The sequence below is a fragment of the Janthinobacterium sp. KBS0711 genome (assembly GCF_000988085.1).
In the GTDB taxonomy this organism is placed as follows: Bacteria; Pseudomonadota; Gammaproteobacteria; order Burkholderiales; family Burkholderiaceae_D; genus Janthinobacterium; species Janthinobacterium lividum_E.
On sequence record NZ_LBCO01000033.1, the window covers coordinates 883045 to 940715 of the forward strand.

36 protein-coding genes (1 of these 36 running past the window's edge) are annotated in these 57671 nt (G+C 61.3%); 11 read left to right on the plus strand and 25 right to left on the minus strand.

The features are described from left to right. From typA to VM94_RS22615, 15 genes are all read right to left on the minus strand, one after another. Positions 1-1618, minus strand: partial view of a translational GTPase TypA gene (typA, locus tag VM94_RS22550; RefSeq protein ID WP_034760139.1) — the 5' portion only. The gene continues 215 nt to the left of window position 1, outside the view; only the first 1618 of its 1833 coding nucleotides appear in the window; its start codon is at positions 1616-1618; the stop codon falls past the left edge of the window. Positions 1619-1825: 207 nt separating this feature from the next. After that, a complete protein-coding gene (gene truB, locus VM94_RS22555) occupies positions 1826-2761 on the minus strand; it encodes a tRNA pseudouridine(55) synthase TruB (RefSeq protein WP_046685397.1) in 936 nt (311 codons plus the stop codon). Between the two features lie 2 nt (positions 2762-2763). Further along, on the minus strand, positions 2764-3180 hold the full coding sequence (rbfA, locus tag VM94_RS22560; protein ID WP_035825200.1) for a 30S ribosome-binding factor RbfA: 417 nt from the start codon (positions 3178-3180) through the stop codon (positions 2764-2766). Between the two features lie 114 nt (positions 3181-3294). Further along, positions 3295-6153, minus strand: coding sequence for a translation initiation factor IF-2 (gene infB / locus VM94_RS22565; RefSeq protein WP_034760145.1), 2859 nt, complete (start codon positions 6151-6153; stop codon positions 3295-3297). A gap of 46 nt (positions 6154-6199) precedes the next feature. Continuing rightward, positions 6200-7765 carry a transcription termination factor NusA gene (gene nusA, locus VM94_RS22570; RefSeq protein WP_034782529.1) on the minus strand — a complete coding sequence of 522 codons (1566 nt, stop codon included), beginning with the start codon at positions 7763-7765 and terminating at the stop codon, positions 6200-6202. Next, positions 7762-8250, minus strand: a complete 489-nt coding sequence (gene rimP / locus VM94_RS22575; RefSeq protein ID WP_034760462.1) for a ribosome maturation factor RimP — start codon at positions 8248-8250, stop codon at positions 7762-7764. Before rimP ends, nusA begins: the two co-directional genes overlap by 4 nt. A gap of 344 nt (positions 8251-8594) precedes the next feature. After that, on the minus strand, positions 8595-10682 hold the full coding sequence (rluB, locus tag VM94_RS22580; RefSeq protein ID WP_046685398.1) for a 23S rRNA pseudouridine(2605) synthase RluB: 2088 nt from the start codon (positions 10680-10682) through the stop codon (positions 8595-8597). Beyond that, positions 10675-11469 (minus strand): SMC-Scp complex subunit ScpB, encoded by a 795-nt coding sequence (gene scpB, locus VM94_RS22585; RefSeq protein ID WP_046685399.1) that lies wholly within the window; start codon positions 11467-11469, stop codon positions 10675-10677. The genes rluB and scpB overlap by 8 nt, the downstream gene beginning before the upstream one ends. Positions 11470-11673: 204 nt before the next feature. Beyond that, complete coding sequence (locus VM94_RS28625; protein WP_160309317.1) at positions 11674-11850, minus strand: hypothetical protein; 177 nt, start codon at positions 11848-11850, stop codon at positions 11674-11676. 18 nt (positions 11851-11868) lie between these two features. After that, positions 11869-12888: a glucokinase gene (locus VM94_RS22590; protein ID WP_046685400.1), complete on the minus strand. Its 1020-nt coding sequence runs from the start codon at positions 12886-12888 to the stop codon at positions 11869-11871. 376 nt (positions 12889-13264) lie between these two features. Next, positions 13265-14227, minus strand: coding sequence for a VTT domain-containing protein (locus VM94_RS22595; protein WP_034760160.1), 963 nt, complete (start codon positions 14225-14227; stop codon positions 13265-13267). Between the two features lie 27 nt (positions 14228-14254). After that, entirely contained in the window at positions 14255-15946 is a 1692-nt protein-coding gene (locus VM94_RS22600; protein WP_046685401.1) for an ABC transporter ATP-binding protein, read from the minus strand. A 9-nt stretch (positions 15947-15955) separates the two neighbouring features. Beyond that, the gene (locus VM94_RS22605; RefSeq protein WP_046685402.1) at positions 15956-17065 is read right to left on the minus strand and encodes an ABC transporter permease; all 1110 of its coding nucleotides are present in this window, start codon (positions 17063-17065) and stop codon (positions 15956-15958) included. 9 nt (positions 17066-17074) lie between these two features. After that, a complete protein-coding gene (locus VM94_RS22610; protein WP_034782513.1) occupies positions 17075-18013 on the minus strand; it encodes an ABC transporter permease in 939 nt (312 codons plus the stop codon). A 28-nt stretch (positions 18014-18041) separates the two neighbouring features. Beyond that, positions 18042-19880 (minus strand): ABC transporter substrate-binding protein, encoded by a 1839-nt coding sequence (locus tag VM94_RS22615; protein WP_046685403.1) that lies wholly within the window; start codon positions 19878-19880, stop codon positions 18042-18044. Positions 19881-20502: 622 nt separating this feature from the next. Here VM94_RS22615 and VM94_RS22620 point away from each other — a divergent pair. From VM94_RS22620 to VM94_RS22630, 3 genes are all read left to right on the plus strand, one after another. Further along, on the plus strand, positions 20503-23283 hold the full coding sequence (locus VM94_RS22620; RefSeq protein WP_052755893.1) for a TonB-dependent receptor: 2781 nt from the start codon (positions 20503-20505) through the stop codon (positions 23281-23283). 356 nt (positions 23284-23639) lie between these two features. After that, positions 23640-26309, plus strand: coding sequence for a TonB-dependent receptor (locus VM94_RS22625; RefSeq protein WP_046685404.1), 2670 nt, complete (start codon positions 23640-23642; stop codon positions 26307-26309). A 459-nt stretch (positions 26310-26768) separates the two neighbouring features. Continuing rightward, positions 26769-29315 carry a TonB-dependent receptor gene (locus VM94_RS22630; protein ID WP_235432988.1) on the plus strand — a complete coding sequence of 849 codons (2547 nt, stop codon included), beginning with the start codon at positions 26769-26771 and terminating at the stop codon, positions 29313-29315. A 118-nt stretch (positions 29316-29433) separates the two neighbouring features. Here the strand turns inward: VM94_RS22630 and aroG are convergent, their stop codons facing one another. After that, on the minus strand, positions 29434-30498 hold the full coding sequence (gene aroG, locus VM94_RS22635; RefSeq protein WP_046685406.1) for a 3-deoxy-7-phosphoheptulonate synthase AroG: 1065 nt from the start codon (positions 30496-30498) through the stop codon (positions 29434-29436). A 201-nt stretch (positions 30499-30699) separates the two neighbouring features. On the opposite strand from aroG, the gene VM94_RS29240 reads away from it, so the two are divergent. Then, positions 30700-30885 (plus strand): hypothetical protein, encoded by a 186-nt coding sequence (locus tag VM94_RS29240; protein ID WP_221937625.1) that lies wholly within the window; start codon positions 30700-30702, stop codon positions 30883-30885. Positions 30886-30993: 108 nt separating this feature from the next. Beyond that, positions 30994-33840 carry a TonB-dependent receptor gene (locus VM94_RS22640; RefSeq protein ID WP_082127855.1) on the plus strand — a complete coding sequence of 949 codons (2847 nt, stop codon included), beginning with the start codon at positions 30994-30996 and terminating at the stop codon, positions 33838-33840. A gap of 171 nt (positions 33841-34011) precedes the next feature. Here the strand turns inward: VM94_RS22640 and tldD are convergent, their stop codons facing one another. Genes tldD through VM94_RS22655 form a run of 3 tightly spaced genes read right to left on the minus strand, consistent with a single transcriptional unit; the run spans position 34012 to position 40484 of the window. Continuing rightward, entirely contained in the window at positions 34012-35472 is a 1461-nt protein-coding gene (gene tldD, locus VM94_RS22645) for a metalloprotease TldD (RefSeq protein WP_046685408.1), read from the minus strand. 20 nt (positions 35473-35492) lie between these two features. After that, positions 35493-36293: a carbon-nitrogen hydrolase family protein gene (locus VM94_RS22650; protein ID WP_082127856.1), complete on the minus strand. Its 801-nt coding sequence runs from the start codon at positions 36291-36293 to the stop codon at positions 35493-35495. 30 nt (positions 36294-36323) lie between these two features. Then, on the minus strand, positions 36324-40484 hold the full coding sequence (locus tag VM94_RS22655) for a YhdP family protein (protein WP_313902963.1): 4161 nt from the start codon (positions 40482-40484) through the stop codon (positions 36324-36326). Between the two features lie 259 nt (positions 40485-40743). Between VM94_RS22655 and glnE the strand changes: the two genes are divergently transcribed. The 3 genes from glnE (at position 40744) to VM94_RS22670 (ending at position 44614) form a co-directional block, all read left to right on the plus strand. Next, positions 40744-43497 carry a bifunctional [glutamate--ammonia ligase]-adenylyl-L-tyrosine phosphorylase/[glutamate--ammonia-ligase] adenylyltransferase gene (gene glnE / locus VM94_RS22660; protein WP_046685410.1) on the plus strand — a complete coding sequence of 918 codons (2754 nt, stop codon included), beginning with the start codon at positions 40744-40746 and terminating at the stop codon, positions 43495-43497. Positions 43498-43510: 13 nt separating this feature from the next. Then, complete coding sequence (locus VM94_RS22665) at positions 43511-44287, plus strand: YoaK family protein (RefSeq protein WP_046685411.1); 777 nt, start codon at positions 43511-43513, stop codon at positions 44285-44287. Between the two features lie 138 nt (positions 44288-44425). Further along, positions 44426-44614 carry a hypothetical protein gene (locus tag VM94_RS22670; RefSeq protein WP_046685412.1) on the plus strand — a complete coding sequence of 63 codons (189 nt, stop codon included), beginning with the start codon at positions 44426-44428 and terminating at the stop codon, positions 44612-44614. Positions 44615-44671: 57 nt separating this feature from the next. Here the strand turns inward: VM94_RS22670 and gap are convergent, their stop codons facing one another. Together gap and tkt are read right to left on the minus strand one after the other, a co-directional pair. Continuing rightward, the gene (gene gap / locus VM94_RS22675) at positions 44672-45682 is read right to left on the minus strand and encodes a type I glyceraldehyde-3-phosphate dehydrogenase (RefSeq protein ID WP_046685413.1); all 1011 of its coding nucleotides are present in this window, start codon (positions 45680-45682) and stop codon (positions 44672-44674) included. A 76-nt stretch (positions 45683-45758) separates the two neighbouring features. Next, positions 45759-47756: a transketolase gene (gene tkt, locus VM94_RS22680; protein WP_046685414.1), complete on the minus strand. Its 1998-nt coding sequence runs from the start codon at positions 47754-47756 to the stop codon at positions 45759-45761. A gap of 187 nt (positions 47757-47943) precedes the next feature. Between tkt and VM94_RS22685 the strand changes: the two genes are divergently transcribed. After that, positions 47944-48669, plus strand: a complete 726-nt coding sequence (locus tag VM94_RS22685) for a 16S rRNA (uracil(1498)-N(3))-methyltransferase (protein ID WP_046685415.1) — start codon at positions 47944-47946, stop codon at positions 48667-48669. Between the two features lie 94 nt (positions 48670-48763). Here VM94_RS22685 and VM94_RS22690 read toward each other — a convergent pair whose 3' ends face one another. The 4 genes from VM94_RS22690 to VM94_RS28375 form a co-directional block, all read right to left on the minus strand. Beyond that, positions 48764-51544 carry a TonB-dependent receptor gene (locus VM94_RS22690; protein WP_082127858.1) on the minus strand — a complete coding sequence of 927 codons (2781 nt, stop codon included), beginning with the start codon at positions 51542-51544 and terminating at the stop codon, positions 48764-48766. A gap of 167 nt (positions 51545-51711) precedes the next feature. Then, entirely contained in the window at positions 51712-51912 is a 201-nt protein-coding gene (locus VM94_RS28365) for a hypothetical protein (RefSeq protein ID WP_138828915.1), read from the minus strand. Between the two features lie 142 nt (positions 51913-52054). After that, entirely contained in the window at positions 52055-52360 is a 306-nt protein-coding gene (locus VM94_RS28370) for a hypothetical protein (protein WP_138828916.1), read from the minus strand. Between the two features lie 310 nt (positions 52361-52670). Then, the gene (locus VM94_RS28375) at positions 52671-52904 is read right to left on the minus strand and encodes a hypothetical protein (protein WP_138828917.1); all 234 of its coding nucleotides are present in this window, start codon (positions 52902-52904) and stop codon (positions 52671-52673) included. A 178-nt stretch (positions 52905-53082) separates the two neighbouring features. On the opposite strand from VM94_RS28375, the gene VM94_RS22700 reads away from it, so the two are divergent. Continuing rightward, on the plus strand, positions 53083-55779 hold the full coding sequence (locus VM94_RS22700) for a TonB-dependent receptor (RefSeq protein ID WP_235432989.1): 2697 nt from the start codon (positions 53083-53085) through the stop codon (positions 55777-55779). A gap of 231 nt (positions 55780-56010) precedes the next feature. Further along, positions 56011-57645 (plus strand): NAD(P)/FAD-dependent oxidoreductase, encoded by a 1635-nt coding sequence (locus VM94_RS22705; protein WP_046685419.1) that lies wholly within the window; start codon positions 56011-56013, stop codon positions 57643-57645. The last annotated feature ends 26 nt before the right edge of the window (positions 57646-57671 follow it).

Sequence of the window (57671 nt, forward strand, 5' to 3'; positions counted from 1 at the left end):
CCAGGTCGTTGTCGCGCGAGTGGATACCGATGACCATGCCTTCGTAGACTGGGTCATTGTGCGATACGAACATGCGGCCGCGGTCTTGCAGTTTCCAGATAGCGTAGGCAACAGCGGCGCCGTCATCTTGCGAGATCAGCACGCCGTTACGACGGCCGGCCATTTCGCCACGGGTGTTGTCGACTGGAGCGTATTCATGGAATACGTGGCTCATCAAGCCGGTGCCGCGGGTCAGGGTCATGAATTCGCCCTGGAAGCCGATCAGGCCACGCGCCGGGATCAGGTACTCGAGACGCACGCGGCCCTTGCCATCCGATTCCATGTTTTGCAGGTCGCCACGACGACGGCCCAGTTCTTCCATGACGCCGCCCTGGTTGACTTCTTCAACGTCAACGGACAGGTTTTCAAACGGCTCGTGGCGCACGCCATCAACCATTTTGAAGACCACGCGTGGACGCGATACGGCCAGCTCGAAGCCTTCGCGACGCATGTTTTCGATCAGAATCGTCAGGTGCAGCTCGCCGCGGCCCGATACTTCGAAGATCGTGTCGTCGTCGGTTGGTGCCACGCGCAGAGCAACGTTGGCTTTCAATTCTTTTTCCAGACGGTCACGCAGTTGACGCGAGGTAACGAACTTGCCTTCGCGGCCAGCCAGCGGCGAGTTGTTGACCATGAAGTTCATGGTCAGGGTAGGCTCGTCGACGGTCAGCATCGGCAGCGCTTCCGGGGTGTCCAGTGCGCACAGGGTCGAACCGATGCCGATTTCGTCGATACCGTTGATCAGGCAGATGTCGCCGGCGACAGCTTCGTCAACCAGCACGCGCTCCAGGCCCTTGAAGTTCAGCACCTGGTTGATGCGGCCCTTGATCGGGGTCGCGCCTGGGCCATTGATGACCAGCACGTCTTGACCGACTTTGACGGTACCGCGGTTGACGCGGCCAATGCCGATCTTGCCGACGTACGACGAGTAGTCCAGCGAGGTGATCTGCATTTGCAGCGGGCCTTCAGGATTGTCGTCGCGTACTGGAACGTGTTCCAGGATGGCGTCGAACATCGGCTTCATGTCGCCGCCGCGCACGTCTTCGGTCAGGCCGGCATAGCCGTTCAAGCCCGAAGCGTAAATGATAGGGAAATCCAGTTGTTCGTCGGTAGCGCCCAGCTTGTCGAACAGTTCGAACGTCTGGTTGATGGCCCAGTCCGGACGTGCGCCTGGACGGTCGATCTTGTTGACGATAACGATAGGCTTCAGACCCAGTGCCAGCGCTTTACGCGTGACGAAACGGGTTTGCGGCATCGGGCCTTCCTGTGCATCGATCAGCAGCAGAACCGAGTCCACCATCGACAGAACACGTTCCACTTCGCCGCCGAAGTCGGCGTGGCCTGGGGTGTCGACGATGTTGATGTGGGTGCCTTCGTACTCAACGGCGCAGTTCTTCGACAGAATCGTAATGCCGCGCTCCTTTTCCAGGTCGTTCGAGTCCATGACTCGGGTGTCGACCGCTTGGTTTTCACGGAAGGTGCCGGACTGGCGCAGCAGCTGATCCACCAGCGTGGTTTTGCCGTGGTCAACGTGGGCGATAATGGCGATATTACGAATTGCGCGTTTTGTATTTGACATGGTCGTAGTAGTTACTGAAAAACTGCGGAGTGCGTACAAGGTGTACGAGATACCCGAATGCTAATCTATTTCCGGAACCGCGTAGTATAGCATGTTGCGTTGCAACGCTATCTAAAAATGCTGGCGGCTCTTGCAGTCGGGGACGATTTGTTTAAAAAAGCGACACTGGTTGAAGAGTGTCGCTGGGTAATGTGACGTTGCTGTGACTTATTGGTGTGCCGTGGCAATGAGGCGTTCCGGCGCCAGGATGCTGTATTCCTGCAACTGGCCCGTGCCCAGCAGCTTGCTGTCGTGATACACGCGCACCCTGCCCGGCTCGGCTGGCACGGCGACGTCTTCCTTGCCCAGCGCGATGCGCTGGCCATGCAGGAAACGCTTGGCCAATTCTTCCGTCAGCTGGACGGCCGGGAAACTCGACAGCAAGGCATCGACGGGCGCCAGCAAACTCAACGGCGCGGCATGCGCCGTCAGTTCTTCAAGCGTGACGACGCCGTCAAGCGTCAGGTTGCCCACGTGCGTGCGGCGCAAGGCGTTCAGATGGCCGCCGCAACCGAGGGCATGGCCAATGTCTTCGCCCAGCACGCGGATATACGTGCCCTTGCTGCACATCACGGACAATTTCAGGAACGGGGCTTCATAGCCGAGGAACTCGAGCTTGTGGATGGTCACCGGGCGCGCTTCGCGCTCCAGGGTGATGCCCGCCCTTGCATACTCATATAGGGGCTTGCCGTCCCTTTTCAAGGCCGAGTACATGGGCGGCGTCTGCAGGATAGGCCCGCGGAACTGCGCCAGCACCGCTTCGATCTGCTCTTCGGTGACGTTGACGTCGCGCGTTTCCAGTACTTCGCCTTCCGTGTCGCCCGTGTCCGTCGTCTGTCCCAAGTGCACCAGGGTTTCGTAGGTTTTGTCGGCTTCCAGCAAATCCTGCGAGAACTTGGTAGCCTCGCCAAAGCACAGCGGCAGCAAGCCCGTGGCGAACGGATCCAGGGTGCCCGTATGACCGGCCTTCTTTGCGTTCAAGACGCGCTTGGCCTTGATCAGGGCGTCGTTGCTGGACCAGCCCACAGGCTTATCCAACAGCAAGACGCCATCGACCAGGTCGCGCACCCGCTTGATGCCGGGCGGTTTCTTCGGACCCGCCACTGTTATTGCTCGTCCGCTTCTGGTTTGACATCCGGCTCGGCGTCGGCCGCGCGCGTGGCGTTGGCCTTGTCGATCAGGAGCGACATTTCCATGCCGCGCGAGGTCGAGCTGTCGTGCACGAAATGCAGCATCGGCAGGGTGTGGATGTGCAGGCGCTTGCCCAGCAAGCCACGGATGAAGCCGGACGCGGCCATCAGGCCTTCGGTGGTGTTCTTGATGGCTTCCTTGCTGTCTTTCAACATCGTGAAAAACACCTTGGCGTGCGCGTAATCGGGCGTGATCTGCACTTCGGTGATGGTGATCATCGTGCCGACGCGTGGATCCTTCAATTCGTAGGCGACGATTTCAGCCAGATCGCGCTGGATCTGGTCGGCCACGCGCAAGCCGCGCGCTGGCATGGTTTTGCTATGTTTAGCCATGATTTTATGCTGTCCTAAGTGCCGCAGGGCGCATGGGTCAAACGGTTGCCCGTTGACCAATGCGCCCCACGTGTTTGCGCGGACATCACTATGTCCGCGCCATTGCTTCTGTGATTACAGGGTACGAGCGATTTCCTGGACTTCGAACACTTCCAGCGTGTCGCCAACCTGAATGTCGTTGTAGTTCTTCAACGACAGGCCGCACTCGAGACCGGCGCGAACTTCTTTCGCATCGTCCTTGAAGCGTTTCAGGGAGTCGATCTCGCCGCTCCACACCACGATGTTGTTGCGCAACAGGCGGACGGAAGAAGCACGCTTGACCACGCCATCGGTGACCAGGCAACCGGCAATCGCGCCCACTTTCGAGACCAGGATAACCTGGCGGATCTCGACCTGGCCGATGACGGTTTCGCGTTTCTCTGGTGCCAACATGCCCGACAACGCCGATTTGATCTCGTCGATCGCATCGTAAATGATGTTGTAGTAGCGAATGTCCACGCCATTCGACTCGGCCAGCTTGCGTGCCTGGGCATCAGCACGGGCGTTAAAGCCGATGATGACCGCTTTCGAGGCGACTGCCAGGTTGACGTCCGATTCCGTGATGCCGCCGACGGCTGCGTGCACAACTTGTACGCGCACTTCGGAGGTCGACAGTTTCTGCAGCGAACCGACCAGCGCTTCTTGCGAACCTTGCACGTCGGTTTTGATGATCAGCGGCAAGTTTTTCACTTCGCCTTCGGCCATCTGGTCGAACATGTTTTCCAGTTTCGCAGCTTGCTGTTTCGCCAGTTTCACGTCGCGGAACTTACCTTGACGGAACAGACCGATTTCACGCGCTTTGCGCTCGTCAGCCATGACGACGACTTCTTCACCGGCAACCGGCACTTCCGTCAAGCCCTGGATTTCGACCGGAATCGAAGGACCGGCTTCAGCGATCGACTTGCCGTTCTCGTCCAGCATGGCGCGAACACGGCCATACGAAGAGCCAGCCAGAATCACGTCGCCGCGCTTCAGGGTACCGGACTGCACCAGGATCGTCGCGACAGGACCACGGCCCTTGTCCAGACGTGCCTCGACGACCAGGCCGCGCGCAGGTGCATCGACCGGTGCCGTCAGCTCCAGCACCTCGGCTTGCAACAGCACTTGTTCCAGCAGGTCGTCGATACCTTGACCCGTTTTGGCCGAGACCGGCACGAATGGCGATTCGCCACCGTATTCTTCCGGCACGACTTGTTCTGCGACCAGTTCCTGCGTCACGCGGTCCACGTTGCCACCCGGTTTGTCGACCTTGTTGATCGCCACCACCAGCGGTACGCCGGCTGCTTTTGCATGGGCAATCGCTTCTTTCGTTTGCGGCATCACGCCATCGTCGGCGGCAACCACCAGAATGACGATGTCGGTTGCCTTGGCGCCACGGGCACGCATCGCGGTAAACGCTTCGTGGCCCGGGGTGTCGAGGAAGGTGATCATGCCGCGTGGCGTATCGACGTGGTAAGCGCCGATATGCTGCGTAATGCCACCGGCTTCGCCGGATGCAACCTTGGCGCGACGGATGTAATCGAGCAACGAGGTCTTACCATGGTCGACGTGACCCATGACGGTGACCACCGGTGCGCGTGGCTTGGTTTCGAAGTGCGCGTGTTCGCCCACATCGGCCAGCAGCGCTTCCGGATCGTCCAGTTCGGCGGCGAACGCCTTGTGGCCCATTTCTTCCACCAGAATCATGGCGGTTTCCTGGTCCAGCACCTGGTTGATCGTGCACATCTGGCCCAATTTCATCAAATGCTTGATGACTTCGGATGCCTTGACGGACATTTTGTGCGCCAGTTCGGCCACGGTGATCGTTTCCGGTACGTGCACGTCTTTGACGACGGCTTCCGTAGGAGCCTGGAAGTTCGATTCACGGTCGTCATGGTGCGTCGGGCGACGGCCCTTCGCGCCACCGCGCCAGCTGTCACGGCCGCCTGGGCCGCTATTGCCGCGTGGCTTGGGACCACCGGTGGTGCCGCGTTTTTTCGCGTCATCGGACCAGGTGGACGACACATTGGCCGACTTGATCGATTTCTTGTCTGCAACAGCAGGCTTCTTGTCGCCCGGCTTGTCGCCAGGCTTCTTGTCAGCAGGCTTGTGCAGGGTGCCTTCCGGCGCCTTCGGCTTGACGGGAACCGGTACGGGTTCCGGTGCCTTGATGGCGCGGCGTGGCGCGTTCATCATGGCCTTGATCTGGGCAACTTCGTCGGCAACGGCCTTGCGTGCACGCTCGGTGGCTTCCGCTTTGTCAGCGGCTTCCTTGGCGGCAACAGCAGCGGCAGCCGCTTTCTTCTTCGCTTCTTCAGCGGCAGCAGCTTTTTTCGCTTCGGCGGCGGCGTCGTCAACGACAGGCGCAGCGGCGCTGGCGGCAGGCGCAGCAGCAGCTTTGGCGGCAGCTTTCTTCGCTTCTGCTTCAGCTTCTTTCTTCGCAGCCAATTCAGCCTGTTGCGTGGCTTTCGCCTGGGCTTCTTTTTCCGCGTCGAGCTTGGCCAGACGTTCTTGCTTTTCGCGCAGATCGGCTTCCTGGCGGGCGATCAGTTCAGCCTGTTTACGGGCTTCTTCTTCACGGCGCGCCACGTCGGCGGGATCAATCACCGGTGCGGCAGGCGCGACCGGTTCTGCCGCGACCGGCGCAGCTTCGTCACGCTGGACGAAAGTGCGTTTCTTGCGCACTTCCACCTGGATGGTGCGCGATTTGCCGGTGGCGTCAGCTTGCTTGATCTCAGTCGTTTCCTTGCGGGTCACGGTGATTTTTTTCTTTTCTGTGTCAGCCGCTGCGCCGTGTGTGCGGCGCAGATGATCCAAAAGCTTGTCCTTATCATCTTTCGACAATGGATCTGACGTCGAACTTTTCTCGACGCCGGCAGAACGCAGCTGCGTCAGCAGCAAATCTGCAGGCATCTTCAGTTCGGTGGCAAATTGGGCTACGTTGTTACTCGCCATTCAGTCCTCTTTTCTATGTGTCGCGGAGATGATAAAGATACTCAAATTAAGCCTTTGCGGATTCGGCCAGACTCCATGCCTTGGCTTGCAACGCCTTGGCACGATCGTCGTATTTCGAGTCAACCAACTTCATCTCATCGTCGGTCACATCTTTAAATTCACTTGTAATCAGTTCACGCGCACGGTCCGCAGACAAGGCCAGGATTGCGCCAAATTCGTCGTATGCCAGTGCTGCAAATGCTTCAACGGTCTTGATACCAGCCAGACCCAGCTTGCCGGCGGTAATGCGGTCCATGCCTTCCAGACCCACCAACGCCTCGTCCATGCCTTCCAGACCCTCTTCCGAAGCAATCGCTTCGGTAACGAGCGCATCACGCGCACGGGTACGGAGTTCATTGACGGTATCTTCGTCAAACGATTCGATTTCCAGCATTTCGGAAATTGGCACGTAAGCGATTTCTTCCAGACTGGCGAAACCTTCTTCCACCAGAATATCGGCCACTTCCTGGTCGACATCGAGCTTTTCCATGAACAGGATGCGCACGGCAGCCGTTTCCTGGGCAGCTTTGTCAGCCGATTCTTCGGCCGTCATGATGTTGATCTTCCAGCCGGTCAGGTCCGAGGCCAGGCGCACGTTCTGGCCGGAACGACCAATCGCGATTGCCAGGTTTTCTTCGTCCACGACGACATCCATCGCGTGTTTTTCTTCATCGACCATGATCGACGACACGTTCGCCGGCGCCAGGGCGCCGATGACGAACTGCGCCGGATCTTCCGACCACAGCACGATGTCGACACGTTCGCCACCGAGTTCGCCGGTGACAGCCTGCACGCGCGAACCGCGCATGCCGACGCAAGTACCGATCGGGTCGATGCGCTTGTCGGCCGTGTAGACGGCGATCTTGGCGCGCACGCCGGCATCGCGGGCTGCGGATTTGATTTCCAGCATGCCTTGCTCGATTTCCGGCACTTCCAGTTCGAACAGCTTCATGATGAATTCCGGCGCGGTGCGCGACAGAATCACTTGCGGGCCGCGCATGTTGCGGTCGATACGCAAGATGAAGGCACGCACACGGTCGCCGATACGCAGATTCTCTTTCGGGATCATCTGGTCGCGTGGCAGACGCGCTTCGATCTTGCCAGATTCGACGATGGCGTCGCCGCGTTCCATGCGCTTGATGGTGCCGGTAACGAGCGAATCGCCGCGTTCCAGGAAGTCGACCAGGATCTGTTCGCGTTCGGCGTCACGTACACGCTGCAGGACGACCTGTTTGGTATCCTGGGCGAAACGGCGGCCGAATTCGACGGATTCGATCGGTTCTTCGATGTGGTCATCGACTTCGATATCGGAAATCTGTTCTTTTGCCTCGAAATGCAGGATCTCCTGATCCGGCAATTGCAGGCCCGCTTCATCGGGCACGACGTGCCAGCGGCGGAACGATTCGAATTCGCCCGTTTCGCGGTCGATCGAAACGCGGATGTCTACCTCACCCTCATACCGTTTCTTCGTGGCTTGCGCCAACGCGAATTCGAGGGCGCCGAAGACGACATCTTTATCGACGTTTTTTTCGCGCGCCAGCGCGTCAACCAATAATAAAACTTCGCGGCTCATGCTTTGCGTCCCTTAAAAACCACCTGCGGCACCAAGCGTGCCTTATCCACATCGGCGAGCGTAAACTCCAACATCGCCGGACCATCCTTACCTTCAAATTCCAACGACAATTTATCGCCCACGGGTTCTTGCAGAATCCCCTGGAACGATTTCCGGTTGTTCGTACCCGGCATCGCCACAGTCAGCTTGACGATGATTTCCTGGCCTGCGAAACGGACGAAGTCTTCCAGCTTGCGCACCGGACGATCAAGACCCGGGGAAGAAATCTCGAGACGCTCGTAAGGAACGTTCTCTACCGTCAACACATGCGATAACTGGTGACTCACCGTGGCACAGTCTTCGACCGTGATCGGACCTTTTTCAGCGGCATCGGCGGCGCTGAAATCAATAAAGACGCGCAGCAGTCCGCGCTCGGCACGTTCGACATCAACGAGCTCATAGCCCAGACCAGTAACTGTCTTTTCAATTAATCCCAACTGCTGCAAGAAATTCTCCAGAAATAAGGCCCGTTTTCGGCATGACAGCGCCGCAATGAGCGCCGACACCATGCAAAAACACGCATTCAAGTCATATATGGCCCCTTGCGGAGCCATTACAAACGGTTCAACAAAAAAAAAATGGGCATCTGCCCATCTTCTTGTATTTCCCCAACCAGATGAAAGCACTCCCCACCAAACAACCCTGCGGAGAACTTTTATTAGGCTGCAGATTATAACCTCTTATTAACTTCGCCGCAATGCCGCACACGAGGAGCGGCCCGGCTTACAACAGTTACAAGAGCGCGCACCCGCGGCAGATCGGCGGGCGCGCAAGAAGAAACTCTTCCCGATTAACCTTTGCTGCGGCGGCGCGGCATGCCATCCATGCCGCCACGATCCATGCCGCCACGCGGCTGGCCACCGGAACGCGCTTGCCCACCGGCGCCACCGCCCGCATTGCGGCGCGGACCCGTGTTGGCAAAGCCGAATGCCGTTTGCAGCGGATCGGGCTGGCGCGGACCGCGCTGCGGTGCGCGGCCTTCACCACCACCGGCCGGACGGCCCTGACCCTGTCCTGCCGCACGCGGCGGACGGCCCTGGCCTTGCGGCGCGCCTTCGAACGATGCCGACGAACGGGGCTGGCCGCCCTGGAACGGGCCTTGCGGCTGGCCGCGGCCAGGACCACGCGCTTCGCCTGGACGGCCGGCGCCGCCTGGGCGGCCCTGGCCTTGCGGACGGGCAAACTGGCCTTGCGGCTGGCCACGGCGCGGCGCGACCGGGAATGGATCGGCGTTGCGGTTGCTTACATCGATGCGGTTGCCATTCGGCTCGTCATCGCGGCTCGCCTTGCGCGCTTCGCGGCCCTTGGCGGCGCCAGCGGCACGGGGATCGCCCGATGCCGGCATTTTCTTTTCGATGCCGTAGGCGGTCAACAGATCGCGCACGGTGTTTTCATCCATTTCTTCCCAGCGGCCGCGCTTCAGGCCGCTCGGCAGGGTCATGGCGCCGTAGCGGGTACGGATCAGGCGCGACACGGTCAGGCCGATGGCTTCGAACATGCGGCGCACTTCGCGGTTACGGCCTTCGCCGATCACCACGCGGTACCACTTGTTGATGCCTTCGCCGCCGCCATCGGCGATCTTCGAGAACTGCGCCAGGCCGTCTTCCAGCTCGACGCCGGCCAGCAGTTTCTGGCGCATGCCCTCTTCCAGCTCGCCCAGGGTACGCACGGCGTACTCGCGGTCGATGCCGTAGCGCGGGTGCATCAGACGGTTGGCCAGGTCACCGGAGGTGGTAAACAGCAGCAAGCCTTCCGTGTTGAAATCGAGGCGGCCAACGGCCAGCCATTTGCCCGCCTTCATGGTCGGCAGGCGGTCGAACACGGATGGACGGCCGTCCGGGTCGTTGTGGCTGACGATTTCGCCGGCCGGCTTGTGGTACACCAAGACGCGCGGCGGCTTCTTGCTGACGCGGCGCTGGATCAACTTGCCGTTGATGCGCACGTGATCGCTCGGCAGGATGCGCTGGCCGATGTGGGCCGGCTCGCCATTCACGGACACGCGGCCCGAAATGATCAGGTCTTCCATGTCGCGGCGCGAACCGAGACCGGCTTCAGCCAGCACCTTGTGCAGCTTCGGCGCGTCGTCGTCGGACGTCAGGTCGCGGCGCACGGCCACTTTCTGTACGCGGCCCGTGCCGCCCTCTTCGCTGTCGAACGCGTCGGAGGTAACGAACGAGAAGACAGCATCAGCGTCGCTGAGCTTACCTGGCGCAGCCTGGCGGCCCTTGCCCTTTTTACGGCTCTTGCCGGCATTCTTGCCAGCACCCGGCACGTCGTTGCGCGGACCGCGCGGCAGGCGCGGACCGGAAACGAGGTTGCCTTCGGCATCGAACACATCGGCGACAGGCGCGGCGGCTTGCTCTGCGGCAGTAGGTGCAGCTTCGGCCGCCTGCGGCGCTTCGGCGCGCGGCGGCTGGCGCAGGGCGCGTTCCGCCTGCACGCCACGCATCTGGCGCGGACCGCGGGTCGGGCGCGCTTCGGCCGGCTTGTCAGCGACGGCTTCCGGCGCCGTTTCAGCGACGGCGGCAGCGGCCTTGGCGGCGGCGCGGGCGCGCGGCGGACGCGGCGCAGGGGCGGCGACCGCCTCGGCAGCCGCTTCCGCGGCGTCGGCCACGGCCTTCAGGGCAGGCTTGGCGCGGGTTTTCTTGGCGGCTGGCGCAGCTTCGGTTTCAGCAGTGGCGACGACGGAGGATTCAGCAACTGAGTTGGCGGCCACGTCGGCTTTCGTGCGGCGCTTCGGCTTGGCAGCGGCGGTGTCGCCGGCAGCAACGGCAGCGGCCGTATCGGCTTCGATCTGGGCCTTGGTGCGGCGCTTGGGCTTGGCAACGATGGCTTCGTCGCTGGCGGTTACTGTCTCGGGTGTGTTCGGATTATTCATTCTTCGTTTCTTGGCTGTGCTGACCTGGCGCAGCGTCAACCGTTAGTTCTGGCGCAGGGTCGTGAGTGTAGGCTTCGTCCGTGGGCGAAGCATCGGGGCCGGCATCAAGGCTTGCTGTCACATCTACATCTGTCACAGCCGTATTGCTACCTGCACCAAGCTGGGGGACAAGCTCATTGCTTGCCTTGTCAAAATTTTCCTGCAGGGCCGCTTCCAGGGCTTCGAGCCCATTGCCCTGCATCTCGCTGATTTGCTGCAACGGCGGCAGCTGGGACAGCGATTGCAAACCCAGGTCATCCAAAAACTGCTTGGTGGTGGCCAGCAAGGCCGGCCGTCCCACCACGTCGCGGTAGCCGATGGCGTCGACCCAGCCACGGTCTTCCAGCATCTTGATCGTCTGCGAATTGACGGCGACGCCGCGAATTTCCTCGATATCGCCACGCGTCACCGGCTGGCGGTAGGCGATGATGGCGAGCGTTTCCAGGGTTGCCCGCGAATACTTGGGCGGCCGCTCGGGCGTCATGCGATCGAGATACATCTTCATTTCCGGGCGGCTTTGAAAGCGCCAGCCCGACGCCAGACTGACGATCTCGATGCCGCGCCCTTCCCACTCCTGCCGCAACTCTTCCAGCAATTGCTTGATCGTGTCGGCACCAACGCCGACACCGCGCACGCGACCATTCTCGTCCGCATCGACGAACAGCTTTTTCAAGCTGTGGATCGTCAGCGACTCACGAGCGCACAGCAACGCGGTTTCGAGGACTTTTTTAGCCTCAATTGTATTCATAGCAATTCTGTGCGGATGTGTGTTGCAATTCGTATGCAGAGAAAGAAATCAAAAACGTTCATTTCAACGTAACAGATGGCAGACATCGATGATGACGCCGTGCTGGGTTACTAGTTGAGGCTGTTTTTCCGACGCCTTGGCCGATGCGCGCAAAGCGGGACTAAAGCGGATGCAGTGAAAGTCCTGCCATCCATGGTGCTGGCCTTAAATAACCAGCAATGAAACGAACTCCGGAGCAGCTGCTTTTCCCGTGGCGGCGAACCAGCCAGACAGGAGAGCGACAGTCGTCGTTTCATCCAACGATGCCAATTGTACCTGATAAAAAGCGGAAAAGCGCAAAACCGGGCAAAACACGCGTTTTACCCGGCCCTGGCGCGACATATCGCCCCTGCTCGCGCATCACTGGGAGGCGAGTTTCTCCGAGAGAATGGCCGATGCGCCCAGGAAAGCTGGGTACTGAGCCGTGATGACGAAGGTCGGCACTTGCGAGACATAATTGGCGAAGCGGCCCTTGCGCTCGAAGCGGGCGCGGAAACCGGAGCGGTCGAAACGCGCGCCCAGGCGTGGCACGATGCCGCCGCCGATATAAATGCCGCCCAGCGCACCGAGGGTCACGGCGACGTTGCCCGCCACGGTGCCCAGCATGCAGCAGAACGCTTCGATGACGTCGTCGCACAGCTGGGATTCGCCGGCCAGCGCACGGCGCGTGATTTCCGCAGCAGGCAAGTCTTCCGCCGGCACGCCGGCGCGGTCGGCCAGGGCGCGGTAGATCAGTTCCAGGCCATCGCCGGAAATCAGGCGTTCGGCCGAGACGTGCTCGTATTCGCGCCAGGCGAATTGCAGAATGCTCACTTCCACTTCATTGAACGGCGCAAAGCTGACGTGGCCGCCTTCGCTTTGCAGGGCGATCCAGCCGCCATGCGATGGAATCAGACCCGACACGCCCAGGCCCGTGCCGGCGCCGATCAGGCCGATGGCCGTGTTCGGACGGGCCGTACCCGCGCCCACCTGGTGCTTCTGCTCGTTTGATAGCTGCGGCAAGGCGCGTGCCAGGGCCGTGAAATCGTTGACCACGTCCAGAGTCGTGAAACCGCACTCTTCGCGCATGGCGCGGATCGAGAACGACCAGTGATGGTTCGTCATGCTGAGGAAATCGCCGTCGACCGGGTTGGCGATGGCAATCACGGCATGACGCACGGCTTGCCCGCCGGCGGCAGCGATGTGCGGCAGGGCCAGGTAGGCTTGCAGGGCGGCGGACAGGCTCGGGTAATCGGCACAGGGCAACACTTCCACCAGGGTGATGTGGCCAGCGGCCACTTCCAGGGCGAAACGGGCATTGGTGCCGCCCACGTCGGCCAGCAGGCGCGGTCCATCGGCAAAGGCGGAAGTCGGCAGTACGGGTGAAGACGAAGCGCTCATGATTTTAAATGATGAAGTGGGACGCATGGGACGCCAAGCTTAAAGGATGAATGCGCCCGGAGGCAAGCAAAGTTTGTAGTTTAAGTACATCAAAACAAGCCTTTATTGGTAGTTCCACTCCAAATGCAACAGGCAATGCCAAAATTGCTTAGAAACAATGATTTATAGTAAGTGCTTGCACTCATCAGGCGCGAGAAAAGCATGCTGCACAGCAGCAGGAGTCGCCCTGAAAACAGAGTATGCCGGAGTTTGCGCAAAGCCGCTTGTACGCGGCAGCGCTGGTGCGTCGCTGCCGTCCTGACGGTGCCGCAAAGGTGGTTTCGTATTATTACTACCGGCTTTTTCTACCGGTCTGGCGCGCCGGAGGCAGCGCGAATCAGGAGGGCAAGCCTTCGCCCAGCAGGCTGGCGGGCGCCGGCTGGTCCGAGCGATAGGCGGCATTCCAGGCATCGAGGCCGCCATGCAGGGGCTTGGCCCGGTGAAAGCCGTGCTGGTGCAGCAGCTTGGCCACTTGCGCGGCCGTCACGTCGTTGGGACAGCTGCAATACACGATGATGTGGCGGTCCTTGTCCATGGCGATCATGGCGGGCACCGGCTCCTTGCCATTGAAGAACAAGGCGCCCGGCACGGCCGGTTCCAGCGCCTGCGCCGTGGCACTGCGCGCGTCGACCATCAGCGGCTCCTCGCCCTGCTCTATGAGCTCGAGCAATTCATCGATGCCGATGCGCTCGATCTGCAAGGCCTGGCGGAAACGCCGGCGTTCAAGGAATTTGTACAGCAGGAACAAGCCCAGCAAGGTGGCCAGCATCAGCAAGGCCGTGCTGCCCATGGTGCTGAGCAAGTCGAGCACCTGCTGCACGCTGGCATGGAAAATCACGCCGACGACGATGCCCGTGCCACTCCACAGCAAGGCGCCCAGGCCCGCGTACAGGAAGAACAGGCCAGGCGGCGTACCCAGCGCGCCCGACATCGGAGCGGCCACGGTATTGAATCCCGGCACGAACTTGGAGACGATCAGGGCTTTCGGGCCCCAGCGCTTGAATTTGTCTTCCGTCTGGCTGACGCAGTAATCGGGCGACAGCGAGATGCGGCACAGCAGCCGCAGGATGCGCTTGCCGAAATGGCGGCCCGCGCGGAACCACGTAAAGTCGCTGATCAGGCAGGCACTCAATGCGGCGGCCAGCACCAGCGCCCCATTCATGTCGCCATCGACGGCCAGCGCTCCCGCCACCACGAGGATGGGAAAGGCGGGAATCGGCAGGCCGAGCTGCTCCACCAGCACGATGCCAAAGACAATCAGGACACCGTAATGTTCGAGCAGATAAATGAGGTTGGGCATGGCCGCTATCTTACCGTAAAAGCGTGTTTAGATTTGCACGCCCTTCGGTATGGCGCTCAATAAGGTGCGTGTGTACGGATGCACGGGATTGCGGTACAGCTCATCCGAATCGGCCAGTTCCACCACTTGCCCCTTGTGCATCACCATCACTTGGTCGGCGATGTATTTCACCACGGATAAGTCGTGCGAAATGAAGATGTAGGACAGGCCGAATTCATCCTGCAAGTCCTGCAACAAATTGAGCACCTGCGCCTGCACGGACACGTCCAGCGCCGACACGGATTCGTCGCAGACGAGGATTTCCGGCTGCATGGTCAGGCAGCGGGCAATGGCGATACGCTGGCGTTGGCCGCCCGAGAACTCGTGCGGATAGCGGTGGAAGGCCTGTTCCGGCAAGCCGACCTTGTCGAGCAGCCAGTAGGCCTTGGCGATGCGTTCCTTGTCATCGGCGCCGATGTTGTGGATGCGCATGGGTTCGAGCAGGATCTGCCCCACCGTAAAGCGGGGGTTCAGCGACGCATACGGATTCTGGAAGATGATCTGGATGCGGCGTTTATACGGCAGATACTCCCTGTTCGGCATGGCAATCAAATCCTTGCCGTGGAACATGGCCGTGCCGCCCGTTGCCTGGTGCAGGCGCAGCAGGGTCAAGCCCACCGTCGTCTTGCCGGAGCCGGACTCGCCCACTACGCCCAGGGTCTTGCCGCGCGGTAAAGTGAACGACACATCCTTGACGGCCTGGAATTCGCGCTTGCCGAACAGGCCTTCGCGCGTATAAAAGCTTTTGCTCAGGTTATTCACCACCAGCACGGGCTCGTCGCCCGGCGTATAGCCACGCGTGCGCTGCTTCACCTCGACGCCGGGACCGGCCTTGCCTTCCATGTAATCGGCAATGACGGGCAGGCGCCATGGGCGCTCGTCGAGCGATGGGCGGCAATGCAGCAGGGCCTTGGTATAACTGTCTTGCGGCGCCTCGAACACTTGCCGTACCTCGCCCGTCTCGCGCACTTCGCCGTGGCGCATGACGATCACCTGGTCGGCGATCTCTCCCACCAGGCCCAGGTCATGGGTAATGAAGAGCACGGACATCTGGTGTTTCTTTTGCAGCGCCGCGATCAAGTCCATGATCTGCTTCTGGATCGTCACGTCCAGCGCCGTCGTCGGTTCGTCCGCGATCAAGAGTTTCGGTTCGCAGGCGATCGCCATGGCGATCATCACGCGCTGCTGCTGGCCGCCCGACATCTGGCTCGGGTAGGCGTCGATCTTCGTGGCCGGGTCGGGAATGCCCACTTCCTCGAGCAGGGCCAGCGTGCGCGCCCGCGCCTGCTTGCGGTTCATGCCCATGTGCTGGCGCAACACTTCGGCGATCTGAAAGCCGACGGTGAACACGGGATTGAGCGACGACATCGGCTCCTGGAAGATCATCGAGATATCCTTGCCGCACATGGTGCGCCGCTCGGCGATCGACAGTTGCAGCAAATCGCGCCCGCCGAAATAAATGCTCGAGGCGGGGGCTATGATGGTGTTATCCGGCGGCAGCAAGCCCATCACGGCCAGCGAGCTGACGGACTTGCCGCTGCCCGATTCGCCCACCAGAGCGACGGTGCTGTTGCGCGGCACGTTGAACGAGATGCCCTTGACGGCTTCGAACGTGGTCTTCTTGTCCAGGCGGAAGGTGACGCGCAGGTCGCGCACTTCCAACAGGTTATTCTGGTCCATGAGCAACTCCTATTTTACTTTGGGGTCGAGCGCATCGCGCAAGGCATCGGTAAACAGCGAGAACGCCGTCACCAGCACGGCCATCGCCGTGGCGGCGGCCGTCAGCTGCCACCATTTGCCCAGGATCAGTTCATTTTGTGCCTCGTTGAGCATGCTGCCCCACGAGACGGTGCCCACCGGCACGCCAAAGCCGAGGAAGCTCAGGATCACTTCCGCCTTGATGAAGCCCACGACCAGAATCGACATTTGCACCAGGGCCACGTGGCTCACGTTCGGGAAGATGTGGGAAAACATCTTGCGCCAGTGCGAGGCGCCGATGGCATCGGCCGCCATCACGTATTCGCGCGCCTTGTGCTTGATGTATTCGGCGCGGATCAAACGGTACGGCCCCGTCCAGCCCGTCAAGCCCAGGATCAGCACGATGGTCAGCACGCCCTTCTGCTGCAGCACGGCCGCCACGGTGAGAATCATCAGGATCGAGGGGATCGAGGTGAAGATGCTGTAGAACCAGTTGAAGAAGTCATCGACGACGCCGCCGAAGTAACCCGACACGGCGCCAAACAGCGTGCCCAGCACGACGGCCAGCAAGGCCGCCACCAGGCCCACGACGATCGACGTTTCGCCGCCCTTGATGGTTTTCTGGATGATGTCATGGCCCCACTTGTCGGCGCCGAACGGCAGTGTCGCCGCCTTGTGCGTGACGAGTTTCTTGGCCTTGCCCATGCCGGCGCGCAAGGCCGTCAAGTCGTCGGCCAGCGGGTCGGTGACGCCGTACATCTCCACGCCAGCGGAAGGGTTACTACCCATCTGGGCGCGCAGTTCGGCGATATCGTCGGCCAGCGGATCGAGCACGTTGACGGGCGTGGGCGCGCTGCGCTCATCGGCCAGCGGAATGGCGCCGTCGGCGGCCACGTCCTTGTCGGCGCCCACAAACGTGGGCGGCGCGTAGCTGACAGCCACTTCGTCTTCCCAGTTCGAGGCCACCAGGCCGCTGGCGGACGCCAGCACCAGCAGGAAAAAAGCGCCGACCATGGCCAGCGATACCATTGCAATCTTGTCGCCGCGCAAACGGCGCCACGCCAGGGCCCACAGGCCGGGCGATGTATGAGGTTTCGACATCGTCTCTTTCTACTTCAGTTGTACGCGAGGATCGACCGCCTGGTACAGCAGGTCGGTGAGCAGGTTGAAGAGCATGGTGGCGGCGGCAACGTACACGGTGATCGCCTTGATCACCGGAAAGTCGCTGCGCTCGACAGCCAAAATCACTTCACGCCCGATGCCGGGGATGCCGAAGAAGCGCTCGAGCAGGAAAGCGCCGATCAGCAGGGCCGGCAAGTTCGACATCACATAGGTAATGATGGGGATGCCGGCGTTGCGCAGTACGTGCACCCACATGATGCGCCCTTCCTTGAGGCCCTTGGCGCGCGCCGTGCGCACGTAATCCTGGTTCGCCTCGTCCAGCACGAAGGTGCGGAACAGGCGCAGGGTCGGCGCGATGGACACTGCCAGGCCGATCAGGATCGGCAAGGTCGAATAGCGCAGCAGGTTTTCCCAGAAGCTGTCGCCCCAGCCCTGCACGGGGAACAGGCCCAGTTTATAAGCAAAGCCGTACTGGAAGACGATGATGTAGACGAGAATGGAAATCGACATGCCCACCGTGCAGGCGATCATGACGGCGCGGTCCGTCAGCGAGCCGCGCACGAAAGCGATGGCCAGCGCCAGCGCCACGCCAAAGAACGTTTCCAGCACGGTCAGCGGGATCAGGACCATCATCGACGGCCCCAGGCGCGACGTGATGATGTGCGACACGGATTCCCCCGTGGCCCAGCTCTGGCCGAAGTCGAACGTGACGATCTGCTTGATGAAGATCCACAGCTGCACGTAATACGGCTGGTCGACACCGAGCTGGCGGCGGATGTTGGCGATGCTTTCCGCACTGGACATCTTGCCGGCCAGGATGTAGGCGGGGTCGCCGCCCACCCAGTTAAACAGGATAAACACCAGCAGGACGACGCCCAGCATGGTGGGCAGCATCTGCCACAGGCGGCGCAGGATATAAGCGAACATAATGATTCCTTGTTTTTATAAGCTGCGCTTATTTATTGGCCGAGGCCGCAGGGGCAGGCGCCACCGGCGCACCCGTGCTGTCGATATCCATGTACGCCCACTCCTGGAACAGGATCGGGTGCTTCTTGTAGCCGAGTACCGACTTTTGCGCCAGCATGTTGCGGTAGCGCGCGTAGCCGATCAGGGCGCCCGCGTTCACTTCCAGGCGGCGCGCCATCTGGTGGTACAGCGCGTCGCGCTCGGGGCTGGCCGGCATGGACTGGCTGGCCGCGTACCATTTGTCATATTCAGGGTCCTGGTAGCAGCCATTGTTGTTCTGGTGCGTGTTCGGGCCGTAGAACAGCTGCATGAAGTTGTCGCCGTCCGGATAGTCGGCCAGCCATTGCGCCGTGCGCGACTGCATCTTGCACTGCTTTTCCGTCTTTAAAATGTCGGAAAAGATCATGCGGTCGTTTTCCATGCGGATGCCCAGCGAGTTGTAGGTCTTGCGCCACATTTCCGCCTGCAGCACGCCATTGGCTTCGTTGCGCGAAGCGTAGCGGATCAAGAGCGGCTTGCCGTCGGGCAAAGTACGCCAGCCGTCGGCGCCCTTCTTGTAGCCGAATTTATCCAGCAATTTATTCGCCAGCACGGGATCGTATTGCAGCAGGGATTTGTAGTGCGGATCGTAACCCACCACGCCCGGAGGGATCGGATAGTCGAGGCGCTTGGCCTGGCCATTCCAGATGATGCGGATTTCTTCATCGATATTGTGCGCCATGGCAATGGCGCGGCGCAGGGCGATCTTTTCCTTGCTGAAACCGCCGAGGGTCGGGTCTTCCATATTCCAGTAGTAATAGCTGATTTCCGGGTCCAGCAGGCGCGACAGTTGCACGCCCTTCTCCGCCAGTTCGGGACGCAGCTTGCCGTTGAGCATCGCTTTCGGCGCCAGCGGGCCATCGAGCCAGAACACGTCCGTGCCGCCGCTCTGGAACGACAGCCAGCGCGACTGGTCTTCGATCATCACGGAAATTTCGATGCGGTCGATGGCGGGAATGCGCTTGCCCTGCATCTGGCGCACGATGCGCTGGTCGTCCGGGTCGTCGCCGGCCAGGAAATTCCACGTTTCCGGCAAGTGCTGCGGGTTGCGGTTCAGGACGATGCGGTTGCCGCGCGTCCATTCCCCGAGCGTGTAGTAGCCGGTGCCGACGGGATTCGAACCCACTTCCCCCTTCACGTCGCCATACTTTTCCACCACTTCGCGCGCCAGCGCCGCCGTCGGCACGTAGGCGAGGATCATGGGGAAATTGAAATCGGTCTTGGTCAGCGTGATACGCAAGGTGTACGGGTCGAGGATTTCCAGGCCGGCCACCTTCTTGCTGTAGTCAAACTTGTTCGCCTTGGCCGCGTCCTTGGCCAGGTCGTCCAGCCCCACCACCTTGCCTTCGAGCAGCCAGGTGTGCGGCGAGGCCAGGCGAGGGTCGAACAGGCGCTTCCATGAATACACGTAATCGGCCATCGTCAGTTCGCGGCGCTTGCCGCCGAACGCGGCGTCGGGCGTGTATAGGATGCCTTTTTTCAGGCGGATGGTGTAGGTCTTGCCGTCGGCGGACACTTCCGGCATGGCGGCCGCCGCGCCGGGCACCACCTTGACGGGGCGCGCCAGGTAATCATAGGTGTACAGGGTGTCGAAGACGGCCTGCGTGATGTGGTTCGAATACAGGTCGCGCGCGGTGGCCGGATCGAAGCCCGTCTCGGCGGCCGGCAGGATATAGCGCAAGGTTTTGACCGGCGCGGCCGCGGGGGCGGCGTCAACGGCCACGGCCGCCAGCGGCAGGGTGGCCAGGCAGGCGAGCAGCGCCACGCGCCGCATCCATGGTGACTTCATGTAATACCCTTCATCTCGATTATCTGTCGCACCGTATTGGTGCGCTTGTACTGGCTTCCCCCTGGGATACAGGATTCCACCGCCAAAACCAGTCCATCCTCGCAAGATCTATGCCTTGTTCGCAGCCAGCCGCGCCGATGCATTGACGCGCTGGAAAACGCGTAACGATAACGCATATTCTGTTCGCCGGGCGAAAAGCCGCGGCACTTCTGGCGTGCGCAGCAACAAGCACCGGCGCTGCCGGGGAAATTTGCCGCGCCGCAACATAGCCTGGCCAATGCCGCGCAAAAGCGCATTGGTAGAAACCCTTATGTCCGTGAATGAGCGCACTTTTTATCGGCGGGCAGAAAACGCATAGCGCAGTGCAGCATCAAAATAATTGCCAATACTGAAACATCCAAACATTATAAAAAACACTGTTGTTTCCATCCCGAAATGTCCCATTTGCGCGTTGACAAGGTTTCACGGCAAATGGTCTTATCAATGGCGGCAACTCACACGATATGCCGTTTGATCCACAGCGATTGCCGACGCAGCAATCTTTATCACCCTGGCAAAGCTGTGCCGCACAAGGGCCAGCCGAGCACACTTTCGGAGTTTGAGAATGATGATGGAAACAGTGATGTCCCGCTCCGTACGCCTGATTTTTTCGGGTAGCGTAGCAGCGCTCAGCCTAGGCATGATGGCTGCGCCGGCAATGGCGCAAGACGCCAATGTACAACGTGTGGAAATTACAGGATCGAGCATCAAACGGGCCACGGCCGAGACCGCATCGCCGGTACAGGTCATCACCCGCGACGACTTGATGAAATCGGGCAAGGCCACCGTCGCCGAATACCTGCAAACCCTGACCGCCGATGGCGCCGGCTCCCTGCCGACGGGTTTCGGCAACGGCTTTGCCGCCGGCTCCACGGCCATCTCGCTGCGCGGCCTGGGCGCCACCTCGACCCTGGTCTTGCTCAATGGCCGCCGCATGGCGCCGTTCGCGCGCGCCGATGACGGCCAGAAGAGCTTTACCGACCTGTCCACCGTGCCGATGCAGATCGTCGAGCGTATCGAAATCCTGAAAGACGGCGCCTCCTCGACCTACGGCGCGGACGCCATCGCCGGCGTCGTCAACATCATCCTGCGCAAGGACTTCGAAGGCTTGACCCTGAAAGGCGACACGGGCATTTCCGGCGACAGCGACGCCAAGCAGCACCGCGCCTCGCTGACCTTCGGCAAGGGCAACCTGGATACGGATAAATTCAATGTCGTCCTCAATGCCGAATACACCAAATCGGACATGCTGATGAACAACGAGCGCTCCGGCCGCAAATGGATAGGCAAGGCCGACCTGCGTCCGTATGGCTATGCGATCAACACCCAGTTCGCCGGCGGCTACATCAATGGCAACAACGACGCGAATGCCTCGCCGGTGGGCCTGATCCGCGATCCCGTCACCAACAACTATGTGGCCCTGCCAGGCTGCTCCACCTTGTCCGTGTCTTCACCGCAAGATCCGAAGGGCGGCTGTCTGTGGCACCACGACCAGTTCCGCTCGATGCAGCCGAAGATCGAATCGATCAACCTGTACACGCGCGGCACCTGGCAAGTCAACGCCGATACCCAGGTGTACGCGGAAGCGGGCTACTCGAAGCGCGATACGGCCTTCACCCTGATACCGCCATCGATCACGCCGACCATCGCCTTCCCGCCGAACGCCACCAGCCCGACTGGCGTCGTCAACTACGGTTCCGGCGCCGGCACCACCATCGTGCTGGCCGCCAACCACCCGCAAAATCCGTATGGCGTGCCGGTGCGCGTGCGCTACCAGGCCTTCGACGTGGGCGCCAGCACACGCCAGGCCAACAACGAGTTCAACCGCATCGTGCTCGGCGTCAAGGGCAACGCCATGGGCTGGGACTACGATGCCGGCTATACGCATTCGGAATCGAAGCTGCACCTCGACTACAGCAACATGCTGAACATGGCCGTCGTCAAGGATGCGCTGGGCAATCCGAACAGCAAGTATTTCCCGTACTACATCGGCGCGCAGGCGGGCAAGAATCCGGCCTCGCTGTACGCGGCCATGGTGACGAACGCCACCTCCGATTCCACCACCAAGCTCGACATCATCGACTTCAAGGCGTCGCGCGAACTGATGCAGTTGCCGGGCGGCGCACTGGGCCTGGCCGTGGGCGCGGAACACCGCCGCGACAAACTCGACAATCCATCGCTGTCGGGCACGGAAAACGGTTCCATCAACTCCAGCTACGTGGCAGCCAAGGGCGACAGCAAGGTCTCGGCCGTGTTCCTCGAAGTACTGGCGCCCGTCATCAAGACGGTGGAACTGTCGGGCGCCTTGCGTTACGACAAATATGACCGTTTCTCGTCGACCACGCCGAAACTGGGCGCCAAGTGGACGCCGCTGAAAACCTTCGCCGTGCGCGGCACGTATTCGGAAGGCTTCCGCGCGCCGGGTCCTGCCGAAAGCAACGCCAATTCGCAATCGACGGGCACCTCGACCGTGAGCGATCCCGTGCGCTGCCCGGGCGGCACCCGCTTGCCGGGCGCCAATGCCAGCGACTGCGAACTGCAAGTGGCGGCCGTCAAGATCGGCGACCCCAGCCTCAAGCCGGAAAAATCCAAGGGCTATACCCTGGGCCTGGTGTGGGATCCGTTCAACGATACCAGCCTGTCGCTCGATGCCTGGAAGATCAAGCGTGAAAACGAAATCAACCCGCTGCCGTACAACGAAGCGGCCGCCCTGCCGACGGCCATCCGCGCCGACAACAACCTGACCATCAATGGCGTCGTCACGCCGAACACGGGCACCTTGCTGATCACCAAGGCGCCGTACCGCAACTCCAGCTTCACGGAGATCAAGGGTATCGACCTGGACGTCAAGCAGCGCGTGCGCCTGGGCGACTACGGCCGCGCCACGTTCGGCCTGACCTGGACCCACATCGCTTCGTGGGTGCGGGCCGAGTCGTCCACCGTGCGCTACCAGTTCGCCGGCACGCATGGCAATTGCGACACCTCCAACTGCGCCGGCACGCCGAAGGACAAGATCAATCTGACCGGCTCGTGGGACCTGGGCAACTGGAACGTCAGCGGCGTGCTGAACTACCGTTCGGACATGAAGAACATCCTGTTTGAAGGCAAGCCGTGCGCTTCCAAACTGGCCGACGGCACAGCGGCGCCAAACGGTTGCAAGATCGCCTCGTTCACCACGCTCGACCTGTCGAGCCGTTGGAACGTCAACAAACAATTGCAATTGTTTGCCTCGATCAACAACGTGACCGACAAGATCGCGCCGCTCGACCCGCTGACCTACGGCGGCATGAGCTACAACCCGATGGATGCCAGCGGCGCCATCGGCCGCTACTTCAAACTGGGCGCCAGCTACAAGTTCTTCTAAGCGTCCGCCCAGGCTGCCAAGCGCAGCCTGGGCCGGCAAGGCTGCGTCACTATCGTCATGCCATCCACACCAACGCCCGTTGCACTGCAGCGGGCGTTTTTTATTTTGCGCGCGAGGGCGATGGCAGCCTCGTCAAAAATGCGGCACAAAATGCACCTTCTTTGTTCCAAATCAGTGCCTATCGTGCACTGCGTTGTTTAGGCACACAAACCTGTGTGCCATGTTGACAAGGACTTTTACAGCTCATTACAGTGGATCGCTTGAAAAGATATAAATACTTTTCAATGTTCTCGGTGCGCCAACCAGCGCGGCCGTTCTTGCCCTTCTAGCCAACCGCTTTTCCAGGAGTCTTGAACATGATCAGAGAAACACGCCTGTCCCGTTCCATCCGTTTGATCTGCGCCAGCGGCCTTGCCGCCAGCCTGCTCAGCCAGCAGGTGCTGGCGCAAGAAGCCAGCGACACGAGCAGCATGCAGCGCGTCGAAGTCACCGGTTCCTCCATCAAGCGCCTCGTTTCGGAAACGGCCACGCCGCTGTCCATCTTCAAGGCCGAGGATTTTGCCAAACAGGGCCTGACGACGGCCCAGGAAGTGCTCAGCAAGATCCCCTCCAATTCCTCCAGCATGGGCAGCGGCAATGCCGTCGGCGGCAATACCAGCGGCTTGCCCACGGGCGGTCAGGCCAGCGCCGACTTGCGCGGCCTGGGCGGCGACAAGACCCTGGTGCTGCTCAACGGCCGGCGCATCGCCAACCATCCGTACGACGGCGCCAGCGTCGACCTGAACATCATCCCCATCGCCGCCCTGGAACGTGTCGAAGTGCTGCGCGACGGCGCCTCGGCCATCTACGGCACGGACGCCATCGGCGGCGTCATCAACTTCATCACCAAGCGCTCGGTGAATGTCACGAATATCACCGCCGAGGTCATCGCGCCCGAACACAAGGGCGGCGGCGAGCACCGCGTCAACCTGTCGACGGGTTTCGGCAAGCTCGACACGGACGGCTACAATATTTTCGGCGTGCTCGACTATCACAAGCAAAAAGTGCTCACCTCGCAGGATCGCGCCTTCTCGGCGACCGGCATCGTCCCCTCGCGCGGCCTGTCCATTACCAGCGGCACGACTTTCCCCGGCAATTATTTTGATGCGGCAGCCAACGGCGGCGACGGCCTGGCCGGCAACCCCTACGCGGCCAGCGGCTGTCTGCCGCCCTTGTCGGTAGCCGCCGCCAACGGCACCTGCCGCCAGGATTACACGCGCCAGATCGACAACTTGCCCGCCCAGGAACAAGTGGCCTTTTTCGGCAAGGGCGCCTTCAAGCTCGGCGGCGGCCACCTGGCCACGGTGGAATATCTGCATTCGGAAAACAAGGTGAAGGCGCGCACGGCGCCGCCGCCGCAAACGGGCTTGATTCTGCCCAACACCAGCAAATACTATCCGGGCAATGCGGGCGGCGTGCCGGCCCAGCCGGGCTTGTCGGGCCAGCCGCTGAGTGTCAACTGGCGTCCCGTGGAAGCGGGCCAGCGGCAGATCGACTCGGACGGCAAGGCCGACCGCCTGGTGCTGGCCCTCGAAGGCGAACTGGCGGGCTGGGACTACAAGACGGGCCTGAGCCACGCGATCAGCAAATCATCGGAAAAATTCACAGGTGGCTACGTGCAGGATGCGGGCTTTGCCGCCGGCGTGCTGAACGGCATCCTGAACCCGTTTGGCGTGCAGGATGCGGCCGGCAAAGCTTACCTCGACAGCACGGCCCTGCGCGGCGAGGTGCAGAACGCCAAGGTCACCACCACGGGCTTCGACATCAAGGGCAGCCGCGAACTGATGCAATTGGCCGGCGGCCCGCTGGCCATCGCCCTGGGCGGCGAACTGCGACGTGAAAAAGCCGACTTCAACGTGAACCGCGACATCGCCGGCCAGGCCGCCAGTTCTGGTCTGTCCGGCTCGCTGTCAAAGAGCGGTTCGCGCACGATCCAGGCCGTCTTCGGCGAAGTCAACTTGCCGCTGATCAAGGACCTGGAAGTGCAGCTGGCGGCCCGCTTCGACCACTACAGCGACGTGGGCAGCACCACCAATCCCAAGCTGGCCCTGCGCTACCAGGCCAGCAACGCGCTGGTGCTGCGCGGCTCGGCCAGCACGGGTTTCCGCGCTCCCACCTTATTTGAAAAGAATGCACCGCCGTCGAAGAACGATACCAACGATTCCTACGACGACCCCATCCTCTGCCCGGGCGGCGTGCCGCAACCGGGCGCCAACCCCCTGCGCGATTGCGACTTGCAGCAATTCAAGCTGCAAGGCGGCAATGAAAAGCTGAAACCGGAAAAATCCACCACCTTCGCCGTCGGCTTCGTGCTCGAACCGATCAAGGAAGTCACGCTCGCCGTCGATTACTGGAACATCCACCTGAAGGACAAGATTTCCTCCTTGCCCGAACAATCCATCTACGGCAACTATGAAAAATACAAGGCCTTGTTCCTGCGCAATCCCGATGGTTCGCCCTTCGCCATCCTGGACTTGAACGACAACCTCGGGGAAGTAAAAACGGACGGTATCGACGTCAGCCTGAATGCGCGCCTGGGCCGTGGCGCCTATGGCGATTTCAGCGTGTCGGTCGATGGCACCTGGACCCACAAGTATGACTACCAGAACGAGCGCGGCGGCGAATTCATCGCCAACGTGGGCCGCTACGCAGACAACAATCCCGTATTCCGCTGGAAACATACGGCGGCGCTGAACTGGCGCCTGGGCAACTGGGGCGCCACCGTGTCGCAATCGTTCAAGTCCAGCTACACGGATCAGAACCAGGTGGACCCGCAATTCCGCCACGATGTGCCTTCCTACAGCCTGCTGAACGTGTCCGGCAGCTACACATGGAAAGGCTTGCTGCTGACAGCCGGCGTGAAAAACCTGTTCGACAAGGAACCGCCGTTCTCGAACCAGGGCACCCTGTTCCAGAAAGGCTATGACCCGCGCTATACGGACCCGCTCGGACGCGCCTACTACTTGCGCGGCAGCTATACGTTCTAAGGGAGATTGGCAAAACAGGATCAACGGGGCGGCGCTGGCAAGCGTTTGCCTGCAGCACGAAGAGGGCGCCAGCAGAGATGCTGTGCGCCGTTTTATTTTACGCGCCTGAGTGCGCCTGACAAGGGTTGACGATATTTTATTCCTGAACTAATGCAAAAAAAATAGCAATATGTTGCATTTCGTCCAAAAAGTCCGCACGAAATTGACAATCTGAATCGTGAATGTTTTGATGAGGGCCCTGAAAATTTACAGAATTTTCATTGGTGGATTTGTAAAAAGGCAAATAAATTGTTAGTAAGCAACAAGTTATTTCAAAATAATTGCCGCCTTTATCACAATAACAAGGAATTTCAGATGATGATAGAAAATGTAATATCGCGGTCGCTGCGCCTGATGTTTGCTGGCAGTTTGGCCCTGGGCATGCACGCCGCGTATGCGCAAGAAACAACAGATGCACCCATGCAACGTGTCGAAGTCACGGGTTCGAGCATCAAGCGTCTGGCATCGGAGACAGCGCTGCCGATCACCTCGATCAAGGCTGACGATTTCGCCAAGCAAGGCTTGACGACGGCACAAGAAGTCCTGTCCACCATTTCCATGAATCAGAGCTCGCAAAGCAGCTCGCAATCCGTTGGCTCCGGTACGGGCGGCCAGTCCGTCGCCGACCTGCGCGGCATCGGCGGCGACAAGACCCTGGTCCTGCTGAACGGCCGCCGTATCGCCAGCCACCCGTTCAACGGTTCGTCCGTCGACCTGAACATCATCCCTATTTCCGCCCTGGAGCGTGTCGAAGTGCTGCGTGACGGCGCTTCCGCCATCTACGGCACCGACGCCATCGGCGGCGTGATCAACTTCATCACCAAGCGTTCCGTCAAAGGCGGCTCCGTCACGGTCGAACATTACGAGCCACAGAAATCGGGCGGCGGCGACGAGTCGCGCCTGAACCTGTCCGGCGGCTATGGCGACCTGAACAAAGATGGCTTCAACGTCTTCGGCGTTGTCGACGTGCATCGCCAGTCGGCGCTGAGCACGGCCGACCGTTCCTTCTCGAAGAGCGGCTACATCCCGAGCAAGGGCGTCGATAACCTGAGCGGCACCACCTTCCCGGCCAACTTCTACGATACGGGCAATGGCCTGATCGGCAACCCGGCTTTCGCCGGCGGTTGCGTGGGTGAAAACCTGTACAAGAATACCTCGGGCAAGAGCACCTGCGCCATGGATGTCACGCCATTCATCCAGGCCATCCCGAAAACCCAGCAGGAATCCTTCCTGGGCAAGGCCAGCTTCAAGCTGAACCAGGATCACCTGGCCACCATCGAATACCTGCACTCGCGCAGCACCAACGAAGCGCGCATCTCGCCGCCGCCAATGTCGAACATCGGCATCCTCATGTCGTCGAGCTCGCCGTACTATCCGGGCGGCAGCGGTGGCGTGCCAGCCATGGCAGGCCTGTCGGGCGAACCGTTGGACATCAGCTGGCGTCCAGTGGCGTCGGGCCAGCGCAGCGGCTTCGACACCAGCACCTCGGACCGCCTGGTACTGGCCTCCGAAGGCGTCCTGGGCGCGTGGGACTACAACGTCGGCCTGAGCTATTCCGTCAGCAAGGCCACCAGCGCCTTCACGGGCGGCTACCTGAATGACCAGCGCATCATCGACGGCATTGGCAATGGCATCCTGAATCCGTTCGGCGAGCAGAGCGCCGCCGGCCAGGCCTACCTGAATGACTCCGTCCTGAAAGGCGAGTACCTGAGCGCCAAGATGACCAGCACCGCGGTCGACGCCAAAGTCAGCCGTGAACTGTTCACCCTGCCGGCAGGTGCCGTCGGCTTCGCCGTCGGTACGGAATTCCGTAACGACAAGGCGGAATACAATGTGAACCGCGACCTGGCTGGCCAGGCGTCGAGCTCCGGCTACGCCGAAGCGCAGAACCAGTCGGGCAGCCGCAACATCGCCGCCATCTTCACGGAACTGAGCATTCCTGTCGTAAAAGACCTGGAACTGTCGCTGGCAGCACGTTATGACCACTACAACGACGTCGGCGGCAGCTTCAACCCGAAAGTCGGCGTACGCTGGCAGCCAACGAGCCAGGTGCTGCTGCGCGGCTCCTACAACACAGGTTTCCGCGCGCCAACGCTGTATGACCTGCATGGTCCGCAAACCAAGACCTTCACGGCCAACAAGTACGACGATCCACGCTTGTGCCCGGGCGGCGTACCGATCCCTGGCGCCAACAGCAACGTCGCCTGCGGCGCGCAGCAATACATCCGTTCGGGCGGCAATCCGGACGTCGGCCCGGAAAAATCGAAGACCTTCAGCGCCGGTATCGTCATCGAGCCTGTCAAGTCGGTCACCGTGTCGCTCGATTACTTCAAGATCAAGTTGCGCGACAAGATCGGCACCGTGGCCGAACAGACTCTGTTCGACAACTACGATAAATATCAAAGCAACTTCATCTACACGGCTGACGGCAAGCTCGACTACGTGCTGGCCACCCTGGGCAACCTGGGCGAAATGCACACCTCGGGCATCGACCTGGGCCTGAACTGGAAATTGCCACGCAGCCAGTACGGCAACTTCACCTTCAACTTCGACGGCACCTGGGTACAGAAGTATGAGTACCAGAACGAACGCGGCGGCGAATTCGTGCAAAACGTGGGCGTCTATGGCGACAATGCACCGGTATTCCGCTGGAGACACAATGCCTCCCTGCAATGGAATCTGGACAAGTGGAACGCCACGCTGTCGAACAAGTACATGAGCGGCTACCGCGACCAGAACTATGTCGATCCGCAATTCGAGCAAAGCGTCAAGGCTTACTCGGTATGGTCGCTGTCGGGCGCGTACTCGGGCTTCAAGAACACCGAAGTCACCGTGGGCGTGAAAAACCTGCTGAACGAAGATCCACCGTTCAGTAACCAGATCGGCACCTTCCAGTCCGGCTACGATCCGCGTTACGCCGATCCGCTGGGCCGTACTTTCTACGTGCGCGCGACTTACAAGTTCTAAAATACACCTGACATAAGCTAGCCGCTCGCTACGCTTCTGTCAGGCGTCTTGAATGAAATGAAAAAGCCCGAAAAGCTTAGCTTTCCGGGCTTTTTTTCATGCTGCGCGCCACGTCACTTTATTCCGCGTCGCCCTTCAGGCGGCGCTGCCTCACGGCTTGCGCCAGGTTTTCCAGCACGGCCACGCTGGCGCTCCAGTCGATGCAGCCGTCCGTGACGGACTGGCCATAGATCAATTCCTTGCCCGGGATCAAATCCTGGCGCCCCGCCACCAGGTGCGACTCCACCATCACGCCGACAATCCGGTCGTCGCCGCCCGCCACCTGCGCGGCGATGTCGGCGCACACGGGAATCTGGTTTTCCGGTTTTTTCGAGCTGTTCGCATGCGAGGCGTCGATCATCAGGCGCGCCGCCAGGCCTTGCGCCGCGATGGCCTTGCAAGCGTCGTCCACGCTGGCCGCGTCATAGTTCGGCGTTTTGCCGCCGCGCAAGATGATGTGGCAATCCTCGTTGCCGTTGGTCGAGACGATGGCCGAGTGGCCGCCCTTCGTGACGGAAAGAAAATGGTGCGGCTGCGAGGCCGCCTTGATGGCTTCCACGGCGATTTTCACATTGCCGTCAGTGCCATTCTTGAAGCCGACGGGACAGGACAATCCCGACGCCAGCTCGCGGTGCACCTGCGATTCCGTCGTGCGCGCGCCGATGGCGCCCCAGCTGATCAGGTCGGCGATGTATTGCGGACTGATCACGTCGAGGAACTCGGTACCGGCCGGCAAGCCCAGTTCATTGATATCGCGCAACAGTTCGCGCGCCATGCGCAAGCCGTCGTTGATGCGGAAGCTGTTGTCCATGTACGGATCGTTGATCAGGCCCTTCCAGCCCACCGTGGTGCGCGGTTTCTCGAAGTAGACGCGCATGACGATTTCCAGCTCGCCCGCGAAACGCGCGCGCTCCTTGACCAGCAGGCGCGCATATTCCATCGCCGCCTTGGTGTCGTGGATGGAGCAAGGCCCGATCACCACCATCAGGCGGTCGTCCTGGCCGTGCAGGATACGGTGCAGGGCGATGCGGGCGCTGGCGGCGGTCTGTTCGGCTTGCTCCGAGCAGGCGAATTCGCGGATCAGGTGGGACGGCGGGGTCAATTCCTTCATTTCGCGAATTCGCAAATCATCGGTGCGGGGCATCATTTTCTCCAAAATTTAAGGATGGGTAAAACATCTGGGTAAAAAAAAACCGCCATCAGTGGCGGTTTTTTAGAATTTGCTGGGATCTCGTTTTGCTGCTACGTGAACCGACCGCTACTCCACCGCCTTTGGGTTGGAATTGCTAAAGTAAAAATAAGCGGTAAAAAAGTGGCGAGCGAACATGCGAGTCATCCGTAAGTGATGAACGACTATAAACCTAAATTGCAAGGGTTGGCAAGCATATTTGTCGGCAAAGCCGCATGCCGCCGCCGTTTTACACTGCAAAATACGTCAAAAAGCATAAAAAGTTGCGCGCTGCCGATGCGCATCGGCTGGCCAACAATGCTGAGGCCGCCGTGGCGCGCACGCCACGCCAGCCCGTTTTGAACACGGGAAGCGGCGCACTACTGATATAGATCGAATCCCCGCCAGGCCGCACGGCCAAGACTTCAAGGTGCATCCCACCTTTTCCTGTCTGACCTTCCGGAGAATCGCATGATCTACAAAGAATCCGCCCATCCATCCCTGCTTTCACCGCCACGTATGGGCCTGGCCCTGGCAAGCGCCCTGCTCGCCCTGCCCGTCCTGGCACAGGAAGCTGCCCCCGTTGCCCGCGTGGAAATCACCGGCTCGAACATCCGTCGCGCGCAGGCGGAAACGGCGTCCGCCGTGCAAACCCTGAACGCGGCCGACATTGAAAAATCGGGCAAGTCCAGCGTGGCCGAACTGCTGCAGACCCTGGCCGTCGACAACCAGGGTTCCGTGCCCACCAGCTTCGGCAACGGCTTTGCCGCCGGCGCTTCCGGCGTGTCGCTGCGGGGCCTGGGCACGGCCTCGACCCTGGTGCTGCTGAACGGCCGCAGAGTGGCGCCGTATGGCCTGGCCGACGACGGCCAGAAGGTATTTGCCGACCTGAACATCATTCCCCTGGAAGCGGTGGAACGGGTGGAAATCCTCAAGGATGGCGCCTCGGCCATCTATGGTTCGGACGCGATTGCCGGCGTCGTCAACGTGATCCTGCGGCGCGACTACCAGGGCACGGCCATCAAGGGCAATTACGGCAAGACGAAGGAGTGGGACGGGCGCGACGCGCGCGCCGCCATCACGCACGGCTTCGGCGACATCGACAGCGACCGCTACAACGTGCTCTTGAACCTCGAGTACAGCGAAAAGGCCGCCATCTGGAACCGCGACCGGGCCGGACGGGGCGCTGTGGGACGCGGCGACTTGCGCGACCTGGGCTTCAGCGCGCAGGAATCGCTCAGCGGCGCGGGCGCCATCACCACCAACAACGCGGCCGGCAGCGCCGTCAACGGCAATGTGCGCAATCCCGACACGCTCGACTACTACAACCGCGGCAACCTGGCCGGCGCGGGTTTTACGCGCACCTTCCCCGGCGCCGCCTGCGGCAACTTCACCACGCATCCGCAGGGCGACCCGGGCGGCGGCTGCCTGACCGACGCCGCGCAGCAGTACAGCCAGATCCAGCCCAAGCAAAAGAACATTAATTTCTTCGGCCGCGCCGCCTGGCAACTGACGCCGGCGTTGCAAACGTATGCCGAGTTGAACGTGTACCACAGCGAATCGCATTCGGCCACCACGCCGTCGACGGTCAGCGGCTCGGTCGGCTACCCGGGCGGCCCCGTCAGCAATGCGGGCGTCTCGCTCGGCGCCGCCCACCCGGACAATCCATATTTCGGCACGGCGGCGCGGCTGCGCTACCTGGCGGCCGATGTGGGGCCGCGCCTGTCGGAAGTCAATTCCACCTTCACGCGCTTTGTCGCCGGCATCAAGGGCACCGTGGCGGGCTGGGATATCGACAGCGCCATCCTGTACTCGCAGAACAAGGTGTCGAACGACCTGGACGGCTACCTGCAGCGCGACGTCGCCTTCGCCCTGCTCAACCCGACCGCCGCCAACGTGGCCGCGGCCAGCCTGAACCCCGCGTATGCGGCCCTGCCGGCCGGCAGCCTGTGGCGCATCGCGGAAAACGCAGGCCTCAATTCGCCCGAGCTGTACGCTGCCCTGGCGCCGCGCATCTCGAACGACGCCAAGACGCATATCGCGCAGATCGACTTCAAGGCCAGCCGCGAGGTGGCCAAGCTGGAAGGCGGCAGCCTGGGCCTGGCCGTGGGCGCCGAATTCCGCCACGAATCGACGCAACTCAAGCCCACCACGGGCACGGAGCGGGGCAATATCATCGGCCTCGGCTATTCCGCTTACAAGGGCAGCCGCAATGCCTCGGCCATCTACGCAGAGGTGCTGGCGCCCGTGCTGAAAACCGTGGAACTGTCGGGCGCCCTGCGCGCCGACCATTTCACCGACGTGGGCAATTCCTATACGCCAAAAGTGGGCGTGAAATGGACTCCCATGCGCGAACTGGCCCTGCGCGGCACCTTCGCCAAGGGCTTCCGCGCCCCGAGCGCGGCGGAAAACGGCGTCGGTGGCCTGGCCGCGTTCTCCACTGCCAGCGATCCGCTGCGCTGCGCGCTGGGCGTGGAAGTGGCATGCGATCCCGCGCCGATCGCCGTCATCACGTCGCCCAATCCGAACCTGTCGCCCGAACGTTCGCGCAGCTATTCCGTCGGTGCCGTGTGGGACCCGCTGCCGCGCAGCAGCATTTCCGTCGACCTGTGGCAAATCCGCCGCAAGAATGAAATCAACCAGGAGCAAACGGATGCGGCCATTGCCGCCGGCAACGTTGCGCGCGACCCGTCGACGGCCACCGGCATTCCCGGCGATCCGGGCGCCATCACGGCCGTGCTGGCCAACTATGTGAATTCGGCGCAAACGACGGTGCGCGGCATCGATATCGACGCCCGCCAGCGCTTCAACCTCGACCATGGCTACGGCAGCCTGACCTTCGACCTGAAGTGGACGCATCTGTACAAATGGCTGCGCACGGAACAGGATGGCACGCAGCGCGATTTTGCCGGCACGCATGGCAATTGCGATATCTCCAACTGCATGGGCACGCCGGACGACCGCATCAACCTGGGCGCCACCTGGGAACGCCAGAACTGGCGGGTCACGGCCAACGTCAACTACCGCGCGCCGCTCGACAATGTCCGCTTCAAGAACGACCCGGACGGCTGCGCCACGCATTTCGCCGACGGCACGGACGCGCCGCGCGGCTGCCGCATCGCCTCGTTCACCACGGTGGACCTGACGGCCCGCTGGCTGGCCACGCCCAAGCTGGAAGTGTTTGCGACGATACAAAACCTGTTCGACAAGATCGCCCCGCTCGACCCGCTGACGTATGGCGCCACGGGCTACAACCCGCTCGACTACGCGGGCGCGGCGGGACGCTTTGTCAGTGCGGGGGTGAAGTATAAATTCTGAGATCCAGCAGCCGTGTTGGCGCCGCCGGTGATTGGCTTGATGGTGATGTCGGGTTACGCGCTTTGCGCTAACCCGACGTACACGAGCAGCATGCCAGAAATGTAAGTCCGATTAGCGGGGCGCAGCCGCGCGTAATCCGACAACCATGTTGGCCTCACAGTGCCCGAAAAATCAGGCCGTACCGCCAACCGTAATACCATCGAGGCGCAAGGTCGGTTGCCCCACGCCCACGGGCACGCTCTGCCCCTCCTTGCCGCACACGCCCACGCCCGAATCGAGGCGCATGTCGTTGCCGATCATGGAGACGCGGTTGAGCACGTCCGGGCCGTTGCCGATCAGGGTCGCGCCCTTGACAGGGTAGCTGAGCTTGCCGTTTTCGATCATGTACGCTTCGCTGGCCGAGAAGACGAACTTGCCGTTCGTGATGTCGACCTGGCCGCCGCCGAAGTTGACGGCATACAGACCATTTTTGACGGACGCGAGGATCTCGCCCGGGTCCTTGTCGCCGCCCAGCATATACGTATTTGTCATGCGCGGCATGGGCAGGTGGGCGAACGATTCGCGGCGCGCATTGCCCGTCACGGGCATCTTCATCAGGCGCGCGTTCATCGTATCCTGGATGTACCCCTTCAGGATGCCGTCCTCGATCAGGGTCGTGCACTGCGTAGGGTTGCCCTCGTCATCGATATTCAACGAGCCGCGACGACCGGCCAGGGTGCCGTCATCGACCACGGTGACGCCCTTGGCGGCCACGCGTTCGCCGATGCGTCCGGAAAACGCGGACGAGCCCTTGCGGTTGAAATCGCCTTCCAGGCCATGGCCGATCGCTTCGTGCAGCAGGATGCCGGGCCAGCCCGGGCCCAGCACGATGGACATGGGGCCGGCGGGCGCCGGGCGCGCTTCCAGGTTCACCAGCGCCGAATTGACGGCGTCCGTCGCGTATTGTTCCAGCACGGCATCGCTGAAATAGTCGTAGCTGAAACGCCCGCCACCACCGGCCGAGCCCGTTTCGCGGCGACCATTCTGTTCCGCGATCACGGTCAGGGACACGCGCACGAGAGGACGGATATCGGCCGCCAGCACGCCGTCGCTGCGCAGCACCAGCACCACGTCGTATTCGCCGGCCAGGCCCGCCATCACTTGCACCACGCGGGGATCTTTCGCGCGCGCCATCTTTTCCACGCGCTCGAGCAATTGCACCTTGGCCGTGGCGTCCAGCGACGCGAGCGGATCGTTGGGCAGGTACAAGGAACGTCCGCCTTGCGGCTGCATCTGGCCGGCGATCTTGATTTTGCCGGCACCGGCGCGCGCGATCGTGCGCGTGGCCGCCGCCGCTTCCAGCAGGGCCCGCTCGGAAATGTCGTCGGAATATGCAAACGCCGTCTTGTCGCCGGACACGGCGCGCACGCCCACGCCCTGGTCGATGGAAAAACTGCCCGTCTTGACGATGCCCTCTTCCAGGCTCCAGCCTTCGCTCTTGGTCGACTGGAAATACAGGTCGGCATAGTCGACCTTGTGCGTAAACATCGTGCCCAGGGCTTTGAGCAGCTTGTCTTCGTCCAGGCCGAACGGCGTGAGCAGGATATCGCGCGCCACGGCCAGGCTGGACAGATTGGGGTCAAATGGAATCATGGCTTTTCTCAACATTCAATTTACATGGTGCGGTGCGTCAGGGCCGGCAAGGACTCTCGCACGCCGGCCAAAAACACCAGGTCGATCTCGCCGCTGACCACGCCCTCGCCTTCGGGCAGCACGGCGATCACTTCGCCCCACGGGTCGATCAGCATGCTGTGGCCCCAGGTGCGCCGGCCGTTCGGATGCAGGCCGCCCTGCGCCGAGGCCAGCACATAGCACTGGTTTTCGATGGCGCGCGCGCGCAGCAGCACTTCCCAATGGGCGCTGCCCGTCGTATGGGTAAACGCGGCCGGCACGACGATCAGCGCGCAATCGCCCATGGCGCGGTACAGTTCGGGAAAGCGCAGGTCATAGCAGATGGACAGGCCGACGCGGCCGAACGGCGTCTCGATCGAACGCACCTGCGCGCCGGGCACGATGGTGCGCGATTCGTTGTACGACTCGGCGCCGCGCGTAAAACCGAACAGGTGGATCTTGTCGTAGCGGCCGGCCGGCTCGCCTTGCGGGTCGTACACCAGCGTTGTATTGAGGACCTTGCCCTCCTCACCGGAAATCAGGGGCAAGGTACCGCCGATCAGCCAGATGCCGTGCTGGCGCGCCATCTGCGCCATGCCGTCCTGGATCGGTCCGCTGCCGGGCTGTTCCGCATGGGCCAGCTTGTCCGTTTCCTGCTTGCCCATGATGGCCCAGTATTCGGGCAGCACCACCAGCTGCGCGCCACCGGCGGCGGCCTGCGCCACCAGGCGCCGCGCCGTGGCCAGATTGTCTTCCACGGAGGGCGAGGAAATCATTTGTACTGCTGCGACTGTATGCATCATTGCCACCTCTTATCCATTCAAACGCCTCGCCTATTTCGCCACGGCCTCCACGGCTGCAGCGGCAGGCACGGCGACAGGTTCCAATTTACCACCATCGAGCTTGGTCACGACGGGCGATTTCCACGGGCCGGCGATCTGCATGTGATAGGTGAGCGCTTTCATCACGGGGGCGCGCAGGAACAATTGCGCCAGGAAACTGCCCAGGCCGATGACGGGATTGACGGCCAGCGCGTACACGAGCGGCCCCGTGCCGAGGTTAAATTCCGGGATCACCACCACGTGCAAATTCGTCGTTTCATTGGCGATATCGGCCGTGCCATCCATCAGCACGGTGGCCGCCACGCCATGCATCTTGAGGTTGTCGGTGGTCACCACGCCGCGCTTGATGCTGGCGTTGGCCGTGATGCCGTCGAAGGCCAGGCCTTCGGAAAACACGTCGTGGAAATCGAGTTTCAGCAAGCGGGGCAAGGCTTGCAGGCTGAGCACGCCCAACAGCTTGGCCGCGCCAGGATCCTGCTTGAGGAACTGGCCCGATTCCACGTTCATCTCGATCTGCCCCGACAAGGTGGGAATATCGAGCGAATACGGCAAGCCGTTCCAGGCGATGTCGCCGCTCAGGCGGCCCTTGCCGCGGCGCACCGTGTCGGCAAAGCCAAAGCGGTCGAGCAGCTTGCCCGCGTCGACGATATCGAGGCCAAAACGCAGGCTGGTCGTGCTTTGCCCATCCTTGATGACCCATTTGCCACTGCCGCTCAGCGCGCCGTCGGGGTTCGACAGTTGCAACTTGCCTACGCGCCACTCGCGCCCGCCCGCCGCCATGGTGTTATAGGCCTGCAACTCCAACCGGCCGATCTTCTTGTTGAACAGCTCGAATTGCTCGGCGACGATATCGAGCGAAGGAATCGACTGGGCGCCGCTTTTGCCTTCCAGCAAATTCTTCACGTCGTTGGCGGCCGACTCGGGAATGATCAGCGACGACAGGCGCGCCGTCATCTTGCCCAGACCGGATGGGGTTTCCAGCCACGTCACATAGCCCGACACTTGTTTCGCATCGATATTGGCTTGCCACACATCCTTCTGATGCGTGGCGCCCACCACCACGTTTTCCAGCTTGCGCTCGCCCAGCATCAGTTCGCTGGCACGGGCCGCCATCATGTCCGGCACCACGTATTGCGCGATATCGGGCGCATCGTCGGCGCCGCCACTGTCGGCGGGCGCCGTGGCGCTGCCGGCGATCTCGCTGCCGGCGGCGATCCAGCTGTCCACGTCCAGGGTTTTCATATTCACGTTGAGCATCATGCCGCTCTCCGGTTCCGGCGCCGGCACGTTCACGCCGATGCCGCCGCGCACCAGGCGCCAGGCGTCCTTGCCCTGCTTCTGGCGCTGGTAGCGCGCCGCGATGCCGGAGCCCAGCGCGATGCGGATATCGTCCGTGCGCAAGCCGGCGCCATTGGCCGCGTTGCCCGTCAGGGTAAATTTCACGGGCAGGCTGTCGCCGGCCGGCTTTTTCAGGGGGGCGGGGAAATCCAGGCCCAGGCCCGTCAGCGGCGACTCGACATTGACCACCACTTGATGGTCGCGCGCCGTGATCAGGCCGTTGTAGCGGGCGCCGCCATTCAAATGTTTCGCCAGGCGCTGCAGCACGGGCGCCGGATACGTCTTGCGCAAGCCATCGATGGTCATGTTGCCCGCCAGTTTCACCTGGATGGAATTGTCCGGCTGCGTGCCGCCCGAAATGGCCAGCGGCCCGCCCAGCAGGCTGCCATTCAAGCCATTCAGGTTGACGCCTTTTTCGTTGAATTCAATCTTGCCCTGCGTGCCCAGCACGGGCGGCATGTCGTGGAACAGCACCACGTCGTTGCCCGCCAGCTGCAAGCTGCCTTGCACGGTCGACTCGAGCATGCGCTCGATCGGCAAGTGCAGTTTGAGGGCCAGTTTGGCGTTGCCCGTCGCCGTCGTTTCATCGGTGAAATGCTCGATCCAGCCCAGCACGGGGCTGGCCGTCACGTACTTGAGGAATTCCTGCATCGGGCCGGCCGCATTGCCCTCGATATCAAGCAAGGTGTCGAAGACGGTCAGGTCGGGGATCACGGCTTTGACATTGGCCAGCGCCACGCCGCCCGTGGTGGCCGTGTCGCCGCGAATTTCCATGCGCGCGCGCTCGAACACAAAACTGCCCTTGATCTTTTCCGCCTGCGGCCACAGGGGCGCCTTGCCCGCCAGCGGACCGCTTTCGGCAAATTCGCCGGGCGCATAGTTCAGGGTGCCGTTCTCGATCTTGCCGGCCACGCGGAACTCGCCGCGATTGCGCTGGGCCGGTGTGTCGGCCTTGAACGGGAAATGTTCGAGTTCGCCGCGCAGGCGCAGGCTGACATCGCGCGCCACGCCGCCTTCCAGCGCTCCTGTCAGCCAGTGGCGCAGGTGCTCCGGCGTTTGCAGCGGCAGATAGCGGCCGATGGTGTTGATCTGGAAATTGTCGATGCTGCCCGTTAAGTCGACCTGGCCCAGATTCTTGCCGTCGATCGGCAAACGCTGCGAGCCATGCAAGGCGACTCGCATTCCTTGTTGATTAAAATCAAGCCTGTCCAGGTCGACTTGCAGCATATTGTCTGCTTGGAAAGCCCAGCGTGCCTCCATTTCGAATTGTTCGAACGGCAAGGCGGGGTCACTCAAATAGGAGGCCAGTTGCAATATCAGTCCCTGTGCATCGATGGCAATGGTGCCTCCCTTGTCGCTGGCGTCGATGCTGCCAGTCAGGCGGTCGAAGCCGGGAATGGCCGGTGCGGCCGCCTGCGCGGGGCTGGTCGCCGTCTTTGCCACGGCCAGGCGCGCCGGCTGCGCATTCAGTCCAAGATCGATGAGCTTGCCGCGCAAACGGTAGCTGGCCGGTGTCGCCATCTCGCCTTCCCATTGCGCCGAGAAATCCTGCAAACGCCCGCGCGGCGCCAGCGCGTCGAGACGCTGGCGCTGCTGTTCGCCCAGCGGCAGCTTGTCGGCCAGCGCGGCCAGGGTGTGCAAATCGAGCGACTTGGCCGTGATTTCCGTGCGCGCCGGCTTGCGTTTGGTGGCGGCAACAAAGCGTTCGGACAAGGTCGTGGGCGGCAGGCTGAGGCCATCGCGGGTTTCCACCGCGAAATTTGTCAATTCCACCTGATGGCCATTCGCACCAAAGGTTGGCTTGCCGTCAGGCACCTGCGCCGACAGCTCTTCTTTTGCCGAAATGCGTCCGCTGACCGACAGCAGGTCGAGCGGTGCGATATGCTCGCCCAGCTGCGCCGTCACATCCGTCAAGCCCACGTCGGCCGTGAAGCCGGCCAGGCGCGCGTGATCCAGGCTCAACCAGGCGCGCAGGGCGCCCTTGCCCTGACTCAGTTCGAACGGGTAATCGAGGTAGCGGCGCCAGGCGGCCAGGTCGGCGTTTTTCAGGTCCGCATACAGCTCGCCTTTCCACATCGACACATCCGAGATGCGCGTGCTGAAGGGCGGATGCGTGAAGTGAGCGCGCACATCGATGGGTGCGGCCAGGCTGGCCGGCGGCGTGACTTGCAAGCCCAGGCGGTGGCTGCGCCAGCGGTTGCGCAGCAGCAGATTAACCTGGGATAAAGCCAGCTCGGGTGTGCCGCGCGCTTCATCCGTCCAGCGCACCTTGCCGTCGCGAATGATGATGTCATGCTGCGACAGCAGCCAGTCGGCGCCCTTGCCATCGCTGCCTTGCGTGCTGTCGATCAATACCCCGGCCACGTACAGCTTGCCATCCTTGCTGCGCCGCACGTCCAGGTCCGGCCGCGTGATTTCCAGGGTTGTAAAGCGCACGGAACCGAGCAGGCTCCACCACGACACGGTGGCCGATATGCTTGGCAAGCTCAGCGCCTGGCGCCCCGCCTGGTCGCGCAGGGTCACGTCGCCGAGGAAGAGATTGGGCCGCACGCCATGCCAGGAGGCATAAATACGCGCGATGCTGACCGGATTGCCCAGCGCGCGGCTGGCCGCCCGCTCGATATCGCCTTTGTAATAGTCGATATTCGGCAGGATCGCGTAGCGCAGGAATAAAAACAGCACAGCGAAAGCGAAATACGCGAGCAGCACCAGTTTGATGGTAAAACCCAACACGTGGTGGGTGGCCAGGTTGGCCATGCGATAGGCGGCACGCAGCCGCTGCCAGCGCAGAGCCAATGGCACATGTTCTGTCACGCTTGCTTCTGGCGGTTTTTGCATCAATAAGCTAATAAACTGGTCCGGCGTCAAATAATGGCAAAAATCGTCTGCATTCGTGGTGCGCACCTGCATCCTTGCGCTTGCGTCTGAGCAAAGCCTCCCTTACCATCGTCCGGAAGAGCACGCACTACCGGCGGTATTGGGTCGGCGGCACAATTTTACCGCATCCCCCGGCGTTCGCAGCCAAGTTAAACAAGAACATGCACGCAGCATTCACGAGACAGTTACCGATACCATGAGCACACAGCCTTTGATTTCCGCCTCCCGTTTCTACCAGCGCTGGCTGGACGCCGCCCCCGAGCGCGCCGCGCAGGTAGCACAACTGGTGCGCGCGCCGCTGGACGGGCTCGATTTTGCCGCCGAGTTGGCCGCCCAGGCGAACGCCGCCACGCCGCCGCTGCCGCCCGAGCGGGCCATGCGCCGCCTGCGCAACCTGCTCGTCTGCGGCCTGATCGCGCGCGACCTGCAAGGCCAGGCCGACTTGAACGAAGTTGTGACAGCCATGACGGGCTTTGCCGATTTCGCCATCCGCACGCACGTGGATGCCATCATGGCTGAAATGGTGGCCCTGCACGGCATGCCTGTCGGCGAGGAATCGGGCGAGGAACAGGCCTTGATGGTGTTGGCGATGGGCAAGCAGGGCGGCGGCGAGCTCAACGTTTCGTCGGATATCGACCTGATCTTTGTCTACCCGGAAGACGGTGACACGCAAGTCACCGTGCCGGGCCAGCGCAGCCTGTCCAACCACGAGTTTTTCATTCGCATGGGCAAGAAACTGATCGCCGCCCTGGCAGAGATCACGCAGGATGGCTTTACTTTCCGTGTGGACATGGCCTTGCGTCCGAACGGCAACTCGGGTCCGCTGGCCGCCAGCCTCAGCATGGTGGAACAGTACCTGATCGTGCAAGGCCGCGAATGGGAGCGCTATGCGTGGGTCAAGGCGCGCGCCGTGACGGGCAAGCCGGAAGATATCGCCTCGCTCGACGCCATCGTGCGCCCGTTCGTCTTCCGCCGCTACCTCGATTTCGGCGTCATCGATGCCATCCGCACCATGCATGGCCAGATCCGCGCCGAGGTCAACCGCCAGGAACGGCTGCATCCGGACCGCAGCAACAACGTCAAGCTGGGCCGCGGCGGCATCCGCGAAATCGAGTTCCTCGCGCAAGTGTTTCAGCTGATACGGGGCGGGCGCGACGCCGAGCTGCGCGAGCGTTCCACGCGCGCCACCCTGCGCACGGTGGCGGACAAGGGGCTGTTGGAGCCGGCCATCGTGGAACAGCTGCTCGGTTCCTACACGTTCTTGCGCAACCTCGAACACCGGCTGCAGTATCTTGACGATGCGCAAACCCACACCCTGCCCGCCAACGACGCCGACCGCCTCACCGTGGCGCAGATGATGGGCTTACCCGACACGCCCACCCTGCTGGCCCAGCTGGAAGCGCACCGCGTGTTTGTCGCCGGCCAGTTCGACGAGATGTTCAGCGACAAGAGCAGCGGCACGCCGCCGGCCGACACGGGCATCGACCCGCAAACGTCGAACGACTGCGCCGCGTCCGACCAGCAGGAAGCCATCGAAGCGCGCTTTGCCGCCCTGGGCTTCCATGAGCCGGCCGCCTGCGCGCGCCGCCTGCTGGCCACGTGGCAGGCGCCCCGTTTGCAATCGTTGCCCGAGGCGAGCCGCACGCGCCTCGTCGCCCTCGTCAATTCCGCCCTGCCCCTGATCACCGATTGCTCCGTGTCCAACGGTAACGCCAGCCAGCTGGCCACCCTGGGCCGTCTGCTCGATTTCCTCGAGGCGATCGCGCGCCGCTCGGCCTATCTGTCGCTGCTGACGGAATACCCGCATACGCTCGAGCGCGTCGTGCGCATGGTGTGCGCCAGCGGCTGGGCCGCCACCTTCCTCACGCAGCACCCGATTTTGCTCGACGAACTGTTAGACGAGCGCATCCGCAACACGGTGCCCGACCCGGCCGCGCTGGCCCTGGACCTGCAGCGCCAGCTCGACGACGCGCCCGGCGACACGGAGCGGCAGATGGATATCCTGCGCGAAATGCACCACGCGCAGCTGTTCCAGTGCCTGGCGCAAGACCTGGCGGGCGACCTGAGCGTGGAAAAGCTGGCCGACTACCTGTCGCAGCTGGCCGACATCATCGTCGCCGCCACCGTGCAAGCCGTGTGGCAAACGTTACCGACACGCCACCGCGAAGTGCCGAAATTCGCCGTCATCGCGTACGGCAAACTGGGCGGCAAGGAACTCGGCTATGTCTCGGACCTCGACGTCATTTTCCTGTTCGACGACGACGACCAGGAAGCGCCGGGCCTGTACGCCAAGCTGGCGCAGCGCTTCATTACCTGGATGACCTCGCATACTTCGGCCGGCATTTTGTTCGACATCGACATCGCCCTGCGTCCCGACGGCGCCTCGGGCATGCTGGTCTCCAGCGTGCAGGCGTTCGAGCGCTACCAGGGCAGCGCGGCCTGGGTGTGGGAACACCAGGCGCTCACGCGCGCGCGCTTTTGCGCCGGCGACGCCACCATCGGCAAGCATTTCGAGCGCATCCGCGACACGATCCTGTGCAAGGAACGCCCGGAAAACGGCCCGCTCAAGGGCGAAGTGGTGGCCATGCGCAAGAAGATGCTCGATGCGCACCCGCCCCGCCCCGGCAGCTTCGATTTGAAGCAGGACCCGGGCGGCATGATCGACATCGAATTCATGGTGCAATATCTGGTGCTCCAGCATGCGGCGCAGTATCCGCAGTTGACGGCCAATTCGGGCAATATCGCCCTGCTGCGCCTGTGCGGCGAACTGGGTCTGATCGATGCGCAGCTGGCCGCCCTGGTCGCCGACGCCTACCGCGCGCTGCGCAAGCTGCAGCACCAGTTGCGCCTGCAGGGGCAAGACCTGGCCCGCGTGGAACCGGAACGGGTGCGCGTGCATGCGGACAACGTGATGCGCCTGTGGCAAGCCATCTTCGGCGCCACGGTCTGAGGCCGCCCCGGGCATGCCGCTCCATTACCTGTCGCGCCTGAGCGGATCGGCGCGCGATACGCAAGCCAATCTGCAGCTGGGCTGCGTGCTGGCGCTGGTGGCCGGCGCCGTGAATGCGGGCGGATTCCTCGCCATCGGCGGCTATACCTCGCACATGACGGGCATCGTCTCGGGCATGGCGGACGACCTGGCACTGGGCAATATCACGGTGGCCCTGGCCGCGCTGGGCGCGTGGCTGGCTTTTGTCAGCGGCGCGGCCGTCACGGCCATCATGGTGAACTGGGGCAAGCGGCGCCGCCTGCACAGCCAGTTTGCCGCCAGCCTGCTGCTGGAAGCGGCGTTACTGCTGATGTTCGGCTTGACGGGCAATTACCTGGCCGCCATGCCCGACGTGCTGGGCCCCGTCACCATCTTACTGCTGTGCTTTGTCATGGGTTTACAGAACGCCATCATCACCAAGATTTCGGGCGCCGTCATCCGCACCACGCACGTGACGGGCCTGTCTACCGACATCGGCATCGAACTGGGCAAGATGGCGTATTACAACCGGCGCCACCTGCCCGACCGGATGGTCAAAGTGAACCGCGGCAAGCTGAGAACGCACAGCGTGCTGATCGCCTGCTTCTTCATCGGCGGCGTCAGCGGCGCCCTGGCCTTCAAGCACATCGGTTTTCCCGCCGCCACCATCCTGCTCGCCGGCGTGCTGACCCTGCTGTCGGGCGTGCCCGTGCTGCGCGACTTGCGCCTGCTGTGGCGTTTTTATAGGCGCCGCCTGCACGCCTGGCATTAGCAGAAATATTTTTCTTTATAGCAATAATTTACTGGTTTTAATGCTAATATTTTTCTGCGCCTGGCGGGCTCATCATGCCTGCCGTGGCGGCCTTTTGATTTGACACCCTACCATTGTCCAATTATGAAAGCGAGAAAAATGATTTCCATTAAAAGAGCCCTGTTTGTCTTTGCCATCGCCGTGGGCGCCGCCGCTTCGTTCTCCAGCACGGCCGCCGTGCGCGCGTGGATTCCGTCGGAAAATTGCGATTACATCCTCAACATGTGCTATCAAGGTGTCGAGGCGTCATGCGAGCAGTGGCGCAACCAGTGCGAACCTAAAGAATAAGCTGGCATCAGACGAAAAAAACGCCCCGAAGGGCGTTTTTTGTATGCTAGCCAGAAATTACTTCGCCGACATCAGTGCAACGGTGGTGTCGAGCATGCGGTTCGAGAAACCCCACTCGTTGTCGTACCACGACGATACTTTCACCAGGCGGCCCGACACTTTGGTCAGGGTCGAATCGAAGTTCGACGAAGCCGGGTTATGGTTGAAGTCGATCGAGACCAGCGGTTCGGTCTGGTACGTCAGGATGCCTTCCAGGGCGCCTTCCGAAGCGGACTTCATCAGGGCGTTGACTTCTTCCACGGTCGTGTCGCGCTTGGCGATGAACGACAGGTCGACCAGCGACACGTTGATGGTCGGCACGCGGATGGCGAAGCCGTCCAGTTTGCCATTCAGTTCAGGCAGCACCAGGCCCACGGCGGCAGCGGCGCCCGTCTTGGTCGGAATCATGCTCATGGTGGCCGAACGGGCGCGGCGCAGGTCTTCATGCATCACGTCGGACAGCACCTGATCGTTGGTGTAGGCGTGCACGGTGGTCATCAGGCCCGTTTCGATGCCGATGGCGTCGTTGAGCGGTTTAACCAGCGGAGCCAGACAGTTGGTGGTGCACGAAGCGTTCGAGATGACGGTGTCCGTCGATTTCAGTACGGAGTGGTTCACGCCGAACACGACGGTCGCATCGACGTCCTTGCCGCCTGGTGCCGAGATGATGACTTTTTTCGCGCCGCCCTTCAAGTGAGCCGAAGCCTTCTCTTTGGTGGTGAAGAAGCCCGTGCATTCCAGCACGACGTCCACGCCCAGCTCGCCCCATGGGATTTCAGCAGGATTGCGCTGTGCGAATACGCGGATCGGATCGCCATTGACGATCATGTTGTCGCCTTCGACGGTGACCGTGCCCGGGAACTTGCCGTGCGCGGTGTCGTAGCGGGTCAGGTGGGCGTTCGATTTGGCATCGCCCAGGTCGTTGATGGCAACGATCTGGATATCCTGTTTCTTGCCGCCTTCGTAGAAAGCGCGCAACACATTACGGCCGATGCGGCCGTAGCCATTGATTGCAACTTTGATCGTCATACTCTGCTCCTGATTAAAAAAGAAGGTACATGCACGCTCCCGGCGAACACATCGCCAGGACCGTTAAAAATCAATATTAGCCGGCGATAACGGCTTTCACCTTGGCGACGACGTTCTCGACCGTGAAGCCGAAGTGCTTGAACAGCACGCCGGCCGGGGCCGATTCGCCAAACGTGTCGATACCGACCACGGCGCCTTCCAGGCCCACGTATTTGTACCAGAAGCTGGTCACGCCCGCTTCGATGGCCACGCGCGGCACGCCTTTCGTCAGCACGCTGGCCTTGTAGGCAGCGTCCTGGCGGTCGTACACGTCGGTCGACGGCATCGACACCACGCGCACGGCGATGCCTTCGGCAGCCAGCGCGCTGGCGGCGGCGACAGCCAGTTCCACTTCGGAACCGGTGGCGATCAGGATCGCCTTGGCGTCGGCCACGTCGTTCAGCACATAGCCGCCGCGGTAGATGTTCTGGATCTGTTCGGCGCTACGTTCCTGGTACGGCAGGTTCTGGCGCGAGAAGATCAGGGTCGACGGACCATCCTTGCGGCGCACGGCGGCGCCCCAGGCAGCAGCCGACTCGACGGTGTCGCATGGACGCCAGTTGTCCAGGTTCGGGATCAAGCGCATCGACGAGACGTGCTCGACCGATTGGTGCGTCGGGCCGTCTTCGCCCAGGCCGATCGAATCGTGGGTAAACACAAAGATCGAACGCAGTTTCATCAAGGCAGCCATGCGCAGCGCATTGCGGCTGTAGTCGGAGAACGTCAGGAACGTTGCGCCGAACGGGATATAGCCGCCGTGCAGGGTGATGCCGTTCATGATGGCGCTCATGCCGAATTCCCGCACGCCGTAGTTGATGTGGTTGCCAGGCTGGCCCGAACGCACGGCCACGCATTCTTTCCAGTTGGTCAGGTTCGAACCGGTCAGGTCGGCCGAGCCGCCGAGGAATTCCGGCAGGGACGAAGCCAGTGCCTGGATGGCGTTCTGGCTGGCCTTGCGGGTAGCGATGTTTTCTTTCTTCTCGACGCAGGAAGCGATGGCAGCCGACAGGGCCGCTTCGAATGCCTGTGGCAGGTCGCCTTGCATGCGGCGGGTCAGTTCAGCGGCTTGCTGCGGGAATTCGCGGCTGTAGGCGGCAAAGCGCTCGTTCCAGTCTTTTTCCAGCAGGGCGCCCTGCTCTTTCGCATCCCATGCCGCGTACACGTCGGCCGGCATTTCGAATGGCGCGGCATCCCAGCCGATGTATTCGCGCACGGCGGCGATTTCCTTGTCGCCCAGCGCGGCGCCGTGAACCTTGTCGCCGCCTTGCAGGTTCGGCGAACCCTTGCCGATGATGGTCTTGCAGCAGATCAGGGTCGGCTTGGCGGCGGTCTTGGCGGCGGCGATGGCGGCGGCCACGGCGGCAACATCGTGGCCGTCGACGGCGCGGATGACGTTCCAGCCGTATGCTTCGAAGCGGGCCGGGGTGTCGTCCGTGAACCAGCCTTCGACTTTGCCGTCGATGGAAATGCCGTTGTCATCGTACAGGGCGATCAGTTTATTCAGGCCCAGGGTGCCGGCCAGCGCGCACACTTCGTGCGAAATGCCTTCCATCAGGCAGCCGTCGCCGACGAAAGCGTAGGTGTAGTGGTTGACGACGTCGTGGCCGGGCTTGTTGAATTCAGCGGCCAGCAATTGCTCCGACAGGGCCATGCCGACGGCGTTGGCAATGCCCTGGCCCAGCGGGCCGGTGGTCGTTTCCACGCCTGGCGTGATATCGACTTCCGGGTGGCCCGGGGTTTTCGAATGCATCTGGCGGAAGGCCTTGATGTCGTCCATCGACAGATCGTAACCGGTCAGGTGCAGCAGCGCGTAGTGCAGCATCGAGCCGTGGCCGTTCGACAACAGGAAGCGGTCGCGGTTCTGCCATTTCGGGTTCGCGGGATTGTGGCGATAGTGACCACTCCACAGGGCAACTGCGATCTCGGCCATGCCCATCGGCATGCCTGGATGGCCGGAGTTGGCCTTTTGTACAGCGTCCATTGCCAGTGCGCGGATCGCATTGGCCATTTTGGTAGTCGGGAGCGTAGTTGTCATGATGGTGTGGGTCAGTCGCGAGTTTGGGATTCGTTTGCAACAGCGCGGACAGGGAAGCCGGCTGCTTTCTGTAGTCAACTATTTTACCAGACTGGGGGGCCGCAAATTAGAATTGCGGCGTACTGGCCCGCCAAATGGCTATACTTTGACGTCTTTCCACCCCACTTACCCCCCGTTGAGGATTTGCATGCCGCGTTTTTATTGCCCCCAGCCGCTCATCGCCGGCGCCACCGTCTCCCTGCCGGAGGCTGTCGCCCACCATATCCAGGTCGTGCGCCTGGTGCCGGGCGACGTCATCACCCTGTTTAATGGCGAAGGCGGCGAAGTGCAGGCGAGTCTGGTGGCGGTCGCCAAGCGCAGCGTGACGGCCGAGGTGCAGGCGCATGTGGCGCGCGAGGCGGAGCTGCCGTATGCCGTGACCCTGGCGCAGGCATTGCCGGAAGCATCCAAAATGGACTGGATCATCGAAAAAGTCATCGAACTGGGCGCGGCCGGCATCGTGCCGCTGTCGGCGCAGCGCTGCGTCGTGCGCCTGTCCGCCGAGCGGGCCGAGAAGAAACTTGCGCATTGGCAAGGCATTATCGTGTCCGCCTCGGAACAATGCGGGCGCAACCGCCTGGCCCAGTTGGCCCCGCTGCAAGATTTCAATAGCTGGAGCGGACAGCAAGATTTACATAAACGCATCATCCTGACGCCGCGCGCGCAACAGTCGCTGGCCGACTGGGCGCGTCACCAGCCGCCGCAGGCCATCACCGTGATGGTGGGGCCGGAAGGGGGATTTTCGGAGGCGGAAGAAAAGGCGGCCCTGGCCGCCGGCGCCATCGGCCTGTCCATGGGGCCGCGCATCCTGCGCACGGAAACGGCGGGCCTGACGGCGCTGGCCACCTTGGGCGCCTTGTGGGGCGGCATGTAAATGGCATAAAAAAAGCGCAGCGCGGTTTCCCGCACTGCGCCAGTGATGCAACATGCTACGGACAGCCCGTACCGGCGCTGTCCAGCCTGTCTAATTAGAACGTGTACTCGGCACCCACTTTCAGGGTGCGTGGACGCAGCGTGTAGCCGTCACGCACGTTGATTGGGCGCTGTTCATCGAAGACGTTGTTGATATTCGCCAGCAAACGCAGGTTTTTGAAGCCCGTGTATGCGAAGTTCAGATCGGTGCGCACATCGCTACCCACGCGGCATGGCAGGTTATCGCCTTTCAATGCAGCGCGGCAACCGGCTTCATTCCAGGTATCCTGATCCGTCTCGTCGTTGTTCAATGCCGTTCCCGACGTGTAGTTGACGCGCACGCCAGCCGTGACCGGACCTTTGCGCCATGCCGTGCTAAATACCGACACGACACGCGGGGTGCCACGCAAGCCGACGGTGTTTGGACGGTACTGGTTGGCGTCGATGTCCCAGTAACGCAGCTTCAGGTTGACCGTGGTCGCCAGACCCATCGTCACGGTACCATACTCGCCAGCCGAAAAGCGGCCGTTCACATCGATATCCACGCCCTGCGTCTCGGTCTTGCCGAAGTTTTCATAGCCCAGGAACAGCGATTGAATGGTACCAGTACCCCAGGCGATGTTCGCGCCTGGCGACAGTTCGTTGGCACGCGCGGCCAGACGGCGATCGGTGTCGCTGATCGGATTGCGCGCCAGTTTCTCAGCATAGCCAGGCACATCTTCACGGGCCAGCACATACGGTACGTCGCGCGTGGCGATCTCGTCCCGGCGTTCGATCTTGAAGTAGTCGACAGCGACGCTGACGTTCTTGATCGGTTCCGCCACGAAGCCCAATGTCAGACTGCGCGAGGTTTCCGGTTTCAAGGTCGAGCTCGACGAAATCATGACCGGAATCGAAGTCAGGCAACCCGAGTTGTAGGCCGTAGACGAATCGGAAACGTCGCTGGCAGTGCCTTTTTTCAGGATATCGCGGATTGCAGTTGCGGTTGCGCAACGTTTTGGATCGAGCTGGCTGTTGTAGAAACCTGTCACGCCCACTTTACCCAGCGATTCCGGGATATTCGGAGCACGGAATCCACCGGCTATCGTACCGCGCAACATCAGCTTCGGCGTTACCGTCCAGCGCGCAGCAAATTTAGGCGACACGTGGGCCGAAAAACCTGGCGCCTTGTCCAGACGCAGCGCGCCGTTCAACTCCAGGCCTTTCAATACGGGCGCGTTCAGCTCCAGAAATGCGGCGCTCAGATTGCGCTGGCCATCGATCCACAGGGAACCTGTATTGATGATCTCGGCATTCATCACGGCGTCGACCGACTTGATGTACATCTTTTCTTGACGCAACTCGGCGCCAAAAGCAAACGCCAATTGACCGCCAGGCAGAGGCATCAGGTCGCCAGACAGCTTGGCATCGATGAAGTTGGTCGACAGGTGGGAATCGGTGCCTGCGACTGGGAACATGCGGTTCAACAACTCATCGCTATTGCCACCACCTAACTTGTACTCGCCGCTGACAATCGCGGCAGGCAGGCGGTCACGGTGGGCGCCACGGCTGCGCAAGGTACCCTCGCCCCCCGTACGCCCGATGGTGGCTTCCCAGTCATAGGCGCCGATCGTGCCTTCCAGGCCGGCCATGACACGGTACTGCGTCGCTTTGGCCGGCGAAGTCCAATCCATGTTGGAATCCATGAAACGATAGTCGAGGCCAACCGGGAAGTTATACGGATTGTAGGCGGAATTGGCCGGCAATTTAGGTTTCTGCACGGTTTGCGATTTCTTCAAATTACCGTCGAACCAGGTCCATGGCGAACCGGCGGCCATGCCGAATGGCAGCGGCGAGTAATTGGTGCGGGTTTCCGAATACGACACTTCCGCGAAACCGCGCGTGGTGTCGCTGAGCTTGAAGTGCAAGGCGCTGTACAGATTGACGCGTTCAGCGCCATCCGACGACGGGTTAATGCCGTTCAAGTCGCTTACGCACAGGCCGGCAGCATTGAAAGTGCTACATCCTTTCACAGCTTGGCGCACCTTGCGGCCGCTTTCGTTCAAGTTGCCCGGGAACGAAGTCAGGCTGGGATCGCCGAAAGCGGTAGATACATGTTTTTTGTGCCAGGCGGGATACTCGCGCAGCACCTTGCTGAGCTTGTAGCCTTCACGCTTGTAACCTTCGACGTTGAAGAACACGTTGTAGCGGTCTTTTTCCAGATCGCCGTAACCAGCCAACAGACCAACCGTCGTTTGCTTGCCAATGTTAGGGTCGATGCCCTGCTGATAGTTGGCGCTGGTGCTGACGCCCTGGAAGCTCTTGCGGGTGATGATGTTGATTACGCCAGCCAGCGCATCGGAACCGTAGATCGCGGAAGCGCCGTCCTTGAGCACCTCGACGCGGTCGATCACGTCGGCCGGAATGGAATCGAGGTTGACAAAGGTATCTTTGGCGCCGTTGGCGAACGGATAATTGGACACGCGGCGGCCATTCACCAGTACCAGGGTGGCGCCGGTGCCCAGGCCACGCATCGATGCGCCGGACGCACCGCGCGCAAAGCTGGTGGAGTTGCCGTCATCCTTGATCGCACCCGTGTCGAACGAGGTCAGCGTATCGAGAATCTGGCGCACGGTATTGGCGCCAGTCGCCTTGATTTCATCACGGCGCAATACGGTCACCGGCGAGGCAGTCTCGGTATCCAGGCGCTTGATGTTCGAACCAGTCACTTCAACACGTTGCATGACCGGCTCCGCGGCATCTCCCGTGCTTTGTGCATGGGCGGAGGCAGCAATGGCGCTCAAAGCAAAAAACACCGCCTTACTGATAGGGCTTAATTTTGGTTTACTCAGCATCATGTTTAGCAATCTCAATTTGTAATTTTAATGAATACCAGGCAACTGGATCACAGTGGCTCATGTGGCACTTTTTTGTATCAAAATTTTTGACACAAGTCAGTATCTGTAACGGAAAAAATATTGTCAATTAACATTGCCTAATCCTTAATGGATTGAATAAAAAACAGTCAAATATTTTTTTTCTGTTGTTTTTTCACATTGGAATTTGGCAATATTTCCATTTTTTCAGCTATTTGTTGCGCTTCGAGCGGACAACACAGGCCCGCTGCAACAAGGTCATTCCAGCCGTTTCGAGGCCTGTCGACTACGGCCATTTCTCCAATGAAAACATACTGAAAAACGCTCTTTCCGCGCAGCGTCTTGCACATTCACACTGCTCAAACAAAATTGCAAAAATATAAATACATTGACATAAAACAATATTTTTGTCGGATAACATGGGAACTATCGGAATGAAATACTGCACTCACCAAGTTTCCCGTCAAATATCAATGCACGCAGCTTGAATTGTTAAATCGGCTGCCCGCCGCATGCGGGTGCAGGAAGATACAGGAAGCAAGGCGCGCCGCTTTCCAGCCACCTTGCCGGACACTGGACAGGTAGATTGCCCGGCATGCTGTTGAGATAGCCGATGGAGAAATAAGGGCAAAAAAAAAGCAGGATGACTGAAAAGTCATCCTGCCCTTTCGTTGAACGGAACAGCGTTGCTGCCGCCAGGTCCGCCTTGCCATATAGAACGCGCACGCCACCCAGGCTGAAGAAACGGCCCTGGCCGCCGGCGCCATCGGCCTGTCCATGGGGGCGGCGCAGCGCCACAATACTCTGTCATTGCACGGCGAATTACCGTGCGCCGCAATTCGGCGCCGATAATACCAGTCGCGTCGCAATGCGGAATATCACTGCATTGTTTTTATTGTGAAAACATCGCGAACAATACAATAAAACAAACAAAAATAATCCGCGCATTCATGAAATGGCGGACCCGCTATTATCTTTTCAAATATGGAAATAAATAAAACGCCCAAGCAATCGGTGATCAAGCACCAATATGGTACGGCGTTGCACTCCTTTGATGCAGAAACCTAATATTGCACCATGATGGCGCTTGCGTCTATCGTTCTCCGACTTAGTACAAAAAAACAACGCTTTTGCCGCCATACCATACATCTGCACCTGCCCGGCGAGCCTGCAAGCATGCGGCCTGCAGGCCATCCACGACGCTGCACTGCAGCAAAATGGATATACCAAACTGTGCCTGGTGTTGTTTTTTCATATGCATTTCCACTATAAAAATTGACAGCCAAGTAGCTGCGATGGTTTCATTAACGTCTTGAAATTTTTGAATACTCAAACGTTTCAAAGACACCGTCCATGAGACGATCGATAAAATAATAGATACATATACGGCCGGCGTTGCCAATACAAGGCAATATCAAGCCGCATATTCATAAGTGAGGAGTTTTGCAATGATGGTGGAAACAGGATTATCGCGTTCTATACGTTTGATGTTTATCGGCAGCATTGCGTTCGGCATGCACATGGCCAACGCACAAACCACTGGCGAAAACATTCAGAAGGTCGAAGTGACCGGTTCGAGCATCAAGCGCGCGGAAGCCGAAACCATTTCGGTCATTCAAACGCTGACCCGCAAGGATATCGAGCAAACCGGTAAGGCATCGATCGCCGACGTCGTGCGCAGCATTTCCGCCGACAACAACGGCAGTATCAGCGGCTCCTTCACCAACGGTTTCGCCGGTAGCGCCTCGGGCGTTTCGCTGCGCGGTTTGAGCGTCAGCTCGACCCTCGTGCTGATCAATGGCCGCCGCACGGCGCCATACGGCTTCGGCGATGACGGCCAGCGCAGCTTCGTCGACTTGAACTCGATTCCTCTCGACGCCGTGGACCGCATCGATATCCTGAAAGACGGCGCTTCCGCCATTTATGGTTCCGACGCGATCGCCGGCGTGGTCAACATCATCTTGCGCCAGAACTATGTCGGCAAGACCATTTCCGCCAACGTCGGCCAGAGCGGCCATGGCGACGGCACCGTCACCAGCATCTCCGGCGCCATCGGCTTCGGCGACATGGACACCGACAAATTCAACGTCTTTGCCACCATCGATGCGAAAAAATCGGGCGAAATCAAGCAAACCAGCCGCGACAAGTGGATCGGCCAGGCCGATGCGCGCCCATGGGGCGGCCGCGACCAGCGCGCTGGCTTTACCACTGCCGGTAACGGCGGCGGCAGCTCCTTCCTGGGCACCCTGCGTCCAGTCAACGCCGCTGGCGCTCCTGCCGGCAACGTGACCAACTTGCCTGGTTCGTGCGACCCGATCAACCTCGATCCGGCGGGCGGCAATTCGAACGACAACTCGCGCGGCGGCTGCCTGTGGGATCCGATCCAGTTCGCGACCATCCAGCCAAAGACCGAAAACGTCAACCTGTTCATGCGCGGCACCCTGGCGCTGGGCGCGAATGCGCAAGGCTACACGGAAGTGGGCATCTTCAAGTCGAAGGCCGACACCTACACCACCCCGTCCGGCCTGACCGGCGCCGGCTTTGACCTGGTCAACGCCCGCGTCAACAACACCAGCACCGGCCCGGATCAGCTGCTGATGCCGGCAAACCACCCGGACAACATCCTGGGCGTCGCTGCCCGTCCGCGCTGGGTCGATGAATCGCGTCCACGCGTGTCGAACCTCGAAACGACCGTCACCCGTGTCCTGGCCGGCGTCAAGGGTACGTACGCCAACTGGGATTACGATACCGGCCTGATGTACGCAGAAAGCAAAACCGACCGTACGCAAACGGGCTACTACCGTTCCAGCGCCCTGCGCACGGCGCTGAACAACGGCACCTTCCGCATCGGCAAGGGTGTCATCAACAGCCCTGAAGTACTGGCACTGGTATCGCCTACGCTGAGCAACTCGGGCACGACGAAGAGCACCTCGCTGGACTTCAAGGCTTCGCGCGAACTGTTCCAATTGCCAGGCGGCATGATGGGCCTCGCTCTGGGCGCCGAGTACCGCAAGGAAGAAACGAACAGCCAGTCGACGCCATACACCGACATCAACGATATCGTTGGCCTGGGTTATTCCGCTTCGCAAGGTTCGCGTAACGTCAAGGCTCTGTACGCCGAGCTCGCCGCGCCAGTCATGAAAGAGCTGGAACTGCAATTCGCGCTGCGCAGCGATGATTATTCGGACTATGGCCGCTCGACCACGCCAAAAGTCGGCTTCAAATTCACGCCAGCATCGGCCGTGGCTTTCCGCGGTACGTATGCGGAAGGTTTCCGCGCGCCTAGCGCCGCGGAAAACGGCAACAGCGCCGTGGCAGCGTTCACCAGTATCGCCAGCGATCCAGTGCGTTGCGCCGTGACGAAATTGCCTATCGATTGCTCGTCGCAACAAGTTGGCGCGATCACCATCGGCAACAAGAACATCAAGCCGGAAACGTCGAAGAGCTACAGCCTGGGCATGGTGCTTGAGCCGATCAAGAACATCAGCCTGTCGATCGACTGGTGGAAAATCGTCCGCGATGGCGAAATCAACGGCTCCGATCCTGGCGCAGTGGTCGCCAATCCAGCTGGCTACCCAGATGCGGAAATCGTTCGTGGCGAACCTACGAGCAACTTCCCAGGCCTGGCTGGTCCTATCCTGATGGTCAAAGCACCTTACCTGAATGCAGGCAAGACCAAGACCTCGGGTATCGACCTGGATCTGCGCGGCAAGTACAACGCCGGCGAATACGGCCGCTTCAACTCGGGCGTAACGGTCACGTACATGAAAGAGTTCACCCGTACCAATGCCGATGGCACGGTACTGGAATTTGCCGGCACCCACGGTGACGTCAACCTGTCCGGTAACGGCGGTACGCCGAAGACCAAAGTCCGCCTGACCCTGGGCTGGGATCAAGGTCCGGTCAACGTCACGGCCAACATGAACTACGTCAGCAGCATCAGCAACAAGAACGATGTCAACGGCGATTGCCTGGACGTCGATGCCAACGACGTGCCGTACAAAAACTGCCGTATCGCTTCGTTCACCACCACGGATCTGTTTGCCAAGTGGAGCGTCACGAAACAATGGGAACTCACCGCGTCGATCACGAACCTGTTCGACAAGATGGCACCACTGGACGTGCAAACCTACGGTCGCATCAACTACAACCCATCGCTGCACCAAGCGGGCGCAGTGGGCCGTTACTTCACGCTGGGCGGCCGCTACACGTTCTAATCGCCAGGCAAGAAATAACAGCTAGTTAGCAAAAAAATCCGGCGGCCATGCATTGGCCGCCGGATTTTTTCTTTTCAACGCCTCTTTCCCGCAGCGCCCCCTCTCCCTCGCCGATAGCCTGCAGATGGCCCGCAGCTGGACATGCGGGTAAAATAGCGCCCTGATGCCCTCACGCGGCACCACACACTCTCCGCTAGATACGGAGCCCGGCAATTTTTGAAAATACACACCATGTTGCGACTCAACGAAGTAAAACTCCCCCTCGAACACGACGATGCCGCCCTGCCGGCCGCCATCCTGGCCCGCCTCGGCATTGCCGCCGATGAGCTGCTCGGCTTTACCGTCTTCAAGCGCAGCTATGACGCGCGCAAGCGCAGTGCCGTGGTGTTGATTTACTCGCTGCACGTGGACGTCAAGAATGAAGCGGCCGTGCTGGCGCGCCTGGGCCACGATATCCACCTGATGCCCGCGCCCGACACCGACTATAAATTCGTCGCCGGCGGCGAACAGCTGGCCGGCCACACCAATGAAGCGCGTCCCATCGTCATCGGCACGGGTCCGTGCGGCCTGTTCGTGGCGCTGATCCTGGCGCAGATGGGCTTGCGCCCCCTCATCCTGGAACGGGGCAAGCAGGTGCGCGAGCGCACGGTCGACACCTTCGGCTTCTGGCGCAAGCGCGAACTGAACCCCGAGTCGAACGTGCAGTTCGGCGAAGGCGGCGCCGGTACTTTCTCGGACGGCAAGCTGTATAGCCAGATCAAGGATCCCAAGCACTACGGCCGCAAGGTGCTGACGGAATTCGTCAAGGCCGGCGCACCCGAAGAAATCATGTATGTGAGCAAACCGCACATCGGCACCTTCCGCCTGGTCAAGATGGTGGAAGAAATGCGCGCGAATATCGAGCAGCTGGGCGGCGAATACCGCTTCAGCAGCAAAGTGGTCGATCTCGACATCGTGCCAGGCAGCGATGGCGGGCAGGTGCGCGGCGTGGTGCTGGACAACGGCGAAACCATCGCCAGCAACCATGTCGTGCTGGCCATCGGCCACAGCGCGCGCGACACCTTCGAGATGCTGCACCGCCGCGGCGTGTACATCGAAGCGAAACCGTTCTCGATCGGCTTCCGCGTGGAACACCCGCAATCGCTGATCGACAGCTGCCGCTTCGGCCCCAGCGCCGGCCACCCTATCCTGGGCGCGGCCGACTACAAGCTCGTGCATCACGCCAGCAATGGCCGCTCCGTCTACAGCTTCTGCATGTGCCCGGGCGGCACGGTGGTGGCGGCCGCCTCGGAACCGGGCCGCCTGGTGACGAACGGCATGAGCCAGTATTCGCGCAACGAACGCAACGCCAACAGCGCCATCGTCGTCGGCATCACGCCCGCCGACTACCCGGGCGACCCGCTGGCCGGCATCGCCCTGCAGCGCGAGCTGGAAGAGCGCGCGTTTGCCCTCGGTGGCGGCAACTACGATGCGCCAGGACAATTGGTCGGCGACTTCGTGGCCGGCCGCGCCTCGACGGAATTTGGCAGCGTGGTGCCCTCCTACAAGCCGGCCGTGCACCTGACGGACCTGGCGCCGTCCTTGCCTGAATACGCGATCACGGCCCTGCGCGAAGCCTTCCCGGCGTTCAACAAGCAGATCAAGGGTTACTACAAGGCCGACGCCGTGCTGACGGGCGTGGAAACGCGCACCTCGTCGCCGATCCGCATCAAGCGCCGCGACGATGACTTGCAAAGCCTGAATACACGGGGACTGTTCCCCGCAGGCGAAGGCGCCGGCTATGCGGGCGGCATCCTGTCGGCGGCCGTCGACGGCATCAAGGTGGCCGAGGCGGTGGCCCTGTCGATGGCGGCGCGCGGAAAATAAGCCACGACGGCCGTGCTGCACGGCCA

Bases quoted from the DNA above. Each gene is read 5' to 3' on its own strand.
- rbfA (WP_035825200.1), bottom strand. From the start codon at position 3,180: ATGGCTAAACATAGCAAAACCATGCCAGCGCGCGGCTTGCGCGTGGCC.
- infB (WP_034760145.1), bottom strand. From the start codon at position 6,153: ATGGCGAGTAACAACGTAGCCCAATTTGCCACCGAACTGAAGATGCCT.
- nusA (WP_034782529.1), bottom strand. From the start codon at position 7,765: ATGAGCCGCGAAGTTTTATTATTGGTTGACGCGCTGGCGCGCGAAAAA.
- rluB (WP_046685398.1), bottom strand. From the start codon at position 10,682: ATGAATAATCCGAACACACCCGAGACAGTAACCGCCAGCGACGAAGCC.
- scpB (WP_046685399.1), bottom strand. From the start codon at position 11,469: ATGAATACAATTGAGGCTAAAAAAGTCCTCGAAACCGCGTTGCTGTGC.
- VM94_RS28625 (WP_160309317.1), bottom strand. From the start codon at position 11,850: ATGTCGCGCCAGGGCCGGGTAAAACGCGTGTTTTGCCCGGTTTTGCGC.
- VM94_RS22590 (WP_046685400.1), bottom strand. From the start codon at position 12,888: ATGAGCGCTTCGTCTTCACCCGTACTGCCGACTTCCGCCTTTGCCGAT.
- VM94_RS22595 (WP_034760160.1), bottom strand. From the start codon at position 14,227: ATGCCCAACCTCATTTATCTGCTCGAACATTACGGTGTCCTGATTGTC.
- VM94_RS22600 (WP_046685401.1), bottom strand. From the start codon at position 15,946: ATGGACCAGAATAACCTGTTGGAAGTGCGCGACCTGCGCGTCACCTTC.
- VM94_RS22605 (WP_046685402.1), bottom strand. From the start codon at position 17,065: ATGTCGAAACCTCATACATCGCCCGGCCTGTGGGCCCTGGCGTGGCGC.
- VM94_RS22610 (WP_034782513.1), bottom strand. From the start codon at position 18,013: ATGTTCGCTTATATCCTGCGCCGCCTGTGGCAGATGCTGCCCACCATG.
- VM94_RS22615 (WP_046685403.1), bottom strand. From the start codon at position 19,880: ATGAAGTCACCATGGATGCGGCGCGTGGCGCTGCTCGCCTGCCTGGCC.
- VM94_RS22620 (WP_052755893.1), top strand. From the start codon at position 20,503: ATGTCCCGCTCCGTACGCCTGATTTTTTCGGGTAGCGTAGCAGCGCTC.
- VM94_RS22625 (WP_046685404.1), top strand. From the start codon at position 23,640: ATGATCAGAGAAACACGCCTGTCCCGTTCCATCCGTTTGATCTGCGCC.
- VM94_RS22630 (WP_235432988.1), top strand. From the start codon at position 26,769: ATGCAACGTGTCGAAGTCACGGGTTCGAGCATCAAGCGTCTGGCATCG.
- aroG (WP_046685406.1), bottom strand. From the start codon at position 30,498: ATGCCCCGCACCGATGATTTGCGAATTCGCGAAATGAAGGAATTGACC.
- VM94_RS29240 (WP_221937625.1), top strand. From the start codon at position 30,700: ATGAACGACTATAAACCTAAATTGCAAGGGTTGGCAAGCATATTTGTC.
- VM94_RS22640 (WP_082127855.1), top strand. From the start codon at position 30,994: ATGATCTACAAAGAATCCGCCCATCCATCCCTGCTTTCACCGCCACGT.
- tldD (WP_046685408.1), bottom strand. From the start codon at position 35,472: ATGATTCCATTTGACCCCAATCTGTCCAGCCTGGCCGTGGCGCGCGAT.
- VM94_RS22650 (WP_082127856.1), bottom strand. From the start codon at position 36,293: ATGATGCATACAGTCGCAGCAGTACAAATGATTTCCTCGCCCTCCGTG.
- glnE (WP_046685410.1), top strand. From the start codon at position 40,744: ATGAGCACACAGCCTTTGATTTCCGCCTCCCGTTTCTACCAGCGCTGG.
- VM94_RS22665 (WP_046685411.1), top strand. From the start codon at position 43,511: ATGCCGCTCCATTACCTGTCGCGCCTGAGCGGATCGGCGCGCGATACG.
- VM94_RS22670 (WP_046685412.1), top strand. From the start codon at position 44,426: ATGATTTCCATTAAAAGAGCCCTGTTTGTCTTTGCCATCGCCGTGGGC.
- gap (WP_046685413.1), bottom strand. From the start codon at position 45,682: ATGACGATCAAAGTTGCAATCAATGGCTACGGCCGCATCGGCCGTAAT.
- tkt (WP_046685414.1), bottom strand. From the start codon at position 47,756: ATGACAACTACGCTCCCGACTACCAAAATGGCCAATGCGATCCGCGCA.
- VM94_RS22685 (WP_046685415.1), top strand. From the start codon at position 47,944: ATGCCGCGTTTTTATTGCCCCCAGCCGCTCATCGCCGGCGCCACCGTC.
- VM94_RS22690 (WP_082127858.1), bottom strand. From the start codon at position 51,544: ATGATGCTGAGTAAACCAAAATTAAGCCCTATCAGTAAGGCGGTGTTT.
- VM94_RS28365 (WP_138828915.1), bottom strand. From the start codon at position 51,912: ATGTGCAAGACGCTGCGCGGAAAGAGCGTTTTTCAGTATGTTTTCATT.
- VM94_RS22700 (WP_235432989.1), top strand. From the start codon at position 53,083: ATGGCCAACGCACAAACCACTGGCGAAAACATTCAGAAGGTCGAAGTG.
- VM94_RS22705 (WP_046685419.1), top strand. From the start codon at position 56,011: ATGTTGCGACTCAACGAAGTAAAACTCCCCCTCGAACACGACGATGCC.